The 57671-nt window shown below is 38.2% G+C and carries 58 protein-coding genes, 1 tRNA gene, 2 riboswitches and 1 other annotated feature (2 of these 62 running past the window's edge); of the genes, 12 read left to right on the top strand and 47 right to left on the bottom strand.

Going from position 1 to position 57671, the window contains the following annotated elements:
- Positions 1 to 162, top strand: the 3' end of a protein-coding gene (locus J0N78_RS11585; RefSeq protein ID WP_209123255.1) for a hypothetical protein. 180 nt of this gene lie to the left of the window's left edge; only the last 162 of its 342 coding nucleotides appear in the window; its start codon lies beyond the left edge, outside the window; its stop codon occupies positions 160 to 162.
- Positions 163 to 228: 66 nt separating this feature from the next.
- Here J0N78_RS11585 and J0N78_RS11580 read toward each other — a convergent pair whose 3' ends face one another.
- From J0N78_RS11580 to J0N78_RS11570, 3 genes are all read right to left on the bottom strand, one after another.
- Positions 229 to 618, bottom strand: a complete 390-nt coding sequence (locus tag J0N78_RS11580) for a hypothetical protein (protein ID WP_209123254.1) — start codon at positions 616 to 618, stop codon at positions 229 to 231.
- Positions 619 to 780: 162 nt separating this feature from the next.
- Positions 781 to 936 carry a DUF1540 domain-containing protein gene (locus tag J0N78_RS11575; RefSeq protein WP_209123253.1) on the bottom strand — a complete coding sequence of 52 codons (156 nt, stop codon included), beginning with the start codon at positions 934 to 936 and terminating at the stop codon, positions 781 to 783.
- 219 nt (positions 937 to 1155) lie between these two features.
- Entirely contained in the window at positions 1156 to 1353 is a 198-nt protein-coding gene (locus J0N78_RS11570; protein WP_209123252.1) for a cold-shock protein, read from the bottom strand.
- Between the two features lie 334 nt (positions 1354 to 1687).
- Between J0N78_RS11570 and J0N78_RS11565 the strand changes: the two genes are divergently transcribed.
- The gene (locus tag J0N78_RS11565) at positions 1688 to 1861 is read left to right on the top strand and encodes a hypothetical protein (RefSeq protein ID WP_209123251.1); all 174 of its coding nucleotides are present in this window, start codon (positions 1688 to 1690) and stop codon (positions 1859 to 1861) included.
- Between the two features lie 168 nt (positions 1862 to 2029).
- On the opposite strand, the gene J0N78_RS11560 is transcribed toward J0N78_RS11565, so the two are convergent.
- Positions 2030 to 3127 (bottom strand): M24 family metallopeptidase, encoded by a 1098-nt coding sequence (locus J0N78_RS11560; RefSeq protein ID WP_209123250.1) that lies wholly within the window; start codon positions 3125 to 3127, stop codon positions 2030 to 2032.
- A 477-nt stretch (positions 3128 to 3604) separates the two neighbouring features.
- On the opposite strand from J0N78_RS11560, the gene J0N78_RS11555 reads away from it, so the two are divergent.
- Positions 3605 to 3690 (top strand) — tRNA-OTHER (locus tag J0N78_RS11555).
- A 23-nt stretch (positions 3691 to 3713) separates the two neighbouring features.
- Here J0N78_RS11555 and J0N78_RS11550 read toward each other — a convergent pair.
- The 14 genes from J0N78_RS11550 to asnB form a co-directional block, all read right to left on the bottom strand.
- Positions 3714 to 3965 carry a sporulation protein gene (locus tag J0N78_RS11550; protein ID WP_209123249.1) on the bottom strand — a complete coding sequence of 84 codons (252 nt, stop codon included), beginning with the start codon at positions 3963 to 3965 and terminating at the stop codon, positions 3714 to 3716.
- A 155-nt stretch (positions 3966 to 4120) separates the two neighbouring features.
- Positions 4121 to 5308, bottom strand: coding sequence for an acetyl-CoA C-acetyltransferase (locus tag J0N78_RS11545; RefSeq protein WP_209123248.1), 1188 nt, complete (start codon positions 5306 to 5308; stop codon positions 4121 to 4123).
- Positions 5309 to 5402: 94 nt separating this feature from the next.
- Positions 5403 to 6920: a class I adenylate-forming enzyme family protein gene (locus J0N78_RS11540; protein WP_209123247.1), complete on the bottom strand. Its 1518-nt coding sequence runs from the start codon at positions 6918 to 6920 to the stop codon at positions 5403 to 5405.
- A gap of 260 nt (positions 6921 to 7180) precedes the next feature.
- Positions 7181 to 7846 carry a GNAT family N-acetyltransferase gene (locus tag J0N78_RS11535; protein ID WP_209123246.1) on the bottom strand — a complete coding sequence of 222 codons (666 nt, stop codon included), beginning with the start codon at positions 7844 to 7846 and terminating at the stop codon, positions 7181 to 7183.
- A gap of 3 nt (positions 7847 to 7849) precedes the next feature.
- Entirely contained in the window at positions 7850 to 8728 is an 879-nt protein-coding gene (locus tag J0N78_RS11530; RefSeq protein WP_209123245.1) for a carbon-nitrogen hydrolase family protein, read from the bottom strand.
- 128 nt (positions 8729 to 8856) lie between these two features.
- On the bottom strand, positions 8857 to 9684 hold the full coding sequence (locus J0N78_RS11525; protein ID WP_209123244.1) for a metallophosphoesterase: 828 nt from the start codon (positions 9682 to 9684) through the stop codon (positions 8857 to 8859).
- A 172-nt stretch (positions 9685 to 9856) separates the two neighbouring features.
- Positions 9857 to 10153, bottom strand: a complete 297-nt coding sequence (locus tag J0N78_RS11520; protein WP_209123243.1) for a Dabb family protein — start codon at positions 10151 to 10153, stop codon at positions 9857 to 9859.
- Positions 10154 to 10252: 99 nt separating this feature from the next.
- Positions 10253 to 11635 carry a short-chain fatty acid transporter gene (locus J0N78_RS11515; RefSeq protein ID WP_209123242.1) on the bottom strand — a complete coding sequence of 461 codons (1383 nt, stop codon included), beginning with the start codon at positions 11633 to 11635 and terminating at the stop codon, positions 10253 to 10255.
- 62 nt (positions 11636 to 11697) lie between these two features.
- Entirely contained in the window at positions 11698 to 12465 is a 768-nt protein-coding gene (locus tag J0N78_RS11510) for an SDR family NAD(P)-dependent oxidoreductase (RefSeq protein ID WP_247747255.1), read from the bottom strand.
- 24 nt (positions 12466 to 12489) lie between these two features.
- The gene (locus tag J0N78_RS11505; protein WP_209123241.1) at positions 12490 to 13674 is read right to left on the bottom strand and encodes an acetyl-CoA C-acetyltransferase; all 1185 of its coding nucleotides are present in this window, start codon (positions 13672 to 13674) and stop codon (positions 12490 to 12492) included.
- Positions 13675 to 13694: 20 nt separating this feature from the next.
- Positions 13695 to 13847 carry a transposase gene (locus J0N78_RS11500; protein ID WP_209123240.1) on the bottom strand — a complete coding sequence of 51 codons (153 nt, stop codon included), beginning with the start codon at positions 13845 to 13847 and terminating at the stop codon, positions 13695 to 13697.
- A gap of 30 nt (positions 13848 to 13877) precedes the next feature.
- Positions 13878 to 15473: a class I adenylate-forming enzyme family protein gene (locus J0N78_RS11495; protein WP_209123239.1), complete on the bottom strand. Its 1596-nt coding sequence runs from the start codon at positions 15471 to 15473 to the stop codon at positions 13878 to 13880.
- Positions 15474 to 15838: 365 nt separating this feature from the next.
- Positions 15839 to 17239: a sigma-54 interaction domain-containing protein gene (locus J0N78_RS11490; RefSeq protein WP_209123238.1), complete on the bottom strand. Its 1401-nt coding sequence runs from the start codon at positions 17237 to 17239 to the stop codon at positions 15839 to 15841.
- A gap of 294 nt (positions 17240 to 17533) precedes the next feature.
- Entirely contained in the window at positions 17534 to 19381 is a 1848-nt protein-coding gene (asnB, locus tag J0N78_RS11485; protein WP_209123237.1) for an asparagine synthase (glutamine-hydrolyzing), read from the bottom strand.
- A 208-nt stretch (positions 19382 to 19589) separates the two neighbouring features.
- Between asnB and J0N78_RS11480 the strand changes: the two genes are divergently transcribed.
- On the top strand, positions 19590 to 19769 hold the full coding sequence (locus tag J0N78_RS11480) for an H-type small acid-soluble spore protein (protein WP_209123236.1): 180 nt from the start codon (positions 19590 to 19592) through the stop codon (positions 19767 to 19769).
- An 86-nt stretch (positions 19770 to 19855) separates the two neighbouring features.
- Here J0N78_RS11480 and J0N78_RS11475 read toward each other — a convergent pair whose 3' ends face one another.
- From J0N78_RS11475 to J0N78_RS11460, 4 genes are all read right to left on the bottom strand, one after another.
- The gene (locus J0N78_RS11475) at positions 19856 to 20335 is read right to left on the bottom strand and encodes a low molecular weight protein-tyrosine-phosphatase (RefSeq protein ID WP_209123235.1); all 480 of its coding nucleotides are present in this window, start codon (positions 20333 to 20335) and stop codon (positions 19856 to 19858) included.
- 211 nt (positions 20336 to 20546) lie between these two features.
- Entirely contained in the window at positions 20547 to 20831 is a 285-nt protein-coding gene (locus tag J0N78_RS11470) for a hypothetical protein (protein ID WP_209123234.1), read from the bottom strand.
- A gap of 182 nt (positions 20832 to 21013) precedes the next feature.
- A complete protein-coding gene (locus J0N78_RS11465) occupies positions 21014 to 21346 on the bottom strand; it encodes a YolD-like family protein (protein WP_209123233.1) in 333 nt (110 codons plus the stop codon).
- Between the two features lie 14 nt (positions 21347 to 21360).
- Positions 21361 to 22599 carry a Y-family DNA polymerase gene (locus J0N78_RS11460; protein WP_209123325.1) on the bottom strand — a complete coding sequence of 413 codons (1239 nt, stop codon included), beginning with the start codon at positions 22597 to 22599 and terminating at the stop codon, positions 21361 to 21363.
- A 169-nt stretch (positions 22600 to 22768) separates the two neighbouring features.
- On the opposite strand from J0N78_RS11460, the gene J0N78_RS11455 reads away from it, so the two are divergent.
- From J0N78_RS11455 to J0N78_RS11445, 3 genes are all read left to right on the top strand, one after another.
- Positions 22769 to 22915, top strand: a complete 147-nt coding sequence (locus J0N78_RS11455) for a hypothetical protein (RefSeq protein WP_209123232.1) — start codon at positions 22769 to 22771, stop codon at positions 22913 to 22915.
- A gap of 158 nt (positions 22916 to 23073) precedes the next feature.
- On the top strand, positions 23074 to 23556 hold the full coding sequence (locus J0N78_RS11450; RefSeq protein ID WP_209123231.1) for a YqeG family HAD IIIA-type phosphatase: 483 nt from the start codon (positions 23074 to 23076) through the stop codon (positions 23554 to 23556).
- A gap of 130 nt (positions 23557 to 23686) precedes the next feature.
- Positions 23687 to 23890 (top strand): YqzH family protein, encoded by a 204-nt coding sequence (locus tag J0N78_RS11445; protein WP_209123230.1) that lies wholly within the window; start codon positions 23687 to 23689, stop codon positions 23888 to 23890.
- Here the strand turns inward: J0N78_RS11445 and J0N78_RS11440 are convergent.
- Positions 23881 to 24678, bottom strand: a complete 798-nt coding sequence (locus tag J0N78_RS11440) for an SDR family NAD(P)-dependent oxidoreductase (RefSeq protein WP_209123229.1) — start codon at positions 24676 to 24678, stop codon at positions 23881 to 23883. The genes J0N78_RS11445 and J0N78_RS11440 overlap by 10 nt on opposite strands.
- A 111-nt stretch (positions 24679 to 24789) precedes the next feature.
- Positions 24790 to 25001: a binding site (T-box leader), on the top strand.
- Between the two features lie 324 nt (positions 25002 to 25325).
- On the opposite strand from J0N78_RS11440, the gene proB reads away from it, so the two are divergent.
- Genes proB through proC form a run of 3 tightly spaced genes read left to right on the top strand, consistent with a single transcriptional unit; the run spans position 25326 to position 28537 of the window.
- Positions 25326 to 26447 (top strand): glutamate 5-kinase, encoded by a 1122-nt coding sequence (gene proB, locus J0N78_RS11435; RefSeq protein WP_209123228.1) that lies wholly within the window; start codon positions 25326 to 25328, stop codon positions 26445 to 26447.
- Positions 26444 to 27688: a glutamate-5-semialdehyde dehydrogenase gene (locus J0N78_RS11430; RefSeq protein ID WP_247747254.1), complete on the top strand. Its 1245-nt coding sequence runs from the start codon at positions 26444 to 26446 to the stop codon at positions 27686 to 27688. The genes proB and J0N78_RS11430 overlap by 4 nt, the downstream gene beginning before the upstream one ends.
- A gap of 15 nt (positions 27689 to 27703) precedes the next feature.
- Positions 27704 to 28537 carry a pyrroline-5-carboxylate reductase gene (proC, locus tag J0N78_RS11425; protein WP_209123226.1) on the top strand — a complete coding sequence of 278 codons (834 nt, stop codon included), beginning with the start codon at positions 27704 to 27706 and terminating at the stop codon, positions 28535 to 28537.
- A gap of 109 nt (positions 28538 to 28646) precedes the next feature.
- Here proC and J0N78_RS11420 read toward each other — a convergent pair whose 3' ends face one another.
- The gene (locus tag J0N78_RS11420) at positions 28647 to 29660 is read right to left on the bottom strand and encodes an NAD(P)/FAD-dependent oxidoreductase (RefSeq protein WP_209123225.1); all 1014 of its coding nucleotides are present in this window, start codon (positions 29658 to 29660) and stop codon (positions 28647 to 28649) included.
- Positions 29661 to 29822: 162 nt separating this feature from the next.
- Between J0N78_RS11420 and J0N78_RS11415 the strand changes: the two genes are divergently transcribed.
- Positions 29823 to 30656 (top strand): ion transporter, encoded by an 834-nt coding sequence (locus J0N78_RS11415; protein WP_209123224.1) that lies wholly within the window; start codon positions 29823 to 29825, stop codon positions 30654 to 30656.
- A 114-nt stretch (positions 30657 to 30770) separates the two neighbouring features.
- On the opposite strand, the gene J0N78_RS11410 is transcribed toward J0N78_RS11415, so the two are convergent.
- Positions 30771 to 32141 (bottom strand): aspartate kinase, encoded by a 1371-nt coding sequence (locus J0N78_RS11410; RefSeq protein ID WP_209123223.1) that lies wholly within the window; start codon positions 32139 to 32141, stop codon positions 30771 to 30773.
- A gap of 388 nt (positions 32142 to 32529) precedes the next feature.
- Positions 32530 to 32641: riboswitch (TPP riboswitch) on the top strand.
- 219 nt (positions 32642 to 32860) lie between these two features.
- Between J0N78_RS11410 and thiC the strand changes: the two genes are divergently transcribed.
- Entirely contained in the window at positions 32861 to 34615 is a 1755-nt protein-coding gene (gene thiC, locus J0N78_RS11405) for a phosphomethylpyrimidine synthase ThiC (protein WP_209123222.1), read from the top strand.
- Between the two features lie 126 nt (positions 34616 to 34741).
- On the opposite strand, the gene J0N78_RS11400 is transcribed toward thiC, so the two are convergent.
- The 22 genes from J0N78_RS11400 to bioB all read right to left on the bottom strand — a co-directional run.
- Positions 34742 to 34966, bottom strand: coding sequence for a hypothetical protein (locus J0N78_RS11400; protein WP_209123221.1), 225 nt, complete (start codon positions 34964 to 34966; stop codon positions 34742 to 34744).
- Positions 34963 to 36177, bottom strand: a complete 1215-nt coding sequence (locus J0N78_RS11395; RefSeq protein ID WP_209123220.1) for a Ger(x)C family spore germination protein — start codon at positions 36175 to 36177, stop codon at positions 34963 to 34965. Before J0N78_RS11395 ends, J0N78_RS11400 begins: the two co-directional genes overlap by 4 nt.
- Positions 36174 to 37280, bottom strand: coding sequence for a GerAB/ArcD/ProY family transporter (locus J0N78_RS11390; RefSeq protein WP_209123219.1), 1107 nt, complete (start codon positions 37278 to 37280; stop codon positions 36174 to 36176). The genes J0N78_RS11395 and J0N78_RS11390 overlap by 4 nt, the downstream gene beginning before the upstream one ends.
- On the bottom strand, positions 37277 to 38905 hold the full coding sequence (locus J0N78_RS11385) for a spore germination protein (protein ID WP_209123218.1): 1629 nt from the start codon (positions 38903 to 38905) through the stop codon (positions 37277 to 37279). Before J0N78_RS11385 ends, J0N78_RS11390 begins: the two co-directional genes overlap by 4 nt.
- Positions 38906 to 39530: 625 nt before the next feature.
- Positions 39531 to 40544 carry an ABC transporter substrate-binding protein gene (locus J0N78_RS11380; protein ID WP_209123217.1) on the bottom strand — a complete coding sequence of 338 codons (1014 nt, stop codon included), beginning with the start codon at positions 40542 to 40544 and terminating at the stop codon, positions 39531 to 39533.
- Positions 40545 to 40560: 16 nt separating this feature from the next.
- Positions 40561 to 41631, bottom strand: a complete 1071-nt coding sequence (locus J0N78_RS11375; protein WP_209123216.1) for a methyltransferase domain-containing protein — start codon at positions 41629 to 41631, stop codon at positions 40561 to 40563.
- Between the two features lie 9 nt (positions 41632 to 41640).
- Positions 41641 to 42456, bottom strand: a complete 816-nt coding sequence (locus tag J0N78_RS11370; RefSeq protein ID WP_209123215.1) for a heme ABC transporter ATP-binding protein — start codon at positions 42454 to 42456, stop codon at positions 41641 to 41643.
- Positions 42456 to 43454 carry a FecCD family ABC transporter permease gene (locus J0N78_RS11365; RefSeq protein WP_247747265.1) on the bottom strand — a complete coding sequence of 333 codons (999 nt, stop codon included), beginning with the start codon at positions 43452 to 43454 and terminating at the stop codon, positions 42456 to 42458. Before J0N78_RS11365 ends, J0N78_RS11370 begins: the two co-directional genes overlap by 1 nt.
- A 308-nt stretch (positions 43455 to 43762) precedes the next feature.
- Positions 43763 to 44533 carry a uroporphyrinogen-III C-methyltransferase gene (gene cobA, locus J0N78_RS11360; RefSeq protein ID WP_209123213.1) on the bottom strand — a complete coding sequence of 257 codons (771 nt, stop codon included), beginning with the start codon at positions 44531 to 44533 and terminating at the stop codon, positions 43763 to 43765.
- 20 nt (positions 44534 to 44553) lie between these two features.
- Positions 44554 to 45627, bottom strand: a complete 1074-nt coding sequence (cobT, locus tag J0N78_RS11355) for a nicotinate-nucleotide--dimethylbenzimidazole phosphoribosyltransferase (protein WP_209123212.1) — start codon at positions 45625 to 45627, stop codon at positions 44554 to 44556.
- Complete coding sequence (locus J0N78_RS11350; protein WP_209123210.1) at positions 45614 to 47008, bottom strand: cobyrinic acid a,c-diamide synthase CobB; 1395 nt, start codon at positions 47006 to 47008, stop codon at positions 45614 to 45616. The genes cobT and J0N78_RS11350 overlap by 14 nt, the downstream gene beginning before the upstream one ends.
- A gap of 15 nt (positions 47009 to 47023) precedes the next feature.
- Complete coding sequence (locus tag J0N78_RS11345; protein ID WP_247747253.1) at positions 47024 to 48103, bottom strand: cobalt-precorrin 5A hydrolase; 1080 nt, start codon at positions 48101 to 48103, stop codon at positions 47024 to 47026.
- Positions 48096 to 48899, bottom strand: coding sequence for a precorrin-4 C(11)-methyltransferase (gene cobM / locus J0N78_RS11340; RefSeq protein ID WP_209123208.1), 804 nt, complete (start codon positions 48897 to 48899; stop codon positions 48096 to 48098). Before cobM ends, J0N78_RS11345 begins: the two co-directional genes overlap by 8 nt.
- Entirely contained in the window at positions 48900 to 49607 is a 708-nt protein-coding gene (gene cobI / locus J0N78_RS11335) for a precorrin-2 C(20)-methyltransferase (RefSeq protein ID WP_209123206.1), read from the bottom strand.
- Positions 49604 to 50815, bottom strand: coding sequence for a precorrin-6y C5,15-methyltransferase (decarboxylating) subunit CbiE (gene cbiE / locus J0N78_RS11330; protein ID WP_209123204.1), 1212 nt, complete (start codon positions 50813 to 50815; stop codon positions 49604 to 49606). Before cbiE ends, cobI begins: the two co-directional genes overlap by 4 nt.
- Positions 50785 to 51912: a cobalt-precorrin-5B (C(1))-methyltransferase gene (locus tag J0N78_RS11325; RefSeq protein WP_209123202.1), complete on the bottom strand. Its 1128-nt coding sequence runs from the start codon at positions 51910 to 51912 to the stop codon at positions 50785 to 50787. The genes cbiE and J0N78_RS11325 overlap by 31 nt, the downstream gene beginning before the upstream one ends.
- A gap of 3 nt (positions 51913 to 51915) precedes the next feature.
- On the bottom strand, positions 51916 to 52566 hold the full coding sequence (locus J0N78_RS11320; protein WP_209123201.1) for a precorrin-8X methylmutase: 651 nt from the start codon (positions 52564 to 52566) through the stop codon (positions 51916 to 51918).
- A 5-nt stretch (positions 52567 to 52571) separates the two neighbouring features.
- Positions 52572 to 53339, bottom strand: coding sequence for a precorrin-6A reductase (gene cobK, locus J0N78_RS11315; protein ID WP_209123199.1), 768 nt, complete (start codon positions 53337 to 53339; stop codon positions 52572 to 52574).
- A gap of 8 nt (positions 53340 to 53347) precedes the next feature.
- The gene (locus J0N78_RS11310; RefSeq protein WP_209123197.1) at positions 53348 to 54226 is read right to left on the bottom strand and encodes a sirohydrochlorin chelatase; all 879 of its coding nucleotides are present in this window, start codon (positions 54224 to 54226) and stop codon (positions 53348 to 53350) included.
- 88 nt (positions 54227 to 54314) lie between these two features.
- Positions 54315 to 55931 carry a precorrin-3B C(17)-methyltransferase gene (gene cobJ / locus J0N78_RS11305; RefSeq protein WP_209123195.1) on the bottom strand — a complete coding sequence of 539 codons (1617 nt, stop codon included), beginning with the start codon at positions 55929 to 55931 and terminating at the stop codon, positions 54315 to 54317.
- 180 nt (positions 55932 to 56111) lie between these two features.
- Positions 56112 to 56288, bottom strand: coding sequence for a hypothetical protein (locus tag J0N78_RS11300; protein ID WP_209123194.1), 177 nt, complete (start codon positions 56286 to 56288; stop codon positions 56112 to 56114).
- 131 nt (positions 56289 to 56419) lie between these two features.
- Positions 56420 to 56595, bottom strand: a riboswitch (cobalamin riboswitch).
- Positions 56596 to 56732: 137 nt separating this feature from the next.
- On the bottom strand, positions 56733 to 57671 hold the 3' portion of the coding sequence (bioB, locus tag J0N78_RS11295) for a biotin synthase BioB (protein ID WP_209123192.1). It continues 63 nt past the right edge of the window; 939 of the gene's 1002 nt are visible here — the last part of the coding sequence; its start codon lies off the right edge, out of view — the gene reads right to left on this strand; the stop codon is at positions 56733 to 56735.

Below are 57671 nucleotides of genomic sequence, written 5' to 3'. Positions count from 1 at the left end.
TGTAGACCAATGAATTGCGGGTGCACGCACGATAAAGATTGCGGACATGAACTTGTTCCTCACGGCGATCACATGGATTATTTAGTAAATGGAAGATTACATCATGTACATGGAGATCATTGTGATGATCATGGCCCGGTTGAATTAATAAGCGTTAACTAAAATCCAAATCTCCTTAAACTTGATCAATTTGTTGAACTTGTTCATCATCTCAAATCAAAAAGCCTCCTAATTGATGGAGGCCCCTTGAATTTCATCATATTGTAATCCTTTTAACTTTTTAACACATTTATAAAAACTGCTTTTATTTTTCTCTTTTAAAGCATAGTCAATTTGATATTGTAGAACTAATTTCTCAAGTTCTACATCTAATATTAACATGATTTTTTTAGCCTCAATAAGTTCTTCTAATGTATTTAGGCAGACGAATTCCTCTCGATTATTAAATCTAACTAAAATAAACCATCCTTTATTTACAATGAACTTTACATCTTCTCCTATACTTATTAATGAACCTGAGTCAATTTGGGACATCCCAGTTATTATATTGGAAACCTCTATACCATAATATAAACATTCTATAGATATTCCAGTTTTATGTAGTACAACAAAATCCAATTCATTTCCCCTCCATAAGATTTAGTGTTCTACAAATTTTTATTTTTTTGAATAAAAATGATAATTATTATCAATAATATGTATGAGAGCAAACGGAAATAAATGTCTGTCTTCACAAAAAAGGACAGCCCACAAAGCTGCCCCTTTCTTAAGATACAACCATTAAATTTCAGGATCAAACGTTTTGCAGTCGGTCTCTTCCTGATTTTCAGCTTTTTTACCAGTGTGGCTGACTACGTAAATTCGATCAGCCGCACATTTGTTTCCATTCGCCCAATATTTACAATTATCTACTTCACACAATACATCTACTGCCATCGTCTACACCTCCTCTCCATCATTAGCATTAGCTATTTTTTTTACTTTCATACCCTTATTTCTCGACTCCACATAAGTGAATTAGGTGACCAATATATTGATTTTAATAATCTGTTTTTAAAATGATGAAGCGTTAAAACCTCTCTTCTAATACAGACTTTTAGACTTTTTCTCCAAAATAAAAAAGACCCTGAATCCAGGGCCTTCTTTGTAAAACAATTACTTTTGAACGTTAGCAGCTTGAGGGCCACGTTGACCTTGCTCGATTTCAAAAGATACTGTTTGACCTTCTTCTAAAGTTTTGAAACCTTCGCCTTGAATTGCAGAGAAGTGAACGAATACATCGTCTTGTCCTTCTACTTCAATAAAACCGAAACCTTTTTCTGCGTTAAACCATTTAACTGTACCTTGTACCATAATCTTGTTCCTCCTGTATGGCTATGTGCCACATTGTATTACTATTTTTGCTCTTCAAAATCATTCAAGGCGAAAATACTTTGTAAAGATTTTTCTTCCTTCAATCTTATCCGAACAACAATAAGTAATTATATTATAGCAGGTATTGTATCAAAAAGAAACATTAAAATAGTGAGATGGTAAAATTTTAGGGTAGCTTATGTTTTAAAGTGATCTAAATAAGGGGTTATTTCTAAAGAATGTTAATTAATATAACAATTAATAATAAGAATATTATGTATACATCTCATAATTTTGGGAATTCTATAAACTATTCTTAAGAGGGAGGCTAGTTATGGAAGTAAATATGAGTCCAGAAGAAGTGATTCTTGAAATTAAGCAGCTTAGTGTAAACGGTGAAAACTTAAGTAAAAAATCGGTAAAAAAAGCGTATCCACAATTAATGCGCAGTGCTCTACACTACTATCCTGATTGGGACAGTGCGATTGAGAAAAGCATTACGGGATAACATTAGTTGTAACATCAAGCTGACAAAAATGGGGGTCAGCTTGATGCCTTACAACTTCCTACTTTTTAAATATTTCTAATATCCTTTTAAAGGATATATAATTATATATCTTGTGTTATTATAAGTTATAGCAACTTTGTTTTGACTTATAACGAGGATCACGGCTATTTATTTAATAATTTGAAGTTCTTTCGGAAAAGATGTTAAACACTTCGAGCCTTCTTCAGTAATAAGCACATCATCTTCTATACGAACACCACCAATATGAGGAACATATATTCCGGGCTCTACTGTATAAACCATTCCGGTATGCAAAAGATTATTATTATTTTCATTCATGGAAGGAAACTCATGAACTTCAATACCTAAGCCATGGCCAATTCGATGTGTAAAATATGGGCCATAACCTTCATCTGTTATATAGTTGCGAGCAATTTTATCGATTTCTCCAATTACTGTACCTGGTTTACTAATGGATAAAGATAACTCTTGTGCTTGACGCACCGTTTCGTATATGTGCTTCTGTTCTTCCGAAACAGTTTTATAAGCAACGGTTCTTGTAATATCAGAGCAATATCCTTCCAATATAACCCCTAAATCAAATAATACAAAATCTCCTGCTACAATTTCTTTTAACCCTGGATGACCATGAGGTTCTGCTGATTTAGTCCCTGACAAAACCATTGTTGAAAAAGACATTTGACGTATCCCTTTTTTCTTCAATTCATATTCAATTGTTGCTATGATTTCCATTTCTGTCTTACCTTTATTTATTTCATGAATACCGACTTCCACACCAAAGTCAGCCAGTTTTGCTGCTTCACGTAATATTGATACTTCATTTTTATCTTTTATCATTCTAAGTGCTTTGATTTTTTCATCTGCCGGTACAAATTGCGCCATTGGAAACAAAGAGAGTAGCTGCTCACTTCTCTCATAAGTAAGGACTCCTTTCTCAATGGCTATCAAATGTACATCTGAAACTCTTGCTTGTACCGCCTTTTGAAATAATCCCCAAACATCATCGGAATCTTGATAACTAACAATTTCTCCCTTCCACCCTGAAGCCCTTGCAGCCAACTCCTCCATTTGTGGGCAAATTAAGAATGGCTCCTTATCAGGAAAAATCGCTAAACCTAATAACCTCTCGTGCGGTTCACTATTAAAGTTAGATAAATAGTAAACATTGTACTTCGATTGGATGAAAGCATATGTATAATTATTTTCCTTAACCCAATTTGTTAAATTCTCTAGTCGGTTATTCATTCAAATCACTATCCTTCCCTATTTTCCCTTATTATACCTGCCTTTTATTTATTTTGTCCTATTTCAAATGGGTTGACAAAACATAAATTTGCTTTTAGTTAACTTTTATAGTAGAATAAATAAAATACTTATGAAAACTTAAAGTTAATGATTTTATTCTTTAACTATGACTTTTATATATGAAATTAATATAGAAAAAATCAATCTGGCATCTTGAGGAAACTTCGTACGCCTTATTTAAATGGCACGGCCTCGGAGCCGTAATGATGAAAGAGAGGTAGGGCTTTCATTATTTAGGGACTCAAAGAAAACACAGAGATATGATCGCGGCAAATTTTAAGTATAAATAAGAGAATACAAAGAAGGCTTGCTAATATAGCGAGCCTTTTTAAATTTCATATCTAGATAAGATATACTTCTATATATTTACGTGTATAGAAATAAAAACAAAGAGCATGATAAACGTGAAGGTTAAATGGATTTGTAGCTCAAGTGGATAGAGCAGCCAGTCATTCCGAGGTGAGTAGCTGAGCATTTTGTGGGTTCGAGTCCCACCAAATCCGCCTTCCTTTTATTTTATAGCTTCCTAAAACAACAGCTCAGAAACTTCATTTAATTCCTGAGTTCTTTTTTCATCTTGTTCTTGTTGAGCATGCTTAATTTCCTGTTTAAGAATTAAATCTAAAATTTTTATTTCCCCTTCACCTAAATCCTTTACAAATTCTTCTTCACTTGAATAATTTTTTTGCTCTAGCTTTTCGTAAATCTCTTGGCAAATAGAGTGCTCTTCTATGTAATTTGATAAAGCCTCTCTTAAGTAACCCAATGTTTTCTCCATATTATCCACGTCCTTTTTCATTAATAAACTTCACTAACCATTAAATTGTGATAAATGGATCCATTTTATACATATCTTAAAAAAATTGAATAAGACGCCTAAATAATAGACGTCTTATTTTTACCCCGTTTGACAGGCGCTATTGAAATTTCACTTTACACATTTTCATTTTCTATTACTAAGGCAATTCCTTGTCCACCACCGATACAAAGACTAGCTACACCATATCGAAGACCATTTCGTTTTAATTCGTTTGCTAGTGATAATACAATCCGCGAACCACTTGCTCCAACTGGATGTCCTAGTGCAATAGCTCCTCCGTGTACATTCGTTTTGGCTCTGTCTAAGCTCAATTCCTTTTCAACAGCTAAATATTGGGCGGCAAACGCTTCATTTACTTCAATACGATCGATTTGATCAAGGGTTAACCCTGCACGTTGTAAAGCTTGTTGTATAGCTGGAACTGGTCCTATCCCCATAATGTTAGGATCAACCCCCGTGATCCCCCAGGATACAATTTTGGCCAATGGAGTTTGATTACGTCTTTTTACTTCAGCCTCACTTGAAACCACTATGGAAGCTGCCCCATCATTAATTCCACTTGCATTACCTGCAGTAACTGTTCCAGCTTTTTTAAATGATGGCTTTAAGACTGACAATTTTTCAATCGTAATATCTTGTTTAACATGTTCGTCTTTATCTACTACTTTGTTGCCACCTCGGGACTGAATTTCTACCGCTGTAATTTCTTCAGCAAAAATACCCGAATTGATCGCTTCAGTTGCTCTTTGTTGACTAAGTAGTGCAAATTCATCCTGCTCTTCTCGTGAAATCTCGTATTTTTCTGCTAGATTTTCAGCTGTTACTCCCATCCCACTCCCTGTATATTGATCTGTTAATGTGCTCAATAGCATATCTTCAAATTGAAAATTACCATATTTCACCCCTGAAAAGCGACTCGAGAAATTCGCATGAGGTGACATCGTCATATTTTCAGCCCCACCGACTAAGGCCAAATTAGATTCGCCTAAACGAATACTTTGTGCTGCAGATACAATCGATTGCATGCCTGACCCACAAAGGCGGTTGACCGTTAATGCAGGTGTATCGATCGAAACACCTGCTTTTAAAGCGATGTGGCGTGCTAAGTATGCAGCATTCGTTGAACTATGAATGACGTTCCCATATACGACTTGATCAATATCCGTTCCTTCAACTTGCGCCCTTTTTAATGCCTCGATCGCAGTTACTGTACCTAGTTCAGTAGCATTAACGCCTTGAAAAGATCCACCAAAGGCTGTAAATGCTGTCCTTGCTCCACCTAAAATATAAACATTGCTCATTACAAATCCCCCATTCTATTTTTTGTTTCCTTATATTCGATTTAATATACAAATTATCTACTTGATTGATGGAAAGTTACTGGTTAAAAAACAATTACTTTTTTTCTACTAAACTTCTTAATTCTGTTTTTAACACTTTACCACTAGCGTTTCTAGGAAGAGCTTCTACAATCTCAACCTCTTGAGGTACTTTATATTTAGCCAACCGACTTTGACAATATGCTAGGATTGCACTTTCATCGATTTGCATATCCTTTTTCTTTGCTACATAGGCTTTCGGTACTTCTCCTAATACTTCATGAGGTACACCGATAATTGCTGCCTCTAACACTTCAGGGATTTCGTAAAGAACTTCTTCAATTTCAACTGGGTAAATATTTTCACCACCACGGATGATCATATCTTTTTTTCTATCAACGATATAAAGGAGGCCATCTTCGTCAAAGCGCCCGAGATCTCCACTATAAAGCCACCCCTCTTTAATCGTCGCTCTTGTTGCTTCCTCATTTTTTAGGTAACCTTTCATGACATGTGGTCCTTTTACTATGATTTCCCCTACATCTCCAACAGCTGCATCTTCTCCATTTCCATCTACTACCCGAACCTCACATTGTGGTAAGGCTTCACCAACAGATCCCACTTTGGTTAAAGCATGATGATCTTTTAATGTAGTCGCACCTGGTGAATTTTCTGTTTGTCCATACAAGTTTTGTACTTTTACTTTAGGAAAAATTTCTTTCACACGTTTAACTAACTCGTATGGCATTGGTGCTGCACCATATGTAAGTAATCGAAGCTTTGGTAAAGCTGCCTTTTGTAAGCTCGGTGTCGTAAGAAGGATGCTATACATTGCTGGAACCCCAAAGAATATTGTGACTTTTTCTTTTTCCATCGTTTTAATTGTTTGTTCTGGTGAAAATCCTTCTTCAATGATAAGAGCTCCTCCAGCGTAAATTGTCGGAACAGTAAACACATGACTTGCTGCACAATGAAATAATGGTGCCACAATATGCATCCGGTCATTGTTAGTAATTTCCATAGATTCCTTCCAGATTTGTCCGATAGAGACAACGTTTTTATTAGTTAACATGACACCTTTAGGTCGTCCTGTCGTTCCTGATGTATAAAAAATAACAGCAGTATCATCGTCTTCTGCTTCTACTTTTTCTACTGTTCGATCTTGTCCCGAAATAATATCCTCTACTCGATTATTAGAGTTGTCGTATCCTGTTGTAAGGGTATCCTCAATTGCAGTTAATTTCGGCATGATTGTGTTAATTGTTTCCTCAAATCGTTGATCATAAATGATTGCCTTAGCCTCTGAATGATTGAGAATATAATCAATTTCCCTTGGTGCAAGTTTTGTATTAATAGGTAAAACAGGAAATCCACCTATTTGACAAGCGTAATAACTTACTAGAAAGTAATCTGAATTAGGTAAGACGAGCGCAATAATATCATCTTTTCCGTATCCTTTTTCTTGAAAATAACCCGCAAGTCTCTTTGCTTGTTTATAAAATTGTTGATAGGTGGTTTCCCTACCTAAATACGATGAAATCATCGCATTCGGTTGAGTTTCTACCATTTTCTCCAAATGATCTCTAATAAACATCACTAAATTCCCCTTTCAACTATAAATATTTTAAAGAATATTGTATAACTATATTGTAAGCGCTTTGACCTGGAAATAAAACAAAGAATATTCAGAAATTAAATATTATAACTATATTTAAACCTAAAGTTAATTCTATCTTATGAGTAGTAGTCAAACATCCCCTATTTTCTAACTATCACCCATCAAAAAACCAAAAGTCAGGCTGACATTTTGCTCAGCCTGACCTATTCAATGTAGTATTGATTTTTAGATAAGAATTATTTAAAAGGGTTTTTCCATTCCATTAATACACCGTAATTACAAGATTCCTCATCATCCAAGTAATCTTTTACAATATGAATTGGCATCCTACCACACCGCAATAAAAAAGAAATGACTGGGTCCTTAATCTGTCCCTTTGTAACTTGATGAATATACTCCTCTGGGGTCAACTGATCTGAAACTTTATGATATCCAGGCATTCGACCCCCACCTAGTAATCGATCTAACCCTTGTTGAATGACAACGTGATACATCGATTGCATTATTAATTTGCCAAGTCCTAATTTACGATATTTCGGGCGGACACTAATATCGACTATATAAAGAGTATTGCCGTCTCGGTTATGATTTCTAATATAACCGTTATCAGTAATTTCCTCCCACGTATGATCAGCATGGTTTGGATCAAAGTCAACACACAGACCCGTTAATGAGCCGGCTAATTCACCATCCACTTCAATACATAAAGCACCGGCTTGGAAAAGATCTACGTGGTTTCTTAACTGTTCTTTATCCCACCATAGCTCAGAAGGAAAAGGAGGAGGGAAACATTCTTTTTGGATTTGAATGAGTTCATCAAAGTCGTTTTTTGTGTAATTTCGAATGACAGCCGGGACCGTTTGCTCTTGGTCAAACACATAGAATTCACTTCGATATAACATCTATTAAAATCCTTTCGTATTCATTTTTTCCCAGTCTGGATAAAGATCTGTACGTCGGTCTCTCCATGTAGTAACTGAACCTTTTTCTCTAACTTCATATAAAAGATTAAGGTCTAAATCTGCCGTCACAATCATGTCATTATTTAGTTCACCTTCAACCATGATACCCTGTGGCGGAAACGGAATATCATTCGGTGTAATGATGGCTGCTTGTCCAAAATTCGCTCGCATAAAGTCAACCGTTGGAAGTGACCCAACAGTACCCGTTACGACAACGTACACTTGATTTTCAATTGCTCGTGCATGGCTCGTATAACGAACCCGATGAAAGCCGTGGCGATCATCGGTACAAGATGGACAAAAAATGACATCTGCCCCTTGAGCTTTAACCATTCTCACAACTTCAGGAAATTCGATATCATAACACGTTAAGATCGCTATTTTCCCTTTATCGGTATCAAAAACTTTTACTTCATCTCCTTGAGACATATTCCATTCATGTACTTCTGTCGGGGTTATATGAAGTTTTGCTTGTTGTTCAATTCTACCATCTGGATAAAAAAGGTGAGCAACATTATATAATCGGTCGTCTTTTCGAATCACATGTGTTCCACCGATAATATGGACATTCATTTTTTGGGCAAAAGATGAAAAAAGCGTTTGATATTGTTCGGTAAATCCGGGCAACTCATTTATCGTTAATGTCGTTCCTTGATCACTCCCAATTGAAAGTAATTGTGTTGTGAAAAACTCAGGAAACAATACAAATTCCGCTCCAAATTCTGCTGCTGTTTTTAAATAGTGCTCACTTTGTTTTGCAAATTCTTCAAACGATCGAATCGTTTGTAAGTGATACTGCACTGCAGAAACACGTAACTTCATAAAATCACTTCCTTTACACCAACTATTCTTAAGTCGATTATCTATCAGGAAACTTACTTTAACAAGTACTTTTTGGTAAGGTGGTTACTTTTTAGGTACCTATGGACATGTACAGTTACACAACAGACTTACCTTTCGTCTAAATGGAGTACAGTCAATGCATGTTGCATTTCTTTTTTGGTTTCATTAGATCTCCATTGGTTTGCATATCCTAAACTACTGCAAATAAACTGTGTATTATTATTTTGAACTTTTTTCCGAAAATGCACATGGCCACATAAGGCATATCGAACATTATTGGTAGTACTTGCTAGTCTTTCATATTCCCCACTACCAAGAAAGGCATTAAAATAATCCCAAATACGATGAGGGGTTGGTACAGTGAATAGATGATGAGAAACAACGTGGGTGCAAAATATAATTTTTTTATTTTCATTTTTCACTAGCTGTTCTTTAAAGGAGCTTAAAAATAAATTATGTATTTCTACAGCATGATCTGCCCAATCTGTATATTCTTTATCTTGCCATGTACTTCCTTTCATTTTCATACGAATAAAATCATTTACAGTATACTTTTTATAGTTTCCAAAACTAAAATCATACCAACCGATATCACCAAGTAAAACCCAGTTTTCGGTTAATTGTTGTGGACCGTTTGCTAAATTCCTCGGATGACTCTTTAAATCATTATAAATATCCCAGGTTTTCATTGAAGGATAATGGATGTTCCATAAATCATGGTTTCCCGCTACAAAATAACAGGGCATTTTTAATTCTTGCTCAATTCTTTCTACTGTAGCTAATGTTTCCTTGTAGTCATTAGAAACATCCCCACCTATACAAAGTACATCAAGCTTTTGTTCAGATGTTTGCGCTAATAAGACGTCTAGCACATCACCTCGTTTCCTTTTTTTATTAATATCGATGTGTAGGTCAGCAATAAATCCAAATCTCACACGATCACCTTCTCATATTGAAAGACAATTTGTAATTTCCAGTATACCAAACTTAAAAACTGAGTAAGCAAAAGAAGACGCCTGTTATTCTAAGACGTCTTCTTTCGTGTATTATTTTTCCTACAAATGATCATACATCGTTTCAATAGAACTGTATGTACGAAGTGCTACTTTACTCGACCTCAAAGTCCAATACAATAATATCAGTAAGGCCTACTTCCTTTAAATAAGCAACGAGCTCTTGATGTTTAGGATGAGGGCCATATACTTCTAAAGCCTTCTTGTCCTCAAAACGAACCGTAAGACCGATCTCAAATCCATGATTACGTTCTGAAAAATTCGTTCCTACTGCCAAGCTAATAATTCCTGGAATTTCTTCTTTTAGTGTCTTCGCCATTTGTTTGATTTCTGTTTTTTGTTCATTTGTCGTTTTCTCACTAAATTTAAAGCCAACCATATGCTCTACCAAATTAATTCACTCCATTTTTAATATTATTCAATCTATTTTATTATACACTAACTTCTTCAAAACCTAATAAATTAAAGGTTGAATTGAAATCGCTTTCATTTAACTGAATATAATGAAAATAACTGAGATGATGATTCCTGTATAAAGTAAAGTAATAACTGTAAAGCCCATAATATCACGAATCTTCAACCCTGCAATTGCTAATAGCGGAATCGCCCAAAATGGTTGAATCATATTTGTCCAAGCATCACCCCATGCAACAGCCATTACAATTTTTGCTGGGTCTACTCCCATATCAATGGCAGTTGGAAGGAAGATTGGTGCTTGTATCGCCCATTGTCCGCCCCCAGAAGGAACAAACATATTTAAAATTCCTGCCGCAAAAAAACTGAATAGTGGTAGTGTTTTTTCAGTGGCGATATTTGCAAAGAAGTTGGATAACCAAATAGCAAGCCCAGATGCACTCATCATCCCCATAATCCCTGCATAAAATGGATATTGAAGTGCAAATTGTCCAACACTTCCAGAAGCTTTTATTAACCCGCTACCGAGTTCACGTACATTTCCATAAAGTAATAAACATGCGGTTAAGAAAATTAAATTGACAGTATTCAAATCCAGGCTAAACCCATTTAATGAGAAATGATTAATTAAATATGCTAAACCGAATAAACCACCGATTATAACAATAAGACGGCTTTGGTCTAGTTTGTCATTAATATAATTCGTTTTATTTCCTTTTGATTCTTCCTTAACTTCAGCATCTTTTAAAAGTTCTGGATTAACTAATACACGATCAGCCGCCTTCTTCGGATGTATTAACCTCATAACAAAAGGGAGCGTAAAGAATATTATGACGACTAAAACGATATTTAACAACGAAGTCAACGTCTCTGCTGTTGGAATAAGACCTACCGCTTCTTCAAATGTATGCCCTGGTGTTGCAACAAATAATGCTGGAGAGGAAGATAATCCTCCTTCCCAAATCACAAAACCTGAATAACCTGCAGCTACAAGTACACGATAATCGACGTCACGAACTTGTCTTCCTACAAGCTTTGCCATAATACCTGCAACCACTAATCCAAATGCCCAACTGATTAATGATGCTGCTAAAGCCGTAAATGTAACGACAATAATGGCTACATTAGGAGTCGTACATTTACTTGCGATTTTTTCTAACCCACGAGCAATTGGAGGAGTTAATGCTAAAGCATAACTCATTATAAATGTAGTGATGATTTGTGCAGTAAAAGCAAGCAATGACCAGAACCCATCTCCCCAATGAATCATCATTTCATAAGGCGTATTTTTGGTAATAAAAATTCCACCTAAAAACGTAATGACAGTTAATAAAACAGCAAATACAAATGCATCCGGGAGCCACCGTTCCGCGATTCTGGCAAAAAATAATGCTAGTTTTGATATTGGATTGTTCGAAGTCGTTTGTTGACCTGTTTGTGGTTGTTTTACTGGTTCCATCGTTTCTCCTCCCTTAACAAGTTCGTTTTAATAAATAGATATCATTTAGTCATCCATTGAGTTTATTTGGCAGTCCAACCACCATCAACGTATAAGATTTGCCCTGTTACATACGAAGAAGAAGCGGATGAAAGAAAAACGACAGGTCCTGCTAAATCCTCTAATGTCCCTATACGTCCTATCATCGTTTTATCGACGATACTCTTAAGCCTCTCTTGGTCTGATAGCCAATCTGCTGTCATTGGCGTTTTAATATAACCTGGTCCAATCGCATTTACTTGTATACCGTGTGGCGCCAATTCATCAGCCCATACTTTCGTTAGCTGATTAATGCCACCTTTACTTGCTGAATAGCTCGTTTGATTGGACATTCCAGTTGCACCAAAAATTGATGAGATATTAATGATTTTCCCGCCTTCACCTTGTTTGATCAATTGTTTAGCGACTGCTTGTCCAGTTAGGAAAATTCCTTTTAAGTTGGTTCCCATAACAAAGTCCCAATCTTCTTCTTTGACTTCTACTAAAGGCTTTCTAATATTTGTCCCTGCATTATTAATTAAAATATCAATATGGCTAAATTCAGTAACAACATCTTCTATCAATTGCTCAACTTTTTGTTTATTGGTAACATCAACTTGAAAACCTTTTACTGTTATACCTTTTTCCTTTAGTTCCCTTTCAGCCTTGATTAAGTCTTCCTTTCCACGACTAGCGATCGCGACTGTAGCACCACTTTTTCCAAGTGCTTCAGCCATTCCTAAACCAATCCCTTTACTACCTCCTGTTACTAATGCAACTTTTCCTGCTAAATCAAACAATGTTGGGCCCAATGTAAACACCTTCCTATTTAAAGTTTATATCGTTTCATTTTCTATAACGACAGCAATCCCTTGACCGCCACCAATACATAAACTTGCTACTCCATAGCGTAAACCTTTTCTTCTAAGTTCGTAAGCTAGTGATAACGTAATTCTAGCTCCACTCATGCCTACAGGGTGACCTAGAGCTATAGCACCACCGTACACATTTGTCTTCTCTCTTGATAAACCTAATTCTTTTTCTACTGCTAAGTATTGTGCTGCAAAAGCCTCATTCACTTCAATACGATCCATATCTTCAAGAGAAAGATTAGCTCTTTGTAATGCTAGTTTAATAGCTGGTACAGGACCGATTCCCATAATGTTTGGATCTACTCCTACAACTGCCCAAGAGCGTATTTTAGCCAATGCTTTAACTCCAGTTTTTAATTTCTCTTCACTCGCTAAGACCAACGAGGCTCCACCGTCATTAATCCCACTTGCATTTCCTGAGGTGACTGTCCCCTCTTTTTTAAACGCAGGTGCTAGCTTATCTAGATTTTCAAGTGTAGTATCTTTTCGAATATGTTCATCCTCTGTTACATAGGTCGATCCCTTTTTTGACTTCAATTCTACGGGAACAATTTCCTCTTTAAATACGCCTGTTTGAACGGCTTTCATAGCACGTTGCTGGCTTAATAAAGCAAATTCATCTTGCTCTGCTCTTGAGAGTTCATATTTTTCAGATAAATTTTCAGCTGTTATTCCCATCCCGTAACCTGTATATTCATCCGCTAATGTACGTAACAACATATCTTCAAAAGCAAGTGAACCGTATTTAGTTCCATTAAATCTGCTCGTAAAATTAGCGTGTGGTGCCATTGACATATTTTCTACTCCACCTGCTAATGCAAGCTGAGATTCTCCTAATTTAATCGATTGTGCTGCAGAAATAATCGCTTGTAGTCCTGATCCACATAATCTATTGACAAGTAATGCTGGTGTATCGATTGACACCCCTGTATTTAATGCAATATGACGTGCCAAGTACGATGCATTTGTACTACTATGAATGACATTCCCATAAATAACGTTATCAATATCTTTTGCTTCACAGTTTGCTCGCTTCAAAGCTTCTTTTGCAGTTATCTTACCGAGATCCGTTGTTGAAACTTGCCCAAGGGATTTCCCAAATGCTCCGATTGGAGTACGTGCCCCTTCAATAATATATACTTCACTCATAATGACACTCCTTTTTACAGTTATAAATCACCTTTTTTTGTTTTTTCAACCCACCGATAGACGAGGCCAACACTTACTTCATACCGCCGAGCTATCTTGGACATGTTATTTAGCGTAATCGCTTCCTTAGCTAACTTTTTCTTAAATGCGATTGAATACGTTGTTTTCTTCATATGATCACTCCCTAAGAGTTAAACTCAGGTTCATTGATTTAACTTGCTAAGTATCGTCTTTAACACTTTTCCACCTGGGTTTCGCGGTAATTCATTCAGAAATTCGATTTCTTTCGGAATTTTATAGTCTGCTAGTTTGTCTGATAAATAAGATTGGATATCTTCTGCTGTTACCGAATACTCATTTTTTGTAACAATATAGGCTTTTACTTGTTCCCCAAATAATTGATCTGGTATCCCCACTACTGCTGCCTCTAAAACACCTAGGTGTCCATATATGACATTTTCAACCTCTGCAGAGTATATTTTTTCGCCCCCGCGATTGATCATGTCTTTTTTACGATCCATGATATATACATAACCGTCATCATCAATCATGGCTAGATCCCCTGATTTCCAGAAACCGTTTACAAAAGTTTCGTTGTTGGCTTTAGGATTATCCCAATATCCTTCAATCACCATAGGACCTTTAATGAGGAGTTCACCAACTTCATTAGTTGCTAACTCTTCACCCTCTTCATTTACAACTTTGATTTCTGCAACAGGAACAGGCAAGCCAACAGAACTTGCTTTAGAATCTGGGTAATAAATCGGCATAAGTGTTGTTGGTGACGAAGTTTCAGTAGCCCCGTAAGCGTTATGCAATCTAGCGTTTGGGAATTCCCTTCTTAACTGATAAATGGTTTCGTAAGACATCGGTGCACCACCGTATGCTATAATGCTTACATCGTTATATGCCGCCTTCTTAAAATGAGGTGAAGATAACAACATTACATAAATAGTCGGTACATTAAAGAGGAAGTTGATTTTCTCTGTTTCCATTGTCTTAAGATACTCTTCTGTTCGATACCGTTTGAGTATGACAGATGTTCCCCCAACGAGAGTCATATGTATAAGCTGTCCTATTAAGCCAGTGACATGAAACAAAGGGATCGCAATCAGTGTTTTAATCGTTTCATTTGTGTTCATCACGTGTTTATAATTTAACGCACTATGGATAATCCCTACATGACTACCAATTGCACCTTTAGGAGTTCCTGTTGTACCAGAAGTATACATAATAAATAGTGGATCGGTTTCTTCGATATCTATTTTCGGAAAGCTCTTTTCTCCAACGTTAGCATTTAGCACAGAAAAGGATTTTACTAAAGTTAGATTATTACTGTCATACTCATCAATAATAAAAAATACCTTAGTTGATGTTAGTTGTTGATCCTCATGAACTAACTGAAGCTTTTCATAATAACCTTTTTCTGTAATAAGTGCTTTGGCATTGGAATGGTTAAGCATAAAGGTAATCTCTTGTACGGACAATCTAGAGTTTAATGGAACGATTACTGCCCCTAACTTTGCGCAAGCAAGCAAAACATGAACGAATTCGAGACAATTTTCTACTAATATAGCAACTCGATCCCCTTTTTCTATTTTATAATTGTAAAAGAGGTTTTTCGCTATCGTAATTGCCGTATCATTCACTTGCTTGTAGGTTTGGCGTACTTCCCCCATGATAAGCGCTTCCTTTTGTGGATATTCTCTTACCGTCGCCTCAAACATTTCTGAAACCGTTTTAGGTCTGTCGTTATATACTTTTACATCTCGATTAAATAGTTGCTTTCTAACAATCACTACTACACCTACTTTCATGATCATTGTTAATTATATAACTTTCGATAATGTAGCTATATTGAGATCTGAGAATGTTCAATTCCTCCCATTTTAAATATTTTGTATATACAGAATTTTTTGTTATATTTTGATAATTGCAATATTTGTGCCAAACTTTTATATTTAGTCCTTTGATCTTGAATTTACATATTGAAGAAACCTTTAATTAGAGCCAATTATATTAAAAACAGAAAAATCACCCCAAAATTCACAACAACAGATTATAACATTACTAAGCTTTTAATAATAAAAATTCTCGTAATCTTATTAATCTTTCAGAAAAAAACGATGACAAAAGTAATCATTGATCACTTTTGTCATCGTTTTTAACTCAACCCAAGTCTTTTCATCTTTTTTACTAAAGCAGATTGACTAATTCCTAATTCTTTTGCGGTTTTGCGAGTCGTTTTGTATTCACTTAGCTTTTCTATTATGATTCGCTTTTCTGTTTCTTGAACAATTTCTTTTAAGGTTTGATTATTTTTGGAAACTTTTTTCTCTTTATGTATTAGCACAGTTGGGAGATCCGTTACTTGAATTTCGTTTTTTTCTGTTGTTACAATAATTCGTTCAATCAGGTTTTCCATTTCACGAATGTTCCCAGGCCAATGATATTGTTCCATATAATAGGTCACTTCAGGGTTAATTCGCTTATTTAAGTTGTACTTATGATTCGTTTTTCGTAGAAAATAATAAGCAAGTGGAGCAATGTCTTCTATACGTTCTCTTAAAGGGGGAATTTGTATAGGTACGATATTCAATCGGTAAAACAAATCCTCACGAAACTTACCTTTTTTCACCATCTCCTCAAGATTTTTATTCGTAGCAGAAACTACTCGAACATCGATTTTCTTCGTTTTTTGTCCACCAATTCTCGTAATTTCAAACTCTTGAAGAACGCGAAGTAACTTAACTTGTAAATCAATTGGCATTTCTCCGATTTCATCCAGGAAAATCGTTCCACCATCAGCTTGTTCAAATAAACCCGGTTTACCTCGACCATCTGCCCCTGTAAAAGCTCCTTTTTCATATCCAAACAATTCTGATTCAAGTAAATGTGGAGGTATCGCTCCACAGTTCACCTTAACATAAGGTTTTTGAGATCTTTTACTTCCTTGGTGAATAATATTAGCAAACACTTCTTTTCCTACCCCAGATTCTCCAAGTAAAATAACCGTTGAATCGACAGCTGCAATCTTTTTAGTTAAATTAAGAGCTTTAATCGTCTTATCACTTTGAGCGATTACTCGATCAAATAGCTGCTTCAACCCTTCCTTTTTCTTATAGTCATCTATTTCTTTCAAAATTTGCTCTGTGTAAGCTTTTGCTTCTTGCAGCTCTACCTTTAATTTATTTAACTCCGAGATATCCCTTACATTCGTTACTACGTGGGTAATTTTACCTTCTTCATTAAAGATCGGACTTCCTGTAACTAGTACTTCTTTTCCCTTTACAATTTGAACGATCGTCGTTGGTTTTTTCTCTTTAAATACTCTTAATGTTACAGATTCAGAAATAATTCCTTTGTTGACAACATCTTTTAAATTCCTGCCGAGAAGTTCCTCTTCATGGACACCCGTAATTCGGTTATAAGCTTCATTGACAATAAGACCATCCCCGTTTGCATCTGCTACATATATGCCGTCATAACTAGATTCAATAATGGAATCCAACAGTTTATTCATTGCAAAAACATCCTTAAGATTTTGCTCGAGCTTAAAACTCATTTAATCCCTCCTTTTAATATTTCTATATTTTCTGTCTTATTCAACCTATATGATGAATTATTTCATCATTCTTTAAATACTTCAACACCATCCTCCGATTTAATTAAATATTTTTAATTTACAGGAAGTTACACATGCAATGCATTGGCTAGGTGTTTATCGTCGTAGCCTTAAACTGATGCTCGAATACTCAGCGAACGCGAAACACGTGGGAAGAGAGTGCATCTGCTCTCACCATTTGATTTACCCAATAAAAGGGCTCCTATCATTGGATAGAAGCCTCTTAAGCAGTTACTATGCTTTTATCTGAACATTGTAATGTCTTAACCAATGGTCCATTTGGACAAAATGTGCGATGAGCTGTGGACCTGTCATTAGTTGCCCGAACCACGGTGTTTTAAACGAAACACCACCACTTTCAGCAATCTCCTTCATTTTGTTACGATCAATCAAGTCAAATAACGGTGAGTCGTTTTGGTTTAAAATGTTCAGCATTTCTTTTTTTACGGCGTTGGTGTAATGTGGGTTATGCGTTTTAGGATACGGGCTTTTTTTTCGATATAATACTTCATCAGGTAAGATGCCTTCCAGTGCTTTACGTAAGATCCCTTTTTCTAATCCATTTAGACGCTTCATTTCCCACGGAATGTTCCACACATATTCCACAAGACGATGGTCGGCAAATGGGACACGAACTTCAAGACTGGCTCCCATGCTCATCCGGTCTTTTCGATCTAATAATGTCGTCATAAACCAAATAATATTTAAATAAGATATTTCTCTTCTGCGCGCTTCTTCTTTCGTGTCATCTTCAAATCTCGGTGTTTCTGCAATCGTTTCTTTATAGCGTTCATGAACATACGCCTGTAAGTTCAGTTTACTCTTCCACTTTTCTTGTAATAGTGCTTCTCTTTCCTGGGTTGAACGCATCCATGGGAACCCATCTGTATACATCACTTCTGGTTTATGGAACCAAGGATAGCCTCCAAAAATCTCATCTGCACATTCTCCTGACAAACCTACCGTAACATCTTCTTTAATTTTTTCACAAAACCATAATAAACTAGAATCAATATCTGCCATGCCTGGTAAGTCACGGACTTCAACGGCTTTTTTCAAATAACCTGCCAGATCCTCCATTGATATAACATGGTTGGTGTGTAAAGTATTAAACGCACTAGATACTTTTTTAATCCACGGTCCATCCGCGTTCGGTTGAAAATCATTCGCTTTAAAGTATTTGTCATTATCCGCATAATCGATCGAATACGTCCTTAAAATCCCTTTGTTATCTCGCTCAAATACATCGGCTGCTAAAGCCGTTAACGCACTTGAATCAATACCACCTGATAAAAACGTACATACCGGAACATCCGCTACCAATTGACGGTCAACTGTATCCATCAATAACCATCGAACGTTTTCGGCCGTTTCCTCAACATTGTCTAGATGTTGTTTGCTTTTTAACTTCCAGTATCGACTTATTTTTGCCCCGTTTCGGTCATAAAGCATCGCATGTGCTGGGCGCAGTTCTTCTATATTTGAAAATACCCCGTTGCCTGGTGAACGTGATGGCCCTAATCCTAGAACCTCGGAAAGTCCAATTTCATCGATCGTTGGTGACATATCTCGATGAGCGAGAAGTGCTTTCATTTCGGAGCCGAATAGTAATCGACCGTTTTGTACCGAATAAAATAACGGTTTTACCCCAAGACGATCTCGGGCGAGTATTAAACTTTGGTCGTGCTCGCTCCAAATCGCAAATGCGAATATACCATTCAGTTTTTCTAAACAATGAAAGCCCCACTCTATATAAGACGTTAACAGGACTTCTGTATCTGAATGCCCTTTAAACGTATACCCGCGTTGAAGTAGCTCTTTTCGTAAGTCTTCTGTATTATACAACTCGCCATTATAGACAATGGTATATAACCGATTACCTTTCTGCCTTGTCATTGGCTGAACGCCACCTTCTGGGTCGACAACGATGAGACGAGTATGCCCTAATGCCGCATGATTCGAGCTCCAAATATTGATATCATCTGGACCACGGCGTGAGAGTGTTTTGGCCATCGTTTCAACTTCAGCCTGCTCCTTTACCATATTTTGTTTCCAATCAATCCAACCTGTAATACCACACATCTATATCAACCCTCTTTCGCTTTCGGGAATAATTATATTAAACTGGGCACCATGCCCATATCCCATCGTATTCATGGTGATCATAGAATGTGACTTCAGTAATGGCCTTGCATGCATAAAATATGGGATTTATCCTCATAATGAAAACGTAAATTACGAAGATTTAGTTTCCTTTTAATGAAAGAATAATTTAAGGAGTGATGTAGAAGTGAATGCTCAACGTGCTCAGGAAATCGTCGAGTCCATGAAAGATGTTCAAGTGCTTTTCAATGGTACACCTGTCATGATCCAACATGTAGACCATGATAACGAAACAGCTCGTGTATATGACAAAAGCCAACCAGAAAACGAAATGACCGTTCCTGTCCAACAACTAATGGAACAATAATAATACTACTTATTTTAGATTTGAGGTTTAAGTGCTCCTAATTAATCTAGAGTATTTGTCCAATTAAAAAGAGCTGACATATTTCATCAGCTCTTTTTGATATTTTCTCGGTCACATATGTAGGAAAGCAAGTTCTCGCAACTTCTATTCACTAAATCATATACTTCTTCAAAGTTTCCTGTAAAATAAGGATCTGGTACGTCGACAACATCACTTTCTGGAAGGAAGTCAAGAAGCCTAGCAACTTCTCCGGTTTTCTCAAACTGTGCCATAGCATTTAAATTTCCTAAGTTTTCAGCATCCATCGCAATAATATAATGAAAATCTTGTAGATCAGACGCTTTTACCTTACGCGCCTTCATTCCGCTATAGTCAATCTGGTTCTGATCTAAGATGTCTCTCGTCCCCTGATGCGGAGGCTTTCCAATATGCCAATCTCCAGTACCAGCTGAATCAATCCCAAATGTATCCTCTAGGTTCTTATCTTCTACTTTTTTCCGAAACACAGCTTCTGCCATCGGCGACCGGCAGATGTTGCCTAAACATACGAATAATACTTTAACCATGACTCTCTTCCTTTCTAAATCACTTCACATACTTAAATGGTAGCGTAATTCATAATAAGAAGCAACGACATGTTCAATATGCTCACCTCTCATTTTAGTTAAAATAAAAGAGACTGACTCTCAAATCGGTCAGCCTCTATACTTTATCCTGTTTAACTAACACTAAAAGACAGGGATAAAGCCCTTCGTCTTGAGTGAAGTTTCACTTTATTTATGCTTGAATAAAAATTTCTTTATGATTATTCTTTACTTTTGCCAAAACCGCTTCAATATTCGGGTATTCTTTACCAATACAATATCGTTCCACATTACATAGGGTATCTTCCTCACCACGAAAAATTTGAATAATTTCCTCTATCCCTAGCTTCTTTGTTTGAATGATCCCACCTACATAGACAGCATCATTGTTTTCAAATTTTTCATAGATCACATGAAAGTTTGGCTTTGTTTCCCCGATAAAAAATTCTTTGGTTTCGACTAAATCATGAACGCGCACGTTCTCTTCACTTCCTATTCTAAAATTTTTAAAACTCCTTACTAACTATACACCTTGTCACTCCATTTTATGAAAACATTTGTGACATTTGCTTTACAAAATTTTGAAAGTTTCGTATCAATAACGAGCTAAAAACTATTGTAGGAAATCAAAGCTAAATTTATACATAAAATGGCTGTTTTTTAGCTGTACGTTTTTACATCAATAATGTTCTCTACCTTCAAATATAATCTTTCTCCAAATTGGTCAATGATGTGTAGCTTTCTTTCCATTTCATTAAAATGATGAACGGTGCCGACCATACAATGATAATCATAATTTTCATAATAAGTAAAAATGAGTGACTCATTTCTTTCCATCCCTTCACAAATCTGTTCATTCATTTCTAGCAGTTGTTGTTCATCTAATTCCGGCTTCTTTTGATACGTAAGTTCTTTTTTCAATTCACGAAGTAAGCTTACATGTTCTGGAAGCATCATCGCTGTCCACTTGATATTTCCACGATCCTTAAGCATTTTCATCATCCTTTCTACGCTTTGTGACCACCGAGAAGCGTACAACGGTGTTTTGCCGTCCCCGCTTTCGTATAAGAAACAGCTCGTAATAACGCATCAGATCCATATTTGTTTCGGATCGCATCCATTGCATAACCTAACTCCTTTTTACGAGGTTTCTCAGGGTCTAATAAACTGAGTTGAACGTGAGCATCGTCACATACATTTGATAACGCAATCGTAATTTGCCTTACCGTTTCTCCTCGATAGTGCTTCTTCATTAGATGAAGACATGCTTCATAAATATCCATCGTTAAATTTGTCGGTTCATCCAAACTCATGGAACGATAAAAGCCGCCCCCATTTCCTTCCTTACTATAGCCGAGTCCTAAACTCACAGTTCGGCCTGCTTTATTCGCATTTCGAGCACGCCTTGTTACTTCTTCACACATTTCTAAAATGACACACTCAATGTCTTCCCGTTCTTTATAATCACGCAATAGTATTTGTCCTTTTGCAAAACTAATCTGCCCTTGTATAATTGGAGCACCAAGTTCTGATAAATCAATCCCCCAGGCATGGTAATACATTTGGTTTCCCATAACACCAAACGCTTTCTCTAATCTCGAAACGTCATATTGAGCAAGTTGCCCTACCGTTCGGATCCCGAGACGATTTAAGCGCTTTTCTAATCGTGAGCCAATTCCCCACATCTCTCGTAATGGTAAGGGCCACAGCTCTTTCTGCAACTCTTTAAGATCCCACTGGGCTACTCCAGTCTTTTTCGCCGTAATATCAAGACATAGCTTAGACATAAGCATATTCGGTCCAATACCTATTGCACACGTTAAGCCAAAATCCCTTAGCATATCTTCACGAATTCGCGCCGCTAATTGGGAAGCATTTCCCCAGAGACGCTCAGTTCCATCTACTTGCAGGAAACTTTCATCGACACTATATACATGAATCGCTTCAAATGGGACGTAACGAGTGAAAAACTTTGTCAATTCTACGGAAGTATCTAAATACATAGCCATTCGTGCATTAACAAGGTGAATCCGAGGGTCCTTTGGAACTTCAAATAAACGACTCCCGGTTTTAATCCGAAAATCTTTTTTAAATTTTGGAGTGGCCGCCAACACAACACTTCCAGACCTGTTCGTGTCAGCAACGACAGCTAAATAACATTCCAGTGGATCAAGTCCGAGTGCTAGTGCTGAGCAACTCGCATAAAAACTTTTCATATCAACACAGAGAATGCTACGTTTTTCCATCGTTTCATACAATTGTTGCGGATCCAAAATATCCCCCCTAAAAAGAACTTATGTTCGTATTATATTCTGATTATAAACGAATATACGTTCGTTTTTCAATTAGAAAAGTTTGACATTCTTAAAATAATTTAAAGTGGTCTGGGTATACTAAATCTGAGGTGAATTAAACGTGGAACATTATCATGTAGCCAGCTTAAACGAACAACAACTACAAAAATTAAAAAACTTGGAACAAGAATTAAATGTCGTCTTAATTGCCTATGACGACGAAGAAGATGATCAACCTGGCGGGAAACATTCAATCATCACAGGATAACCTAAGAAAAGGTAGAGCGCTGAATCGATTCAGTGCTCTATTTCCGTTAAAGCTATAGCTAAACTAGTGTGTTCTTTACTAAACTTTAAAGTTGCATTTCAATACAAATAAAGAGAAAATTAATAAAAAGACGAATTACATAGGAGAAATGTAGCAAAATGAAATACTTTCAACCTGATTTTGAATTAAAACATTTTACAGAGATTACATCAGAATGGCTAAAATCGAACAATGTTAAAACGATCTTCTCTGATTTAGATAGTACACTCGCCATCCACCACCAGCCTGGAGGAGACGACGTTACACAATGGGTGAACTCATTAAAAGAAAACGGAATAGACCTCGTCATTGTTTCCAACAATAGTCAAGGACGCGTCGATCGTTTTACAACCCCCCTTGGAATTCAAGGGTTAGGTTGGAGCGGAAAGCCTGGAATTAAAAAGATTGAACAATTCATGGAAGAAAAGGGCTTAGAGCGGGAGACAAGCATATTCCTTGGTGATCAACTTTTTACTGATGTTTGGTGTGGAAAGCGGCTAAAAATGAAGACTGTTCTTGTTCATCCAATTGGCGAAGAACACGAACCGTGGAATATTAGATTAAAGCGAGTATTTGAGAGGCTGATTCGCAGAAGTTGGTAGAAACTATCGAAGTTTCTACCTTTTTCATGATTAATTTTAAAAATACATTATCATCCGATTGACACTATTGTATAGCTTAGTTCACTCTACTAAATAGATGAAATTTTTATTTTACTAAGGAGCATTCATGATGATTGATCGTCAATTTCTAAAAAAGAAAATTGAAAAAATTACAGTTAGCTACGTGCATGATCCGGACCTTCTATTAACTGAGAAGCAAATCGACACACTTATAAAAAACTTTCATGAGCAAAGGCTTAAAAACCCTGATGAAGACATCCATCATATTCTCCATGATGTCATTTACGAATACTTAACCGTTAACTATTTCTGATAAAACTTTTTGCCACCGATCTTTTCAACAAGACGAGGGAACAATTGATATAATGTTGAACCTACATTCATCCACCATGGTAAATTTAACTCTCGCTTTGGTTTAACGATAAGCTGTACGATGTGGTTTGCTACATCTTCTGGAGATAACATTAACTTTTCAACATTCCTTTTATATGTACCACTTTTATCCGCTTGGTCCAGAAAAGGTGTTCGAATAGGCCCCGGATTGATTATGCTTACATGAATATTCGTATTATCCAGTTCCATTCGAAGTGCATTTGTAAACCCTCGCACAGCATGCTTCGTTGCCGAGTAGACACTTGATTTTGGCGTCGCAATTTTACCAGCTTGTGATCCAATGTTAATAATATGTCCTTCGTTTTGTTCTAAAAAATATGGAAGAATGGCTTTCGTACAAGCCATCAATCCTAAAACATTAACCTGAAACATCGCTTCAATTTGCTCAAAATCAGCCTCCTGAAATGAATCAAAATAACCGACTCCAGCGTTATTAATAAAAACATCAATCTTTTCGTGATTAGAAACGACTTGTTTAATCACCGTTTGCACACTTTCGAATGAAGTGACATCTAATGGATAATAATACACTTGAACTGAATGATCTTGACTAATTTGATCGGTAATCGCTTCTAATTTATCATGAGATCTTGCTAACAAAATTGGGACTGCTCCCATTTTTGCAACAAGGATGGCTAATTCTTTACCTAAGCCACTAGAGGCGCCTGTGATTACAATTTTTTTCCCTAGTAAGAGCTTTGTATCCATAATACTCCTCCTTTACCTTTATTTTTTTGTATACTTATTCACAACTTTGAAAAAACACTCAACCATGGCTTGACGGAAAGGCGAGATCCAATTATAATAGTCTCCAAAGTATAATGAGCGTTGATAGGAATAGTAAACAGTGACATGTGCAAAGAGAGCAGTACCCATCGGCTGAAAGGTCTGCCACCACTGAACCTGTTGAACCTACCCTTGAGCTGTCAGGTAAACCTGACCGTCGCCGGCGTTAACGGTTCCAAGAGGGCTTGCTTATAGCTGGCCAACAAAGGTGGTACCGCGGATTCGACAACTCTTCCGTCCTTTTTATAGGACCGAAGAGTTTTTTTATTTTTGTCTAGCTGCTGGCGCCATCGGCTCGAGGTCGCTTCGGTCCATCAAACGTGTCCAAAAATCAGGACACTATTTGCTGGCCCTCCAGCGCTTGTCGCCGATAAACTGGCGCCTTACGCTTTTCTGTCTAGCTGCTGGCGCCATCGGCTCGAGGTCGCTTCGGTCCATCAAACGTGTCCAAAAATCAGGACACTATTTGCTGGCACCTCCAGCGCTTGTCGCCGATAAACTGGCGCCTTACGCTTTTCTATTTATTTTATCACTTTCGACTTACTCTACAAATAAAAAGAGGGATGACGATGACGAGACAGCGAATTGTCGTAAAAATTGGGAGCAGTTCATTAACGAATGCAAACGGTGGGCTATCCATTGAAAAAATTTATGAACATACAGCTGCCATAGCAAAATTGAAACAACAAGGACATGATGTGATCCTCATTTCTTCTGGCGCGGTTGCGGCTGGATTTACCCACCTTGGCTATCCAACACGACCCGTCACGATTGCTGGTAAGCAAGCAGCAGCGGCTGTTGGGCAAAGTCTACTCATGCAAGCATACACCGAAGAATTTCGAAAGCATCAAATAGTCACAGCACAATTACTACTAACGAGACATAATTTTTCAAATCAAGAACAATACAATAATGCATATTCTACTTTAAGCGAACTGATTAAACGAGATGTCATCCCAATTATTAATGAAAATGACTCCATTTCGCTCGAAGAACTTACTTTCGGAGATAATGACATGCTTTCGGCGTTAGTTAGTGGACTTGTCCATGCCAACACATTAATCATTCTTACTGATATTAATGGCTTATACGATGACAATCCAAAAATAAATCCAAATGCGAAGAAATTCTCATTTTTACCAGAAATAACAGAAGATTTAATTGCTGCTGCAGGTGGTGCCGGCTCAAAAGTCGGTACAGGTGGAATGCGCTCAAAAATCGAAGCCGCAAAAACAGCTCTATCTGTCGGTGTTAAAGTCTTTATTGGGACCGGTACTGGTCCAGAAAAACTAGTCGACATTATTGCTGGTAAAGGTGATGGTACGTACGTTGGCTACACTGATCATCACACAATGAAAAGTAAGAAGCAATGGATAAGTATTCATTCAGAAATCGCAGGAAAAATTACGATTGATGCTGGTGCTGAAAAAGCCATCATCCATAAAGGAAAAAGTCTCCTGCCTGCTGGCATTACAGCCGTTGAAGGACATTTCACAACTGGTGATGTAATTGAAGTAAACAACATAAAAGGCGAATTAATTGGAAAAGGCCAAGTCAACTATTCATCTAGTGAACTTGAACGAATTAAAGGGTTATCAAGTGAAGAAGCAAAAAAACAGACAAATAAAGAACGTTCTGAAGTCATTCACAGAAATTTATGGGTAACGATAAAGGAGAAGATGATCAAATGAGTGAGCTTATTCAAAAAGCGAAAAAAGCAAAAGAAATCACAGCAGAGCTCGCTGTGTTATCAACAGAACAAAAAAATGAAGCTCTATTATTAATAGCAGAACATCTTATCGAAGAAACACAATTCATTTTAACAGAAAACGAAAAAGATATTGCTTCAGGGAGAGAAACTGGTCTGACAGAATCACTCATTGACCGTTTAAAGCTAACGAGCGACCGCATCAAAGACATGGCTGATGGTCTAAAGCAAGTGGTCGAATTAGATGATCCTATTGGTGAAGTTCTAGAAGCATGGGATCGCCCAAATGGACTTCAAATCAAAAAAATCCGAGTTCCACTTGGTGTAATTGGGATGATTTATGAAGCGAGACCCAACGTCACTGTAGATGCATCTGGTTTATGTTTAAAAGCTGGAAATGCTGTCATTTTACGTGGAAGCTCAACAGCAATTCATTCAAATAAGGCGATCGTTCAAGTCATTCACCGTGCACTTGAAAAAAGTCCATTACCAATCGAGACCGTTCAACTGTTAGAAGACACAAGTCGCGAGACAGCTTCAAAAATGTTCAAACTCAATGAATACCTAGATGTACTTATTCCACGTGGGGGAGCTAATCTTATACAATCAGTTGTTAAAAATGCTTCGGTTCCAGTTCTTGAAACAGGTGTTGGAAACTGTCATGTTTATATTGACGAAGATGCCAATAAAGAAATGGCCATTTCCATTGCGGTTAATGCGAAAACGCAACGTCCATCTGTATGTAATGCAGCCGAAACCATTCTTGTACACAAGGATTGGGCAAAAAACCACTTACAAGACTTACTTGCACAACTAAAAGAAAAACAAGTGGAAATCCGTGCAAATGAAACAGCTTGCCAAATCGATAACAGTTTAATGACAGCAACCGAAGAAGACTGGGGAACCGAATACCTTGATTTAACAGTAGCACTTAAAGTGGTAGAAAGTGTAGATGAAGCTATTCAACATATTCAAAACTACGGTACGAAACATTCAGAAGCGATTGTTTCAGATGACGCAGAAAACGTCAGCAAATTCCTAAACTACGTTGATGCAGCTGCTGTCTATCATAATGCATCTACTCGTTTCACAGATGGCTTTGAATTTGGTTTTGGCGCTGAAATTGGTATTAGTACGCAAAAACTTCATGCTCGAGGTCCAATGGGACTCCCTGCATTAACATCAACGAAATATGTCGTACGCGGCACAGGACAAATTAAGTAAAGGGCAGGTGCAATCATGCTAAAAAATAAAAAAGTAACTTTTGTTGGAGCGGGCTCAATGGCAGAAGCCATTTTTGCTGGACTTATTCGGAAAGAAATATTAAAGCCTGAACAAATTATTGCAACAAACAAAAAAGATGTTGAGCGCCTAAAATACTTACAAGCTACGTACAACATCCAAACAACAACTAGTAAAGAGGAAGCCGTTTGCCAAGCTGATATTGTCATACTCGCAATGAAACCCTCCAACGTAATTGATGGTATTGAGTCTATCAAGCCTTACGTTCATAAAGAACAAATTTTTATTTCTATATTAGCTGGAATAACGACAAACTACCTTGAAGAATTACTTGGAATTGAAGCTCCTGTCATTCGTTCGATGCCAAACACGTCAGCTAAGGTAGGCGAATCGGCTACAGCTTTATCTGCTGGAAAGTTTGCATCAGAGAAAGATACAGACGTTTCGGCACAACTTTTTAAAGCAATCGGTACAGTTCATATCATTCCTGAAGACAAACAAGATGGATTTACAGGTGTCGCTGGAAGTGGCCCTGCTTATATTTATTATTTTGTTGAAGCAATGGAAAAAGCAGCAAAGGACCTTGGATTAGATGATGAAGAAGCAAAAGAAGCGATCATTCAAACGTTAAAAGGTTCGTTAAAGCGTCTAGAGTCTACTTCGAAGACGTCTGCACAGCTTTATAAAGAAGTCATGAGTCCAAATGGAGCAACCGAAGCTGCAATTGGTGTGCTTGCCTCGTATCAATTCCAAGAGGCTGTCGTTGCCGGCATTAAGCGTTCATCTGAACGAGCGAAAGAAATGGGCAAAATTTTTACAGAGACGAAATAATGAGTAGCCTTCAAAATCAATGAAATATTGGTTTTGAAGGCTATTTTTATATTTAAACTTTAGAGCTTGAATTTGTCCTATGTGCAACCAATTCAAGTCAGCCACTTTCTTACCGCTTCAACATCCACTTTGAAGCCTCTATTCCAGAAAGGATAGCTCCTTCTACTGCTCCACGTTTGAAAATGTCTCCAGCAAAAGCGATCACCCCTGGTATTGTTGTTGCAACAAATTCATTTGGATGTAATAATTCAGGCTTTGAATACCGCCAGCGTTTTAATTGCTTTTCGATAACCTTTCCATCTCCAAGCAAAGGGCGAGCAGCTTCAATCAGCTTTTCTAAAATATATTGATCGTCTTGCTCATAATTTTTACGCGACCAATGTTCATTTCCATGAATGGTAACAACGATAGTGTCTGATATCCCCTTTTGCGCATTATCACCGAGAAATGAAATCAATCCTTCCTTGATTTGTATTCCCCCAGGCTTTGGGATTTGAGTTGGTCTATCTAAAGCAATCATTGCACATAAACAAGGGAAATAGCTTGTATTTTTTAATTCTTCAAGCAGTTGTTCTTCTAATGGTAAACGTCCATCACTAAGTAGTGCTAATGATTTTGGTATAGGTGACGTTAGCATTAATTGATCCGCTGTATAGGTCAATAATTCAGAATTCTTTCCTACACGGACGAAAATAGACCACTTATCCGTCCATTCTATTTTTTCTACTTCATGTTCTAACTTAATATTTAAACCATTTGCTAACTGCTTCGTTAATGCATTCATACCATTCTTACCAGCATAACGGGGATAACCATCGTGATGTAACGTGAGACTGCCGAGATCGGCTATATCTTTCATTTGGTGAAAGCCTTTCGCCCACGTATGGATGATACCTTCCTGTTCCCATTGCTTGACAAGGTTCTTCATCCTATCACTACGAGCCGTAAAGAATTGAGCGCCGTAGTCACTTCTTCCCCCATTCAAACGTTTAGTAGCCATACGTCCACCGACACTTCTACCTTTATCTAGTATGATGTAATTAACATTTTCACCTGAAAACTGCTTTGCTGCCATAAGGCCGGCCAGCCCTGCACCGACGATGAGTACCGAATAATGTGTCACTCCATCTTCCTCCATGTCAATCATTTTTCTTCATTGTAGCAAATAGAAATGGTCTTATACGTGGCAAAGTATTGAACGTACTGACGAAGACTTTCCCTATTCATCAAAATCAAGTAAAATGAATAGGGTTGTATTTGATTTTAGTAGTTTCGGGGGAGAGAAATGGTGTCACAGCAAAGTATAGAGAAGAAACAACTACATCGTATTTCGGAGTATTGTACCAAAATCGTAGATCATAAAGCATTTACAACAACGATTATTACGTTCATTGTCATTAATGCCATTGTTGTAGGGGTTGAAACGTATCCAGCCGTTTATCAAACGTATACAAGCTGGTTTTACTACGCAGACATCACACTATTATGGATTTTTACGATTGAAATTGCTTTGCGGATGATTGCTGCACGTCCAACGTATTCTTTCTTTAAAAACAGTTGGAACTGGTTTGATTTTCTAATTGTTGCAGCAGGACACGTCTTTGCGGGAGCACATTTCATTACAGTTCTTCGTATTTTACGTGTTCTTCGTGTTTTACGGGCGATTTCTGTCATTCCTTCGTTACGAAGGTTAGTCGATGCACTACTATTAACGATCCCAGCACTTGGAAATATTATGATTTTAATGAGCATTATTTTTTATATTTTTGCCGTTACAGGAACAATGTTATTTGCGAATGTCGCACCAGAGTATTTTGGAAATCTGCAATTGTCCTTATTGACACTGTTCCAAGTCGTTACACTCGAATCATGGGCAAGTGGTGTCATGCGTCCAATATTTGCAGAAGTGGCATGGTCCTGGGTCTATTTTGTCGTCTTCATTCTCGTTGGTACATTTATTGTGTTTAACTTATTTATCGGGGTTATCGTAAGTAACGTAGAGAAAGCCAATCAAGATGAAAACGAAAATGAAGAAGATGAAACTAAAAATGAAGTACGTGAACTTCGTAAAGAGATTGCTGAATTAAAGGAAATAATGATTAAAATGAACAAAAGCTGAGGGAAATCCCTCAGCTTCATTTTTTCTGTAATATACCGTATGAATGTTCATATCTTAACTTGGAAGCGGCATCGCTTTCCGCTTAAAACTAAATGTTTTTACACTTGTCTAATGTTATTCAATCGACTCGTCAGCAGCTCCAAAAAATTCATCATATAAAGCACGAACCGCTCTTTTTTCATCTTCTTGATGAATACCAAACACTAAACTTACCTCAGACGATCCTTGGTTAATCATCTCAATATTGACGTTCGCATTCGCGAGGGCATTCGTTGCCCGAGCTGAAAGACCGATCGTATTGTGCATCCCTTCACCGACCATCATAATCATCGAAAAATCACGCTCTACATACACATCATCGACATCTAATTCTTCTTTAATGCGCGAAATTATACGGTCTTCTTTTTCCCCGTCTAATTGGCATTGTTTTAAGATAACCGATGTATCATCAATTCCAGATGGAATATGTTCATATGAAATGCCTTCTTCTTCAATAATTTGAAGCAAACGACGTCCAAAACCAATTTCACGATGCATTAAGTATTTACGCACATATAATGTACAAAATCCTGAGTCACTTGCAATCCCAATGACTGGATTTCTTACACACGCACGCTCCGCCATAATCATCGTTCCCCGCGCTTCAGGGTTGTTTGTGTTTTTAATACAAACAGGAATGGACTGACGGAATGCAGGCATTAATGCTTCATCATGAAATACAGAAAAACCAGCATAAGATAATTCACGCATTTCACGGTATGTCATTTTTTTAATGTTCACAGGGTTTTCGACGATCTTTGGATTTGCCGCAAATACTGAATCAACGTCCGTAAAATTTTCATATAAGTCTGCCCTCACACCAGCAGCTAAAATCGATCCTGTAATGTCTGAACCACCTCGAGGGAAAGTGACTAAAGTCCCTTCTTTCGAGTAGCCAAAAAATCCTGGAAATACAATAACACCTGGACATTCTCTTAATTGAAACAGATTATCGTAGCTTTCAGGAAGTACTTGTGCGTTTCCAGGTTCATCGCTAACTAATAATCCTGCATCCTTTGGATTTACGTATTGAGATTCAATTCCTATACTTTGTAAATAAGCAGCGATTAATTTAGCATTGTTGTCTTCCCCACTTGCTTTCATTTGATCGATAAACTTTCCTTCATGTGAAGGATCAAAGGCGACACGCATTTGTAAGTCAGCTTTAATCGTTTCAATAATTTCACCTGACAAGTTAAGATCCAATGCAATTTCTTCATAGCGTCCAACGACTGCACGGAATGCATTGTCAACATCCCCTTTTTGTACGACAGCGTCGGCTAATTGTATAAGTAGATCCGTCACTTTTGTATCTGTTGCTTCTCTCTTACCAGGTGCTGAAACGACTACAAATTTTCTCTCCTGATTCTCAGCAATAATATTTGCCACTTTTCGAATTTGCTCTGCGTTCGCCACTGATGTTCCACCGAATTTCGCTACTCTCATCTCGTTTCTCCAACTCCTAAAAAAATTTATTCTGTTCGCTTAATATTTCAATAATTCATAATTTATCACAGCCCTCACTCGTTTGCAAAGTTGAATAATATGGATATGGTAGGCTATGTAAGGATATATCACCAACTGGTCTATTCAACCTTCACATCCTCCTCATTCACTCTAATCGATAGAAAACCCTCCCATATTGAAGGATTTTCATGTGATATTAATGCTTTAGAGGAGAAAAAGAGCTCAAATTGACAATTTATATTCGCTATTATATAGAAAATCCTCCTGTCATTCGTGAAGTTTGGAAAATACAATTTACACTAAAAACAAAAAATAATTTAAATTAACTGTTTTCTTTTTATAATTAATATGGTAAATTGATTGTACAACTAAAGAAAACGGGAGCTCGATAGCAAAGGGCTGAGAGGACAACCGATACTGTTGTCGACCGTGAACCTGATCTAGGTAATGCTAGCGGAGGGATTTTGTAGAATACATATGTCCATTCGACCGCTTTCTAGCGGTTTTTTATTTGTACGAATTGATTAGAGACTATGGCTTTTCAATAAAGGGGATCTCAATGCCCAAGAAGGTCAAGTCAGATTGATGAAGTACAAATGAACAAGGACTATACTTATTCTGTACATACGGATAAACTCCCCTCCTCCATGATCGGTTCTAGCAGCAAGAACTAAATCAAACTCTAGGAGGATTTTTTTATGTCTATACTTACACCATTTCCAAACAGTAAGAAAGTTTATGTGAAAAGCAATACGAACGATAATATCGCAGTTCCTTTTCGCGAAATTGAATTGAGCCCAACTTCATTTAACGGAGAAGAAATTGTTAATGAACCATTCAGGGTATATGATACAACGGGTCCCTACACAGACTCGGCCTATCAAGTAGATGTAAGTAAAGGATTACCAGAGCTACGAAAAAAATGGATTTTAGATCGTGTGGATGTCGAGTATTATGAAGGCCGTAATATCAAACCTGAAGATAATGGCTTCATCGATATCGAAAAAACAAAAGCGGTCGAAATCTTTGATACTTCTAATAAAAAACCATTACGAGCAAAACCAGGAAAAAACGTAACTCAACTTCACTATGCGAAAAAAGGTATTATTACGCCAGAGATGGAATTTATCGCCATTCGTGAAGGGTTAGAGCCTGAATTTGTACGATCTGAAGTTGCAAGTGGAAGAGCGATTATCCCGTCCAACATCAACCACCCAGAAAGTGAACCGATGATTATCGGTCGCAATTTCCACGTAAAAATTAATGCAAATATCGGAAACTCAGCAGTTAGTTCCTCGATTGAAGAAGAAGTCGAAAAAATGACTTGGGCGATTCGCTGGGGTGCCGATACGATTATGGACTTATCGACAGGAAAGCATATTCATACAACAAGAGAATGGATTATTCGCAACAGCCCTGTTCCAGTAGGTACTGTTCCTATTTATCAAGCATTAGAAAAAGTAAACGGAGTTGCTGAAGACTTAACATGGGAAGTGTATCGAGATACGTTAATTGAACAAGCCGAACAAGGTGTTGATTACTTTACAATCCATGCGGGAGTTTTACTCCGTTATGTTCCAATTACCGCCAATCGCTTAACAGGTATCGTCTCAAGAGGCGGTTCGATCATGGCTGCATGGTGTCTTGCTCACCATCAGGAAAACTTCTTATATACTCATTTTGCAGAGATCTGTGAAATCATGAAAGCCTATGATATTGCTTTCTCATTAGGCGATGGGTTAAGACCTGGTTCGATTGCAGATGCCAATGATGAGTCGCAATTTGCTGAGCTTGAAACGTTAGGAGAATTAACGAAAATTGCTTGGGAGCATGATGTTCAAGTGATGGTAGAAGGCCCAGGCCATGTACCAATGCATAAAATTAAAGAAAATATGGATAAGCAGCTTGACATTTGTAACGAGGCACCATTTTACACACTCGGCCCACTAACGACTGATATCGCACCAGGTTATGACCATATCACTTCAGCGATCGGTGCTGCAATGATTGCCTCTTACGGAACCGCAATGCTTTGTTATGTAACGCCAAAAGAGCATTTAGGCTTACCGAATAAAGATGATGTCCGTGAAGGAGTAGTTACGTATAAGCTTGCTGCTCATGCAGCAGATCTCGCAAAAGGTCATCCTAACGCACAAAAACGTGACGATGCACTATCAAAGGCACGCTTTGAATTCCGTTGGCGCGACCAATTTAACCTATCCCTTGACCCTGAAAAAGCGATGAGCTTTCATGATGAAACCTTGCCAGCAGAAGGGGCTAAAACGGCTCATTTCTGTTCAATGTGCGGTCCTAAATTTTGCAGTATGAAAATCTCCCAAGATATTCGTCAAACCGCAAAAGAAAAAGGCATCGATGAACATACGTTGCTAAAAGAAGAGATGGATAAAAAATCAGAGGAGTTTAAAGAACAAGGAAGTAAAATTTATAAGTAAGCTTAGAATATATTTTTATCAACTATGGATATTAACGAGAAATCACCCTACTAATTTATCGTAGGGTGATTTTTCCTTCTTCTTTTATTCTGTCTATCATTTCAATTCGTATAATACACTTCTTTATTATTCAAGCATTTTACCTAGAGGCTTATAAATTCGATCGATCATATCGGTAGGTCCAGGCATTTCAGGATAAAAAAGCAGAAGAATCGCTAGAGCCCAGCTTATAACAGAAAGCACTACAAATGTATATTTTTCCCTTTTTTGCTTTAGATTCATTTTCGGCCATTCATACAAAAACATTAGAGCTATCACGAAAGTAATGCCTAAAACCATTAGCCACTTCATTTTTGTTTCACCTCATTTTTCGGTACTGCAGGTGGCCCAGTGGAACCCCCAGGACGTAGAATATGCGGATCAACCACAAATTCAATCTCAATCTCAGGAAAAATTTCAGCCCATCTTTCCTTAGCCGTTTGCCACTTCTTTTTGTATTCACGCTGGAAAGTACTATCGAATTTCAATATATCAACTTTCATGTCTTTTTGAACCTTCTCTACTGCTAGCTTGATCCGTTCTTCAACCTCTTTTTCTATTTCCTTTTCGATTAACATAATGAACTCTGGATTCCGTAAGTCTAAGTTGCTCGCATTTTGAATCACATCATCCTCCGTTTTGATTTTAACCGTGATTTTCCATTTGTCATTTTCAAGATGTGGAATAAGCTCTGTCTCGGAACGGATCATTTCCATCGTTACTTTTCCTTCTCCCTCTGGAACATCCAAGGTAATTGTAGCGTACCGAATTTCATCTCTTAACCATAATAAACCTCTTGTAACCTCACTATCTAATGAACCAATCATTTTATCTTCTTTAAAAACAGCAGTGCCCATCAACTTCAATTGAGATTTATCTGGCAATTTCCCTGGTTCCTTTTTAGAGGAAGTACTATCGATCATCGGCAAAGCGGCACCTCCCGTTTCACTTTTCAACATTTGCATTAATTTGCTCATCGTCACATTCATACCGATTTGAAATTGAGATAACTCTTGTATCGTCTGGGTTGCACTATCTTCAAGATGTGGAAGACTTGAGATGAGATCTTTGGCTTTCCCTTTACTGACAAAAACTTGATTTCGCAAACGGGCTTCAGCCATTCGTGCAAAAAAGTCCACATGCTCCCGTATTCCTTTTTCTGCCAGCTGTTCACCAATAACAGTCGCCTCGGCATGTCCCCAGAACAGATACCGAGAAATTTTTTCCTGAAGCTTTGATCTAGCATCCGCCACCGTAATCCCGGTAGCGGATTCAATAAACGTAGTCCTCGTACCGCTCCCACCTCCGCCTTCCTTTATTTTTCCAGCCATCTCTTCTGGCATGACCATTTCCACGGATAGCTCTATTTCTTTCTCATCCTTATAATCGATTCCTGTAGTTAAGACGATCGCTATATCATTTACTTCACGGCGATCCCAACAACCTATAAGCGAAAAAAAAGTGCTACAAAGGAGCAGAAACACTATCGTTTGGCAGCCTTTGCGAATGAAGTAACGCTTCATGCCTGAGCTCCTTTCTGTTGTGTTCTTTTTTTCCGTAGTAGATTAATCAATAATAAAAGGCTAGGCAGCACAAGTTGGAAAGAGAGTAAGTAAAAAACGGACGATGTTCCAAGAAAGCTCTTTAGATCAATCAGGTTAGGTGTAGACCATACTGCCACTGTAACTAAAAGAAACCCAAGCGGTAAAACAACAAATTTATACTCTGAAAGCTTTAACCATTGAGCCGTCCCAAGAGCTAAAGCGTAATAAAACACAGAGATTTTAATAAATGTTCCTAAAATCCAAATCGCCATAATAACCGATTCTAAATGTGTAAAAAAATGAGCTACATCGATATATTTCCCAGCATTCATAACGGGATAAAGCAGATCGGCTGTGATTTCACCAAATAAAAAAAGAGCGGTCAAATTGGTTAAAACTAAAATAAATACAACACTCAATACAGAGAGGTTCCCCCAAAGTAACCCCTTTTCCTTATCTGTTACATAAGGAAGTAAGAAAGCAATGAGGAGATATTCACTGAGCCAAGCTGCAGGGGCCGCTGCGCCTAAAATTGAAGGCATGACACCTTTTTCGAAAACCGGTAGCATATTGGTCGGATCAAGATCTGGGATTAAGAATATAATGATGAGTAGCCATAGTAAAATGACGACAGGCAAAAAAAGCTGCGCCGTTCTCGCAACCACTTCCAAACCACCGCGTACAGCAAAAGCACAGACTAGCACCATGCTGGCGATAACAACGATCCCTGGAGTTTTTAGTAAAAAAATCCCCATCAGAAATTCACCGTATTCTCTAAGGATCATTCCATTCACATGAAGATAAAAAAACAGATATAAAAATCCAATAACTTTTCCTGGAATACGCCCGACAATATGCTCACTATATTCAATAATCGTTTCTTTTGGAAAATGTTTATGTAATTGATAGGCGATATATACGACAAAGAAACCTATTAAAGATCCCCATAACGGTGATATCCACATATCACGCCCAGCTTTTGCAGCGGTAATGGAGGGAACGAGCAGAAGGCCTGTAGCTATGATAGTCGGATGCATCATGATTGCCATTTGCGCAGAGGAAATTTTCCCTTTTTCGATCATTGATTTACACCTCTAGTTGGATCTGGTTTTTGTCCCGGAGCTTGACGATACTTGTTGTATTCTCCTGTTAAATGCGGACGTGTGTTATCTGTCCACCTAGGTAATCGGAGCATGACATCCTTCATATCCGGCCCTTTCATTGGTGCCATTGGTGACAAATAAGGAACCCCAAAGGATCGCAATGTACATAGATGTGTAACAATCATAATGATGCCAAGCATAATTCCTAACAGGCCAAGTATCCCTGCTAATATGAGCATAGGAAAACGCAACATTCGTAAGGCCATTCCTGCATTATAACGCGGTATAGAAAAGGAAGCGATTCCTGTAACAGCAACGACCATGACCATAGGAGCAGACACAATCCCAGCCTCAACGGCGGCTTGGCCAATAACTAAGGCACCAACAATACTAACAGCTGCTCCAATTTGTTTCGGTAAACGGATTCCTGCTTCACGCAAAATTTCAAATAAAATTTCCATCAATAGCGCTTCAACAACTGCAGGAAATGGAATCGGCTCACGAGAAGCTGCCATACTTATCAAAAGCGTAGTCGGCACCATTTCATGATGATACGTTAAAACAGCTACATAAAGTGAAGGAAGTAAAAGAGAAATTACAATAAATAAATAACGTAACCAGCGAATCGCCGTACTCAACATCGGACGCTGATAATAATCTTCTGATGCCTGCATCAAAGAATAAAAAGTAGTAGGAGCAACGAGTACAAAAGGACTACCGTCAACTAAAATGGCTATATGCCCTTCTAATAAATAAGAGGAGACTACATCGGCCCTCTCTGTATTTAATAGCTGTGGAAAAGGAGAAAATGGGTTATCTTCAATAAATTCCTCGATATATGAACTTTCTAGCACACTGTCAGTATCAATTCGATTTAACCGATTTTTAGCTTCTTCGATCAAAGTCTGATCTACTAATCCATCAATATAAGCAAGTACTAGACTTGTTTTCGTTACTCGTCCTACTTCCATCTGTTCCATTTTCAACTTTGGACTTCTAATTTTACGTCGAAGAAGAGCGATATTCACTCCAATCGTTTCAATAAAGCCTTCTCGTGGTCCTCGAATTACAGATTCAGCTGAAGGTTCTTCAATTGCTCGTTTTTCCCACTTCGCTAATCCTACCGAAAAGCCTTTAATTTTTTGATCAACAAGAATAACTGGGTTACCTGAAGAAATTTGATTGATCACATCGGTGACCGTTTGTACTTCCTTAATATTTGAGATAGAGATCTTTTTTTCTAGAAAAGAGGAAAAATTATTAAACTCCCACTGCTCTGCTTGCATTGTTAATTGCTGCAATTGCTGTTGTTCAGGTATTTCCATAAGCGGTGTCAGCACGTTATCATTTATTTCCTCAACATTAGATAAGCCTTCTATATATATTAAAACTGCTTTATCTTTTCCCTCTATTAAAAAAGGACGGAAAACTACATCTGAACAGTTCTCATAAATCGTTCGAAGAGACGTAATGTTTTCATTTAGATGACTTGAAAGCTGATCTTTTGTATTAAATGGTTGCCCATCTATATTTTGATTCTGGTTAGATTGGTTTTGTTGCTTTAATTGATAAAGCTTCTTAAAATTCCTCCACTTTCGATGCAATACTAACCAGCTCCTTAATAAATTCTCATTAATGGTTATTTTGCTATAAATTAGCAATACTATGTATACCCCTGAAATATTTTCCTTTTGATAACACTTGTTTAGATTGTATAATCCAGTACTAAAAACACATCTACTCACACTCAACAATTTTTAGCATTTCGAACAAAAACCTACATCTTTAGGGTGGGTTTCACGACTTTCTGAAATGATCTCTATCAATAGATGCAATTTTAAGTATCTATTCCCTTCATTTAACGGGAATGAGTTTTAAGGGAATTTTGACTTTGAGTGTTATATTTTCAAGTTTAGAGGTTTTATTTTCAACTTCGTATGATTTATTTTCAAGTTAGGGTCTTTTATTTTCAACTATAGGTCATTTATCGATTTCTCGACAACAGTAGACAAAATTCAACACTCTCTATAGGCCCGCTCTTGGCCATGTGTCATTCCCTTCTGAACACTCCAGTTCTAATGCCTCTCACTAATGCTTAATCAAGGATTTTACAATTTCCTGGTCCACATGAAAAAGCCCAGTTTATCTCTTATTCGAGATAAACCGGGCTTTCGTTATGCTCGTATTCTAGTATGAAACATCAGATGTGTAATGAATGACAACTGAACTTTAGTTGTACAATCCATCAACTAAAATATCAAGTGCATACGGAGCTCGTACACCTTCTGCTGCTGCTGACAACGGGATCACGATAAAGTTTTCGTTCTTAATGGCGGTAACATTTTCTAAAGCTGGATGGCGTAGAAGTAAATCTTTTTTCTCTTCCACAGTTGTTTCGCCGTAATCGACAATGATGATCACATCTGGATCACGGTCAACGACCTCTTCCCAGCTTACTTCAGCCCAGTTTTTATCAATTTCACTAAAAATATTTTCTGCGCCTGCTAACGAAATTAACGAATTTAAAAAGTTTTGAGCAACAGTAAACGGTGCAGTCTCCCCACTATCAAAAACGAACACTTTCTTTTTTTCTGAAACCTCTGGGATCGTCTTTTGAATTTCTCCCATCTCTTCTTTCATGGAAGCAATTAATTGTTCGCCTCTTTCCTCCACATTAAAGATACGCGCAATATTCCGGATATCTGTATAAATATCATCAATTGTTGGTCCTATTTTAGTTGAAGATTCGTGCAAATAGGCAGGAATTCCGAACTCTTTCAATTGTTCCACTGTTCCAATATTGTCCTCACGAAATGCACTTGCCCACCCTGCATAAGCAAAGTCAGGCTCTTCTGCTAAAAATACTTCTTGCGATGGATATTTGTCGGATAATACAGCAATTGATTCATAAGCCTCCTTAAATTCCGGTAACACTTCATCATCTAAGTAAGCAGTCCCAACCATAAATTCCTCTAGTCCTAGTGCGAGCATAACTTCTGTTACGTGTTGATTTAACGTAACCGCTCGCTTCGGCTGCTCTGTAAACACTAATAGTTGGTCATTATTTTCAATTTCAACCGTTTCATATGCACTTTCTTGTTGTTCCACATTTGACGTTTCTTCCGTTTCGGAGCCTGTTGTTCCAACGTCTTCGTTTGTGCTGACATCTTGTCCACACCCTACTAACATGATTGCTGTAATAAGCCCTGCTAGTATCGTTTTCATTGTATTTAATTTTTTCATCTCTCATTTCTCCTTACTACGTATATTTTGCAATAATCGTAAAGCGACTACTTAGATGCTGTTCTCTTGAATCTCCTTGCATAGGTAGTGGATAGCCACCGTTTGTCCAAACATCCTGTTCGTAAGGTACTAGCTTCCTTGTTTCATCATTTACCTTTTCATCAAGCGTTTCATCTCTTCTTAATTTAGCCGCCTTGTTTTTTACTAAGTACGGCATTAAGCAAGTGACCGCTGAACATTCACTGTAAAGCTGGTTGCTTTCAAGCATTTCCACTACTTCAAATCCTTCTGCTTTTAAAAGATATCCCAATTCTCGTGGAAGAATGAGACTGTACTCTCGGTCTACTTTAAATTTCGCTTGTTCCATGTTTTGTTCATACGTTTCATACGTTAACGTTGCTTCAAATATTTGTCGTGATAAAAATGTCTGTCCTTTGATCGTTTGATAAATTCGCTTCTTCCCCCACTGCTTACATTGATGAATGGCCCACTGACTCTCATTTGGTGGAAGGGTGATATCTATTGCTACAAATCCACCACTTACTAAATAGTGTTTTACATTTGCTATTACTTGTAGTTGTTCTTCTGGTAAGAGAAAGTGCTGCAAAAAACCTTCCGTTAATAAAACGTGAGTATAATTAGTTGAAGCGGAAAAGCTTAACGCATTTTCTTGCAGTAAGCTTAGCTTGGATGGATCAGTTAATCTTTTCTTTTTCTTCTCAGCAATATTTAGCATGCTTTCACTCGTATCTATGCCGGTTACAGCGATCCCCTGATTAGCTAATTCAAAAGCGACTCTTCCCGTTCCAACACCTAATTCTAAAACGTTACAGTTTGTAAATGAAGCCAACCAATTTTTATAAAATTTCAAGCCTGATTTCCCAGTAAACAAATCAAAATACTCAGCTTCAAGACCGATATAAGGCTGAGAAACCTGTCTTTCATGTCGTTCACCTTGCATACCGCAGCGATTGCAAAGTGAGCCTGCCAGTTGTTGAAAAGATGTTCCTTTAGGAATTCCGTTTTTCGTATCTCCATTTTGCTCCTCGTATTGAAACCCACAATAATTACAGTTAAATTCGCCCATTCCTTCCTCCTAATGATTCGAAGCAAAAGATTGAAAAGGTACTGCTTGCGATTGATCAAACATTTTTGACGTATACAACACATGCGTTTTTCCAGTAAGAGGATGCTTAATAACAGTTCCGTTCACATGAAAAACGTCTGCTAGTAACTTTTCCGTTAACACTTGATCTGGTGAACCTTCTGCAACAATCTTTCCTTCATACATAACAAGTAATTTATCACAGTAGGATGCCGCTAAGTTTAAATCATGTAGCGCAGCCAAAGACGTTAACTTCAACCCTTTAACAACGTCAAGTAGATGGAGTTGATGGTGGATATCGAGATGATTTGTAGGTTCATCTAATATAAATAATTGTGGTTCTTGAGCAAGGGCTCTAGCAATTAAGACCCGCTGTTTTTCACCACCCGATAAATTCGAAAAGCTTCTATTTTTATAGTGTTCGATCCCAACTTCTTTTAATGACCGTGTGACAATCGTATCATCGTAATCATTATCTTTTTCTAAAAATTTCTTATGGGGATGTCTGCCCATTCGAACAATATCCTCGACCGTAAAATCAAACGGAACCGAGCTTTCTTGACCTACAACAGCCACTCTTTGAGCAAACTTGCGATTCGTCCATTTATTCATATTGGATTGATTGATAAAAATGTCCCCAGTATGAGGTGCATAAATGCGATAAATCGTTTTTAACAGCGTCGACTTCCCACTACCATTTGGACCAATAACCCCAACAAATTCGCCAGTATTCACTTTAAAGTTAATATCCTCGATAATTTGTTTTTGATCGATTTTCGTTATGACGTTTTGGACTGATAGTTCCATTAGTTGTCACCATCCCCTGTTCCAAAAGAATAGTTACTTCTTCGCAAAAGCCAAATAAAAAATGGGCCACCGCATATTGCCGTTACAATCCCGATTGGTAATTCTTGAGGCGATACGACTGTTCTTGCAGCAACATCTGCCCAGACTAAAAAGATCGCACCTACTAAACTACTAACGACTAATACTCTTCGATGGTCTGAGCCCACCATTAAGCGGACGATATGTGGAACCATAAGGCCGATAAAACCAATCGCTCCACTTACGGCGACCATCACCCCCGTTAATAAAGCCGTTAGTAAGATTAAAAATTTCTTAAAGACATCAATATTCATTCCGAGTGTTGTTGCCGTTGCATCTCCCATTAACAGTAAGTTAAGAGGTCGATAAGAAAGAATTAAAATAATAACTCCTCCTAATAGACAAAGGAAAGGAACCGGCAGTTGCTCCCATTTTGCCCCCGCTAAGCTACCCATCATCCAAAACATTGCGTCTCTAATTCCTTCTTCTCGTGGTGCGGAGATGACAATATAACTCGTTACAGCCGATAACATCATTGAAACAGCAATTCCAGCTAGTAATAGACGAACCGTTGAAATTCTACCTCGTACTTGAGCTAACATAAAAACAAGTAAGACGGAAGTAAGGGCTCCTAAAAAAGCTGCCATTGACAGTGCATATTGTCCAAATAGTTTAAAAGCACCGAAGATAATAACTAATGTTGCACCAACAGATGCCCCTGATGATACGCCAAGAATAAATGGATCTGCTAATGAATTACGAACTAATGCTTGAATGGCAACACCTACTACTGCTAAACCAGCTCCCACCACAGCACCTAATAAAACTCTCGGGAAGCGAATTTCCCAAATGATTTGTTCCTGCGCTTGTGACCAGTCGTTGCTAATGAACTCGCTTATGTATGGTAGTTTGGACAAGGCTATTTTCCATACGGTTAATGGAGAAATGGAAACAGGTCCTAGCATAACTGCAGCTGTCATCGAACCTAGAAGAACAACTGTTAAAATGATTACAAAGAAAAACTGTATAGCTCTGGACTTTATTTTTTCATTTGTTAACGCCTGAGAAGTACTGCTTTTTAAATCAGCTTGCATTTACCGGCCCCCTTTTCACAAATCGAAATTATTACGATTTGTTTCATGCCCTACTATCCCCATTTGTCACAAGTTTTTTATGAAAACGTACTAAGAATCGATTACTTTCGCGTTTAAGTGCTTCAATTACCACCAAATATAGACGCATCCATTCGGTATTGCATCTATATTTGGTCGTTGAAGTGTCACCCTTATTACTTTTCTATCATCTCTATTTCTTCTTCACTAAACCACTGAATTTTTTCGCGTAAGGAGACAATCTCACCTACAAGAATAATTGCAGGATGAGAAATTTTAGCTTCCGTCGCCTTTTCTTCAATGTTCATTAAATTTCCTACAACTGTTCGTTGTTTGTCCGTTGTTCCCCATTCAATAATTGCCACTGGAGTCGATCCCTTTTTCCCGTGACGAATGAGCTGATTACAGATCAAAGGCAAATTTTTCACACCCATGTAAAATGCAACCGTATCTATTCCATTTGCTAATGCCTTCCACTTTTCTTCGTTATTTTCTTCACTTTGCAAATGACCAGTGACCATCGCAAAACTTGAGCCGTAATCGCGGTGAGTCACTGGAATTCCCGCATAAGCTGGGGCTGCAATTCCAGAGGACACCCCTGGAACAATTTCATACGGGATATCGTAACGAGATAAAAATTCAGCTTCTTCTCCGACTCTACCAAATACACAAGGGTCGCCCCCTTTTAATCTCGTAACAACTTTTCCTTCTTTCGCTTTCTCTACTAATAGATCATTTATTTGCTCTTGTTTTAATGTATGCTGCTTAGGAAGCTTCCCACAATATATTACTTCAGCACCCACATTTGCATACTCAAGTAAGGAAGGGTTTGCCAGCCGATCGTAGATAATGACATCAGACGCTTTAATACACTCTAAACCACGAACCGTAATTAACTTCGGATCCCCTGGTCCTGCCCCGACTAAGTACACCTTTCCGTTTTTCATTTCGCTCCCACCTTTACACTCTACAATGTACTTTCACTTGGTAGTTCCTTCTTTTCAATCCCTAAATCAGCAAATGTCGCCATCTCGGTTAAAATTCGCGTTGCCGCATCTAGAAGTGGATAAGCTAATGCTGCTCCTGTCCCTTCTCCTAATCTTAAATCAAGGGATAGAAGGGGCTTTTTATTTAAATATTCAAATACAGTTTTATGCCCAGGCTCTACCGATTGGTGACTAATTATCAAATAGTCCTTGATCGTTGGAGACAATTCATAAGCCACTAGAGCAGCTGCTGTTGAAATAAAGCCATCAACAATTACGGGAGTACGATCAGCTGCTGCTTGTAATAAAACACCTGTTAATGCAGCAATTTCAAGGCCACCTACCCGTGCTAACACTTGAAGCGTTGAGGCACCGTTTATGTTTCGACGCTTTAGCGCTTCTTCAATAATTGCAATTTTATGTTGTTGTTCTTCATCGTTTAATCCCGTACCCCGTCCAACAACCTCTTGAACATTCGCATTCGTATAAGCAGCAATTAATGCACTACTCGCGGTCGTGTTACCAATTCCCATTTCACCAATGATAATCACTTCATGACCATTATCAATTACATTTTTTGCTACATCCATCCCTGCCTCAATCGCTTGTAATGCTTCATGTTCACTCATGGCATCTTCTGTATAAAAATTATTCGTCCCTTTTTTCACTTTTTTCATAACTAGAGATGGATCGTTCACCTCACCATTCACACCAACATCGACTACTGTCACAGAGGCACCAATTTGGTTGGCTAATACATTAATAGCTGCACGCCCCTCAATAAAGTTATGAATCATTAGTTTGGTCACTTCTTGCGGATAAGCTGAGACTCCTTCAGATACAATGCCATGATCTCCCGCACAAACAATAACAGCAGGTGATTTCACCGTCGGACGTTCTTTTCTAGTAATTCCTGCTAGTTGAATGGCTAACTCTTCAATTCTACCGAGAGCACCGATCGGCTTTGTTAATTGATCAACATGTTCACTTACACTTTGCATCACTTGGGCATCGAGTGGCATTATTTGCGAGAGGATTTTATCAATTTTCTTCATCTTTATTCTTCTCCTTGTACTGTAGACATTTATCAACGAAGGAAACAGCGATTTGTGGATTTGAAGCGAAATGAATATGCGTATAGCCTGCGACTAGATTGTCAGTCTTATAGCCTTCTTCTTTTTCACCGCGAAGCGCTTTAATATAATGGGCTTTTGGCAACTCCTCATCACTTTCAAAAATAGAATAATGAAACTCATGACCACGAGCTTCTTCATTTTTCTTTAATAGAAACGTCTCATCGATAGCAGTCACTTGACGATACCCGAGCGCAGCTAATCTTTCTTGCATTTTAACCTTTCCAGGGATCATACCGACCATCGGAAACGTTTCGCCTTGCCTATTTGCCATGAATTCTGTCAAATACATAAATCCACCACATTCAGCAAACGTAGGCAGTCCATTTGAAATAGCGTTTCTTATATCCAGTTTGGCTTGGTCGTTTTCTGATAGCTCTTTAGCAAACTCTTCTGGGAAGCCACCACCAATGTACAAGCCATCTACTCCAATAGGTAACGTTTCACCTGCTAACGGACTAAAGAAAACAAGCTCTGCACCTGCTCGCTCTAATAATTTGAAGTTTTCACGATAATAAAAATTAAATGCCGAATCGTAGGCGACAGCTATTTTAACCTTTCGTTCTCCTTCATCCTGCTTTAAAAATAAGTCTGTTTTCAACTCAAGTGCCGGACCTTGTTCAGAAATACGCAATAGCTCTTCTAAGTCTATTCGATCTGCGACGACATCCCCAAGTTCATAAAAAAACTCATCCAATTCGCCCCTCTCGATCGCTGGAATTAACCCTAGATGGCGTTCTGGAATCGTTAGACCATCTCCTTTTAATAAATACCCAACGACAGGTACATCGCATTCTTGCTCAACAGCCGTTTTACACAGTTCAAAATGTCCTTTACTACCTGCTTGATTTAAAATGACACCCGCAATATTGACGTTTGGATCTAGCATTTGATAGCCTTTGACGATGGCCGCGGCACTTCTCGCCATACTTGCAATGTTAACGACTAAAATGACAGGTGCTTGAAGAAGTAAACTAATTTCTGCTGTACTCCCTACATTACTTTTCGGACTTTTTCCATCATAAAAGCCCATTACCCCTTCAATCATCGAAAGGTCCGCTCCTTGACTCGCTTCCACAAAAATATCGTTGACGATATCATGATCTAGCATCCAACTATCAACATTTCGTGAATGTCTACCTGTTACAGCGGTATGATAACTAGGATCAATGTAATCCGGTCCACACTTAAAGCCTTGAACCGTTAGCCCCTTCCTTTTAAAAGCTGCCATCAATCCGATCGTCAATGTTGTTTTTCCTACTCCACTATTCGTACCAGCAATCACTAATCTTCGTTGCATCATGTCACATCCTATAAACTACTTTTTCACAGCAATAGAAATGGTTACATTGCCACTTTTCTTTTTTTCTAATAAAGGTTCGTCTACTCCCGCAGCAATAAGCGCTGCCGGTTCGCTGACACCATAGGCTCCAGTAAATTTATACACCGTTTCCGAAGGGTTTTTTATCGGCGCAGCGTTTAATTGTTCTGGGGTGTAATAGATGAAATCCCAGCCATAATCGCTACAAGCCTCTATTAATCCTTCTTCATCCTTTTTCAAATCAATCGTGGCAATCGCTTTAACTGCCTGAATAGAGATCTCTTGCTCTTTCAACGTTTCCTCAATGACTTGTTTAATTTCATCGACACTCGTTCCACGGTTACAACCGATGCCTAAATAAACGGATTTGGGTCGATATAATACGCCATTCGCTAACAATTTGTCCTCTTCTTCTTGCGACAAAATCCGGTGAGTGATCACGAGGGATGCATTATATTCAATATCAAGTGCCTCTTCATAGGATTGTACCACTTTCATCTGTTTCGGCAGTGGCCGATCATGCTTCCACCACGTTTTCTCGCCAGATTCTTGCAAGATGAGAACCGGTTCTTCATTCACTACAGCGGCACTTACCGGAGTCACATTTGCATAATCTTCAACCTTCCAGCCAAATTCACGCCCGAATATATCAACAGGAATCGTCTTCTGTACATCGGATGCCGTCGTTATAACAGGAGTTGCCCCAATATAGGAAGCCACTTCACGAGTTAAATCATTAGCACCACCAATATGTCCAGAAAGCACACTAATGACAAACTCCCCTTTATCATCAATAACGACGACAGCAGGGTCAGTTTTCTTATCTTTTAAAATCGGAGCAATCATACGAACCACAGCCCCTAAGGATATAACCATAATAATTCCATCATAGCGCTTAAACATATCCGGTAAAAGAAGTCTAATAGAACCCTCAAATAACTGGATATTTTTTTCTCGTTCATCACCACGTTCAAACTTCTTCATATAAAACATATCTGCTTTTGGCATGGAATTACGTAACGTTCGAACCAAGTCGACACCATGTTTGGTAATCGCAACTAAAGCAATGTTATCCATTAACCTGTTCCCCTTTACGAAAGCCGTGGGTAAAAGTTTTATCATAAAGCTTTGATTCATATTTTCCTTCTTCGGTTAAAAGACGCTCATCGGCGGCTTTACTAATGATCACCATCGCTTGTTTCCGAATACCTTCAGCTCTCATCGTTTCATCTAATTGTCCTAACGTCGTTCTCACTACTTTTTGGTCTGGCCAAGAGGCACGGTAAACAACGACGACCGGATCGGTTTCGAGCCACCCTGCTTCAAGGAACTCACGAACGACTTTTTTAATTAATGTTGCACTTAAAAATAAAGCCGTTGAACAATGATGACTTGCTAAGTCTTTTAACTGTTCTCGCTCTGGCATCGGTGTTCGACCTTCCGCTCGCGTTAAAATCACCGTTTGTGTTAACTCTGGTACAGTTAGTTCAATTCCAGCTGCTGCTGCTGCTGCAAATACTGAACTCACACCAGGAATGATTTCATAATCTACCTCAGCACGCTTTAAATAACGCATCTGTTCTAATATCGCACCATAGACTGCGGGGTCTCCTGTATGAACACGGGCAACACTTTTCCCTTGTTCAACATTAGTAACCATACAATCTACAAGTTCTTCTAAGTTCATTCCAGCACTTTTTAAAATTTCCGCTTCAGGCTTTGCCACTTCCATTAACTGTTCGTTCACAAGAGAATCGGTATATAAAATGACATCTGCTTGCTTCAAAATATTCTGTCCCTTTACCGTAATCAGTTCTGGGTCTCCTGGACCTGCACCAACAATATACACTTTTGCTTCTAACAAAAGAGTCACCTACTTTCTTACTAACATTAACGTTAAATATTCGAGTTCTGCCGTTTTTAATTCACGAACATCTTTCCAAATATATTCCTCACCAGATGTTACCTTTGTAACAACCGTCGCTTTATCAATTAAATCCAGTTCTTCTAAAAGGTCAATCATCATCGGCAATACTTTTGCTACCTTAATAAAAACAATCCCATCATGATCCTGCAGTGCTTTTTTCATCTCATCACGATTTTCTGTTGCTGGGATAATCCCTGTCCAATCATCTCCATCTGCAAGTGGAATGCCAAGTGTTGATGCGGCACCGTTTACCGATGAGATCCCAGGTATAGAAACGACATTGACTTCGGGATAAAGTTCTTTCATCAATCGGTACATATGAATAAATGTACTATACAGCATCGTGTCGCCTTCTGTTACAAACGCAACATCTTTTCCTTGTTTGACATAATCCCATACTTGTCCGGCGATTGTCCGCCATTCTCTGTCAAGGACGTCTTGATCCTTTGTCATTGGAAAGACGAGTCCGAGCATTTCTTTATTTTCTGTATCGATAAATTGTTCGACAATTTGATAAGCATAGCTTTTACTACCCTTCCTTTTTTTCGGGTAAGCAACGACATCAGCTTCTTTAAGCATTCGATATGCTTTAATTGTGATTAACTCAGGATCGCCAGGACCCACCCCAACACCGTATACGGTTCCGATTGTCATTCTAGTTCCTCCTTATGCTTTGCTGTGATGATGTAAATTGGATTCAATCCCTCAAAACGGTTCATATGTAAAATGGGTTTACTTCTCGAAATTTGCACGAGTTTAATCGATGTTTCAAAATCTAGCGCCGCAAACGTTTCATTCGCTAGATATAGAGTTTCGATGGTAGCCGCATTCAAAACGATTCGTCCACCTTTATTGAGGCGACTCGCACATACTTTTAGTAATTCCTGCATTTCTCCACCTGTACCACCGATAAATATGGCATCAGGATTCGGAAACTCTTCTAGTCCTTCAGGGGCTTTATTACATTTAATGGTAATATCTGTTCTGAATTTTTTTGTATTTTCTAAACAATTTTCATAGTCAGCTTGATTTTTTTCAATCGCATAAACTTGACCTCGTCTTGCTATTCTTGCACTTTCAATGGCAACAGATCCTGTACACGTGCCAATATCCCAAACAACGGAATTTTCATGCAAGTTTAATTCAGACAAACTAAGCACTCTCACTTCTTGTTTCGTAATTAAACCTTTATCTGGTTTTCTTTGTTTAAATTGATCATCTGAAATTCCGATCGACCAGCTAGGACCATCTCCATTTCGTTTCAAGATCACAACATTCAGGGGATGACCTTCGTAACCAGCCATTTCTTCTAAAGAAAGTGAAACGACTTTTTCATTTTCTCCTCCAAGCGCTTCCGCTACGTATCCATCATATTCTTTTATCCCGTAGGAAAGAAGATACTTCGCGATTTCAGCTGGTGAGTTTGTTTCATCTGTTAATAGACAAACTTTATCTTTGCCATCCACCTTTTGCGCTAGCCCTTTCATGGCACGACCGTGCACACTAATAAATGTACAATCCTGCCAGCTTTCTTGAATTTTTGCAAAAGCTTCTTGAATGGAACTGATATTTGGATAAATTTCAACTGGTATTTTTTTTGAAAGATAACTTCCGATCCCGTAAAATAATGGATCTCCAGAAGCTAATAAGACACAGCGCTTATTTGATGTTTGTAGCTGTTCAACGACCGACTTTAAGCCGCCTTTTAACACGATACGTTCACCTTGAAATTCTGGAAAAAAACTTAATTGTCGTTCTCCTCCTATCAGACATTCACTTTCATAGATCCACTTTTCATAGATCGGTAAAAGACTCGCCTTCCCACCATCTGTTATTCCGATGATTTTAATTGGTTGTTCCACTTTACAACCTCCCTTCCTAACACTTCTTTGCTCATTGAAATGATATATGCTTCAATATCTAAACCGCCTCTAATCTCTTTAAGGCTCTGATGACAAATAGCCTCACACAGCTTTGAAAAAAAAGTGGGATGCTCATGCTCCAACATGAGGGTTCCAACTTGTGAAGCTGTATTCGCTCCAAGAATTTCTTCTATTAATTCATTCGGTACCCCTGATTCTCTTGCTACTTCTGCAAGAAAGTTAAAATCGACGGGTGCGCTTTTAGAATGTACCATCATGACACCTTGAGCCACTTTTGAGAACTTTCCCATCATACCAACGAGGGTTACTTTTTTTACTTTTTTCGCCTTACATTGCTTTAATGCGAACCCAACAAAATCGCCCATTTCAATAAACGCTTCTTCTTTTATTTCAGGATGGGTTTCAATCGCAAACTTCTCACTTCTACCACCCGTCGTTAAAAATAAATGATCACACCCATTGGTGACGGCTACTTGGATCGCCTGAGCAATACTCGCTTTAAAAGCCGAAGTAGAGAACGGAACAACAATCCCCCTCGTGCCTAAGATTGAAATCCCGCCAATAATCCCCAATCTACCGTTCAATGTTTTTTTTGCAATCTCTTCCCCTTCTGGAACAGAAATAATGATCCGAACACCATTCGTAAGTGAGAATTGTTCGAATACTTCTAAAGCGACTCCCATAATCATTTGTCGAGGGACGGGGTTGATTGCCGCCTCGCCTACAGCTACAGGTAGGCCAGGTTTTGTAACTCTTCCAACCCCGATGCCACCATCTAGGTGAATACCTTCGTTATTTGTTAATCGGACGGTCGAAACAATCTCTGCCCCATGAGTAGCATCAGGGTCGTCGCCGCCATCCTTAATAACAGTTGCTGAAGCTTCCGTTTGACTAAAGGTTACGTTTTCCATTTGAAACGTAACCACCTCACCGACTGGCAACCGGATGGATACTTCCTTCACTTCTTTTTGTTGAAGAAGAGAAAGCAATGCGGCTTTTGTTGCCGCAGTTGCATTTGCTCCAGTTGTATAACCGTACCGCATCTGTTTCGGGTCTTTTTCCACTTTCTTTTTCATGGTTTATCCCTGCTTTTCAGCCATGATTGACAATGCATTTAGCGCGGCTACAGTTACTGGACTTCCTCCTTTACGACCGATGTTTGTAATAAAAGGGATATCCAATTTAGCGAGCTCTTCCTTAGACTCCGCTGCCGAAACAAAGCCTACGGGCATGCCAATGACGAGTCCAGGCCGTGCTTCACCGTTCTTTACTAAACGAATAAGCTCTAGTAATGCCGTCGGTGCATTTCCGATCGCAAAAATTCCGCCATCTGCTTCTTTAATCGCTTTACGAATGGACACAATCGCTCGAGTCGTATTTAACCGTTTCGCTTCTTCCATAACATCTTGATCAGAAATATACACATGAACACTGCCACCAAATTTTTCAAGACGTGGTTTACTAATGCCTACTTGAACCATTTGTACATCAGCAACTACTTTCTTTCCTGAACGGATCGCTTGAATTCCTGCTCGCACTGCATCCGGGTGAAACACAACACTTCTGCCTAAATCAAAATCAGCAGATGCATGAATGATTCGTTGCACGACTGGATATTGTTCCTCTGTAAAATCATGTTCACCTAATTCATCAGTAATCATCTGAAAGCTTAATCCTTCAATCTCTTGTGGTTGTACAGTTAATGGTTTAAATTGCGTTTGAAAATCCATATTATTTACACCTCAACTTTTTGATTTATAGTATTTAAAACGTCCGTAAATGTTCTACAAATATGTCCGTAGTCAATTTTTGGACGAGCAATCATTATAATTGGTATATTTAATTGTCTAGCAGCTTCAACCTTTTCATCAACAGATCCGACCTTGCCACTTTCCTTTGTAATCATTAAAGTGACATCATATTGCTTAAATAGGGCAATGTTGAGTTCTTTAGAAAAAGGTCCTTGAATCGCTACAATGTTTTTTTGCTCAACGCCCAATTCCTCGCACTTTTCCATATTATCTTTTCGAGGCAGCATCCTTGCGATTAACCGCACTCCCTCTACTTGTAAAAGATGCTTTGTGAAAATTTGTAACGTTTTACTACCGGTCGTTAACATCACAACACCTTTTTGCTCTTTTGCAAGTACAGCTGCTTCCTCATAAGACTTGACATACGTAATAAGTTCATCATCATCTTGATAATCTTCACGCTCATAGCGCACATAAGGTATTTGCGCAAGTCGCCCGGCTTCCACACCATTTTTTGAAGCTTCTTCAGCGAATGGATGCGACGCATCTACAATCATCCTGATTCCTCTTTTATGAATAAAGTCTGCCATCTCTTCCGCCGTTAACCTTCCAACGATTGTTTCAATGTTTGCTTCTCGTAATGAAATCGCTGCATTATCCGTCACAACTGAAGAAACCACTTCATAACCTGCAGCTTTCACCGTTATCGCTAGCTCTCTTGCATCACTTGTACCAGCTATTACATAAATCATTTGTCAACCTACCTTTGCAACTCATGATCATGATCATGGTCGTGATGGTGGTCATGGTCATGGGCGTGATGATGATGGTGATGGACATCCATATGTTCAATCGCATGAAGCCTGTAGGAACAGACGTCACAATTGAGTTTCACTTCTCCTTCAAGCGCCTCTTTCGCTCGGTCGATAAAAATCGTTTTTAATTCAGGATGGAAGCCGAAAAACTCAGTCATTGCAAACTGTAGGTCAGGATGCTTTGTTTGAAAGGCTTGAAGCTTTTCGCTCATTCGGTCCATCAAAATACCCGTAAAGAAAAAATAAGGAATAATATAAATTTTCTTTACCCCGAGCTTGATGGAACGGTCAACACCTTCTTCAACAGTTGGTGTAGTTACACCTATAAAAGACAGCTCTACATTGGCCATGTTTACTCTTTCTGATAACAATCTACCAATCTTGTATAATTCACTATTAGCATCGGCATCACTACTACCTCGGCCGACTAGTAAAATACCAGCATCCTTTTGTTCTTCTTTAAAGCCAACAACCTCTAAGCGTGATTGTAAAATATCAAATACTTTATCGTGTACACCAATCGGTCTTCCATAAGTAAATTGAACCTGAGGGTACTCTTTTTTCGCTTCATCGATTTCAACAGGAATATGAATTTTTGCGTGACCTGCTGAGAAAAACATCATTGGTACGAGTGCAACCTTCGTCGCTCCAAGTTCAATACAACGCTTGATCCCATCTCGAATTGTCGGATTGGAAAACTCTAAAAAACATGTCTCAACGATCGGACAGGATATGTCATTTACTAATGACTCTACAAACTGAAGTAGTTGTTCATTACCTTCTCTTTTTTTCGTTCCATGGCCGATAAATAAAATTGCATCCATTTCTCTTCCTCCTCTATTCATACTGCTAAGAGAACAAAAATCCGTAAAGTTTATTAAGGTTTCCCCCGGATTTTTTGAACTACTTCAATTAATCTCCACAAACCATATCTACAACAACTTGTTCCGGTACTTCTCGATAATGAAAACCTTCAATTTCTTGCACACGTTTAAAAAATTTGTGAAAGCGTTCATTTGGGAGTCCACGAGCTTTATAGTCATTTACGACTTTTACAACGAGATCAACAATTCTTTCTTGTTCAACACCTTCAGCAACGAGTTGTCCAACATGGGCGTTTCTTCCCGTTGTTTTTGCACCTAAAAATAAATCAAAGCCTTTTTTACGATAAATTATGCCAATATCATTGGTTGGCGCCCCGTAGCAAGCCATTCCACATCCATTAAATCCAATATTCAATTGCTTTGGAACTGTCATACCACCAATACGTTGCCCGAGTTCTTCTACTTGAGGAATAGATTCTGCTTTTTCACCATCGCAAAAATCACATGCTTTTATATTTACGACATCACCAATTGGGAGAAGAAGTAATCCTACATCTGATAAGCGTTTCGTAATTTTATTTGGATTAGCTGTTTTCACTGATACTTTAATGACATGATCTGGTGTATACTCAAGATCCGCTTCCTCACCGACAGCTTCAGCTAAAGTCATCATTTGCAGCGGTGTTAATTTTTTATTAGCGATCCCAGGAGATACAGCAAATTCAAAGATATCTTCTTGTTGAAACACGACGTCTTTTTCATGGGTTGCTTTATCAGACACTTTCGTTTCAATATTTAATTTTTGTAACGCTTCTTCTGCTAGCATACGGGAACTGAGCGGTCTTTCAACCTCACCTCTTTCTTCTTCCATCCCTCCATGAAGAGCCCAAGGTTCTGCTTCTCTTTTTAACCTTTCATGTGGTTTAAGCTGTTGGTCACTTCCATTCAACGTATATTTTCGTTGGTAGCCTCGTGGCGTAATCATCTTCCCGTCATAAATGAATGTAGAATTATTTCCAATAATCACGGTTGTTAACATCCCGATTTCATGATTGAGCATATGGGCTAAATCGGTGATAACAATGTGTTCCCTTTCTCGATAGGCACTCTTTACCAAGCCAACTGGAGTATTTGGCGATCGGTAGTTTAATAGAATTTTTTGCGTTTCAACAATTTGCTTTGTTCTCTTTCCACTGCGTGGATTGTATAATGCAATGACAAAGTCTGCTTGGGCTGCAGCATCTACCCGCTTTTTAATGAGTTCCCAAGGTGTTAAATGGTCACTTAAACTAATCGTACATGCATCGTGCATAATCGGTGCACCTAGTAATGATCCACAAGAATTAATTGCAGAAATACCTGGGATTATTTCAACCTCTACACCCGTTTCTTCTTGCCACCCTTTCTCAATTAACACTTCATATACAAGGCCTGCCATTCCGTAAACACCTGAATCACCACTTGAAATGACCGCCACTTTTTTTCCAGTTTCTGCTTGTCTAACCGCTTCCTGAGCCCGACTCACCTCTTCTGTCATTCCCGTTCGAACAATTTCTTGTTTCGTAATTAATGGTCGAATTAAATCAACGTATGTACTGTATCCAATAATCGAATCTGACTCTAAAATCGCTTCCTTTGCTCGAAATGTCATATGTTGTTCACTGCCTGGACCGAATCCGATAATTAGTAACTTCCCTCGTTCCATTCCAATCATCTCCTTCTTTCATGAATTACCTTATGCAAGAAATAACAAAGCTAGACCAAATCCTATACTTAAAGTGCCGATAAAAACCAATAAGTAAACCGGTTCCTAGAATGGACCATAATCCGATTTCCATCTTTACTTCTTCCCCTATTCAACTTATTAATAATAAAGGCTCTTTTCTCAAAGATTGTTGCTTTTTGCTTTTGGACCGTAAGCCAAGCGGAGGCTTGGCTCTTCACGCATAGCGTGAAGGTTTTGAAAATAAAATAGCCGATCAGACAAATGAATTTGTCTTGAAAAGGCTATTTTATTTTCAAAAAACGGTCCAAAAGCAACAAAGTTTACGAAAACAGCCATAATAAAAAAGCACCTCTAACCATAGAAGATGGTTAGAGGTGCTTAAACATTAGCGTAAAAGAAATACCTAGCATAATGATTGCTAACAGAAAAATCCGCTCTCTAACACTTCCCTATCTTCCGTAGGTCAAACAGTGTTGTTAGAAAAGGCAGGTCTCCTGGCTTATGGTTATCGTACACTATCCCTTCCCATTCGATTAGAACAGTGGATTAATAGAGTACAACCAAATTACAGTGGCGGGACCGCGTCGGACTTTCACCGAACTTCCCTTTAAAAGATTTTCCTGTCATTACAAAAAGTCAGCAACAATTCTGCCTTCTTTTTGAACACAAATCATGAGGTAAAATCTTTACCCTTTCCCAACATATGTGATTGTCACTTTTAGATTATAGAAGACATATATGTTTGTCAATCTATTTTTATGAATCTAGTATATCGAACGATTATAATGCACAATCTTCAATTTCAAAACCTAGGTCTTCAATAATATTATGATCTTCGGTTACAGCTTGGCCCTTTGTTGTTAAATAATCTCCAACGAAAATGGAATTTGCTGCATATAATGCTAACGGTTGTAACGTCCGTAAGTTAATCTCCCTGCCTCCAGAAACACGAATTTCTTTGGAAGGATTAATAAAGCGCATTAATGCTAGAACCTTTAACGATTTCATCGGCTCTGTCCGTTTATAGTTTTCTAGTGGAGTTCCTGGTATAGCATGAAGAAAGTTGACTGGAATAGAATCGGCATCAATTTCTCTAAGCGAGTAGGCAATTTCAACTATTTGTTTATCGGTTTCGCCCATTCCAATGATACAGCCAGAGCAAGGTGACATTCCTGCAGCCTTCACTTCTTCAACCGTGTTTACTCGATCATCGTATGTGTGTGTCGAAGTAATATTTACGTGGTTATCTTTATGAGTATTTAAATTATGGTTATACCGGTGAACGCCTGCTTCCTTTAATTTCTTAGCTTTTTCATCACTTAAAATTCCTAAGCATGCACAAATCTTTAATGGCATCGTTGCCGTAATTTCACTAACTGCTTCTATAACTTGATTCACTTCCTTATCTGTAGGTCCCCGGCCACTAGCTACAATACAGTATGTCCCAGCCTTTCGGTTCAAAGCTTCCTTTGCACCAGCAATAAGCGTTTCTTTATCTAATAGCGAATACTTTTCAACTGGTGCTGTTGAAACGATAGACTGTGAACAATAGCCGCAATCTTCAGGGCATAGTCCGCTTTTGGCATTAAAAATCATATTCAGTTTCACTTTTTTTCCGTAATAATGCTTCCGAACACGAAAAGCGGCTTGCATAATCGCTAAAATCTCATCATCATCTGCTTGAAGAATACGTAAACCTTCTTCAATTGTTAATACTTC

The sequence above is a fragment of the Alkalihalobacillus sp. BA299 genome (assembly GCF_017745675.1).
In the GTDB taxonomy this organism is placed as follows: domain Bacteria; phylum Bacillota; class Bacilli; order Bacillales; family Bacillaceae_F; genus Alkalihalobacterium.
This window is presented reverse-complemented; position numbering and strand designations above follow the sequence as displayed.

What these genes read in the sequence shown, in the direction of transcription:
- J0N78_RS11515 (WP_209123242.1), bottom strand. Translation starts at nt 11,635, where the DNA reads ATGGAACCAGTAAAACAACCACAAACAGGTCAACAAACGACTTCGAAC.
- J0N78_RS11390 (WP_209123219.1), bottom strand. Translation starts at nt 37,280, where the DNA reads ATGATCGAAAAAGGGAAAATTTCCTCTGCGCAAATGGCAATCATGATG.
- proB (WP_209123228.1), top strand. Translation starts at nt 25,326, where the DNA reads ATGACGAGACAGCGAATTGTCGTAAAAATTGGGAGCAGTTCATTAACG.
- J0N78_RS11325 (WP_209123202.1), bottom strand. Translation starts at nt 51,912, where the DNA reads ATGAAAAAGAAAGTGGAAAAAGACCCGAAACAGATGCGGTACGGTTAT.
- cobJ (WP_209123195.1), bottom strand. Translation starts at nt 55,931, where the DNA reads ATGGAACGAGGGAAGTTACTAATTATCGGATTCGGTCCAGGCAGTGAA.
- J0N78_RS11320 (WP_209123201.1), bottom strand. Translation starts at nt 52,566, where the DNA reads ATGGATTTTCAAACGCAATTTAAACCATTAACTGTACAACCACAAGAG.
- J0N78_RS11550 (WP_209123249.1), bottom strand. Translation starts at nt 3,965, where the DNA reads ATGGAGAAAACATTGGGTTACTTAAGAGAGGCTTTATCAAATTACATA.
- J0N78_RS11370 (WP_209123215.1), bottom strand. Translation starts at nt 42,456, where the DNA reads ATGGAACTATCAGTCCAAAACGTCATAACGAAAATCGATCAAAAACAA.
- asnB (WP_209123237.1), bottom strand. Translation starts at nt 19,381, where the DNA reads ATGTGTGGTATTACAGGTTGGATTGATTGGAAACAAAATATGGTAAAG.
- J0N78_RS11535 (WP_209123246.1), bottom strand. Translation starts at nt 7,846, where the DNA reads ATGTTATATCGAAGTGAATTCTATGTGTTTGACCAAGAGCAAACGGTC.
- J0N78_RS11300 (WP_209123194.1), bottom strand. Translation starts at nt 56,288, where the DNA reads ATGGCTGTTTTCGTAAACTTTGTTGCTTTTGGACCGTTTTTTGAAAAT.
- cobI (WP_209123206.1), bottom strand. Translation starts at nt 49,607, where the DNA reads ATGACAATCGGAACCGTATACGGTGTTGGGGTGGGTCCTGGCGATCCT.
- J0N78_RS11350 (WP_209123210.1), bottom strand. Translation starts at nt 47,008, where the DNA reads ATGATGCAACGAAGATTAGTGATTGCTGGTACGAATAGTGGAGTAGGA.
- thiC (WP_209123222.1), top strand. Translation starts at nt 32,861, where the DNA reads ATGTCTATACTTACACCATTTCCAAACAGTAAGAAAGTTTATGTGAAA.
- J0N78_RS11375 (WP_209123216.1), bottom strand. Translation starts at nt 41,631, where the DNA reads ATGGGCGAATTTAACTGTAATTATTGTGGGTTTCAATACGAGGAGCAA.
- J0N78_RS11500 (WP_209123240.1), bottom strand. Translation starts at nt 13,847, where the DNA reads ATGAAGAAAACAACGTATTCAATCGCATTTAAGAAAAAGTTAGCTAAG.
- cobA (WP_209123213.1), bottom strand. Translation starts at nt 44,533, where the DNA reads ATGAAAAACGGAAAGGTGTACTTAGTCGGGGCAGGACCAGGGGATCCG.
- J0N78_RS11430 (WP_247747254.1), top strand. Translation starts at nt 26,444, where the DNA reads ATGAGTGAGCTTATTCAAAAAGCGAAAAAAGCAAAAGAAATCACAGCA.
- J0N78_RS11505 (WP_209123241.1), bottom strand. Translation starts at nt 13,674, where the DNA reads ATGAGTGAAGTATATATTATTGAAGGGGCACGTACTCCAATCGGAGCA.
- J0N78_RS11570 (WP_209123252.1), bottom strand. Translation starts at nt 1,353, where the DNA reads ATGGTACAAGGTACAGTTAAATGGTTTAACGCAGAAAAAGGTTTCGGT.
- J0N78_RS11445 (WP_209123230.1), top strand. Translation starts at nt 23,687, where the DNA reads ATGATTGATCGTCAATTTCTAAAAAAGAAAATTGAAAAAATTACAGTT.
- J0N78_RS11415 (WP_209123224.1), top strand. Translation starts at nt 29,823, where the DNA reads ATGGTGTCACAGCAAAGTATAGAGAAGAAACAACTACATCGTATTTCG.
- J0N78_RS11540 (WP_209123247.1), bottom strand. Translation starts at nt 6,920, where the DNA reads ATGTTTATTAGAGATCATTTGGAGAAAATGGTAGAAACTCAACCGAAT.
- J0N78_RS11365 (WP_247747265.1), bottom strand. Translation starts at nt 43,454, where the DNA reads ATGACAGCTGCAGTTATGCTAGGACCTGTTTCCATTTCTCCATTAACC.
- J0N78_RS11345 (WP_247747253.1), bottom strand. Translation starts at nt 48,103, where the DNA reads ATGGATAACATTGCTTTAGTTGCGATTACCAAACATGGTGTCGACTTG.
- J0N78_RS11475 (WP_209123235.1), bottom strand. Translation starts at nt 20,335, where the DNA reads ATGGTTAAAGTATTATTCGTATGTTTAGGCAACATCTGCCGGTCGCCG.
- J0N78_RS11560 (WP_209123250.1), bottom strand. Translation starts at nt 3,127, where the DNA reads ATGAATAACCGACTAGAGAATTTAACAAATTGGGTTAAGGAAAATAAT.
- J0N78_RS11440 (WP_209123229.1), bottom strand. Translation starts at nt 24,678, where the DNA reads ATGGATACAAAGCTCTTACTAGGGAAAAAAATTGTAATCACAGGCGCC.
- J0N78_RS11465 (WP_209123233.1), bottom strand. Translation starts at nt 21,346, where the DNA reads ATGCTTAAGGATCGTGGAAATATCAAGTGGACAGCGATGATGCTTCCA.
- J0N78_RS11490 (WP_209123238.1), bottom strand. Translation starts at nt 17,239, where the DNA reads ATGAGTTTTAAGCTCGAGCAAAATCTTAAGGATGTTTTTGCAATGAAT.
- J0N78_RS11575 (WP_209123253.1), bottom strand. Translation starts at nt 936, where the DNA reads ATGGCAGTAGATGTATTGTGTGAAGTAGATAATTGTAAATATTGGGCG.
- J0N78_RS11460 (WP_209123325.1), bottom strand. Translation starts at nt 22,599, where the DNA reads ATGGAAAAACGTAGCATTCTCTGTGTTGATATGAAAAGTTTTTATGCG.
- J0N78_RS11310 (WP_209123197.1), bottom strand. Translation starts at nt 54,226, where the DNA reads ATGGATGCAATTTTATTTATCGGCCATGGAACGAAAAAAAGAGAAGGT.
- J0N78_RS11410 (WP_209123223.1), bottom strand. Translation starts at nt 32,141, where the DNA reads ATGAGAGTAGCGAAATTCGGTGGAACATCAGTGGCGAACGCAGAGCAA.
- J0N78_RS11565 (WP_209123251.1), top strand. Translation starts at nt 1,688, where the DNA reads ATGGAAGTAAATATGAGTCCAGAAGAAGTGATTCTTGAAATTAAGCAG.
- cobT (WP_209123212.1), bottom strand. Translation starts at nt 45,627, where the DNA reads ATGAAGAAAATTGATAAAATCCTCTCGCAAATAATGCCACTCGATGCC.
- J0N78_RS11530 (WP_209123245.1), bottom strand. Translation starts at nt 8,728, where the DNA reads ATGAAGTTACGTGTTTCTGCAGTGCAGTATCACTTACAAACGATTCGA.
- J0N78_RS11400 (WP_209123221.1), bottom strand. Translation starts at nt 34,966, where the DNA reads ATGAAGTGGCTAATGGTTTTAGGCATTACTTTCGTGATAGCTCTAATG.
- J0N78_RS11450 (WP_209123231.1), top strand. Translation starts at nt 23,074, where the DNA reads ATGAAATACTTTCAACCTGATTTTGAATTAAAACATTTTACAGAGATT.
- proC (WP_209123226.1), top strand. Translation starts at nt 27,704, where the DNA reads ATGCTAAAAAATAAAAAAGTAACTTTTGTTGGAGCGGGCTCAATGGCA.
- J0N78_RS11545 (WP_209123248.1), bottom strand. Translation starts at nt 5,308, where the DNA reads ATGAGCAATGTTTATATTTTAGGTGGAGCAAGGACAGCATTTACAGCC.
- cobK (WP_209123199.1), bottom strand. Translation starts at nt 53,339, where the DNA reads ATGATTTATGTAATAGCTGGTACAAGTGATGCAAGAGAGCTAGCGATA.
- J0N78_RS11395 (WP_209123220.1), bottom strand. Translation starts at nt 36,177, where the DNA reads ATGAAGCGTTACTTCATTCGCAAAGGCTGCCAAACGATAGTGTTTCTG.
- J0N78_RS11380 (WP_209123217.1), bottom strand. Translation starts at nt 40,544, where the DNA reads ATGAAAAAATTAAATACAATGAAAACGATACTAGCAGGGCTTATTACA.